Source organism: Collinsella sp. AF25-2LB, from assembly GCF_003458415.1.
GTDB lineage: Bacteria > Actinomycetota > Coriobacteriia > Coriobacteriales > Coriobacteriaceae > Collinsella.
In genome coordinates this window covers 2,055-59,725 of the sequence record NZ_QRUF01000004.1, presented here as the reverse complement: position 1 = coordinate 59,725, position 57,671 = coordinate 2,055, and the positions used below count along the sequence as shown (strand labels likewise).

The following is a 57,671-nucleotide window of genomic DNA, read 5'->3' as shown; positions in this document are numbered from 1 at the left end:
TTGAGGGTCGTTCGCTGGCGCCTATTTTCACTTGTTTGCCGACGCCGCGACCATCAGAAGCCCCTAGGACCCCTGCGGCAGGCGTTTTTTGCCTTTGCGAGCACGGTTTCTAAAGTTCTCGACGGCTTCTTCCATGCCCAGGGGTACATAGGTGAGCTCATCGAGGTTTTCGGGCAGGTAGCAGGTAAGGCTTTGCTCCTGCGCGCGGCCCGCCGCGAGCTGCTCTTCGATGGGTTCCGCGCCGGGCGTAGCGCAAATGCCATAGACGGCGGCACCCATCTCGCGCGTGCGGCGCTCGTACTCGGTCTCGGGATGCTCGGGATGGTCGCGGCGGACGTCGTCGCTTACCCAAAGCGTATCGTAGCCGGCCGCGGCAAACTGTCCCAGGGCGTAATCGCGCAACGGCTTGCTATCGGTGCGCAGTGTGACGGTAGCGCCGGCTGCAAAGAGCGGGCGGTAGAGCATCAGATGGTCGACATGGACGAGTCGTTTTTTAGCGTACTTGGCCTTGGGCTGCGGCGTGGGAAAGTTAATGGTGATGGCATCGAGCTCGCCTGCGGCAAACAGCCGTGGCAGCGATGCGGTGCCTCGGGGCAGGACGAGTGCGTTGGATAGCCCCTGTTCGCAGATTTTCTGCGCGGCATAGGCGATGCAGATGGGCTCCTGGTCCATGCCGATAAAGAGGGCATCGGGCTCGCGGTGGGCGCGCTCTACAAGGTACGTTCCCTTGCCACAGCCAAGATCCAGGTGAAGGTGCTCGAAGGGCTTGCTGCCTGCGGGCGCACAGGCCTTGCGCCAATCTCCGGCATAAGCCTCGGGGTTTGTCTCAATCGCATCGGCGTAGCGTTCCAGGCGCTCCTCGAGCACAAAGTTCTTAGGCGTGCGAACGTGGACGGCTCCCATGAGGCTCCTTGGTCATAAGTATGGAACGCATAGCTGCACGTTCCGTCAATGGATTGAAAAAGGGCGGGCATAGTTTGCCCGGAAGATGCGGTGCGGCTCGGCGGCGAGTCGTCGATGCCTACAGGCGCTTGAGAATCACATAGCGGTTGAGCTCGCCGCTACGACCGTCGGCATGGAAGCGCTCAAGCTCACGCACGGGGACCTCGCCGCTCTTGTAGAACGTACGGACGCCGCGCACCAGGTCGGTGATCTGCTGATCGTCAAAGTGATGGCAATAGCGGTAGGCGTGGCGGTCGTTTTGCCAGCCAATGAGGTGGTCGCCGGCTTCAAACTGCGCGGAATCGTAACCCTCAAACGGCGGGGTGAGCTCGGCACGGGCTTCGGCTCGAACGGCCTTGCGCGCCATGCGCTCATCGTTCATAAACTCCCAAAAGCTGATGGCGATGATGCCGCCCGGGCGCGTCTGCCGCACCAGGGCGTCGAGCACGCGTACGCGGTACTCGCACGACGGCACGTGGTGCATAAAGCCAAAGCAGACCGAGATGTCGGCGAGCGGGGCGTCGAAAAGCACGTCGGGTGTTTCGGCGGGGTTGAGCTTCATGAGGGCGTCGAGCACGTCGAGTTCCTGGAAGTGCAGGTTGGGAATGCGAAGCGCGTGGCCATGTGCATCGATGGCCAGGTCTTGGCACGAGTCGACGCCATAGAACTCAAACGGGCAGCTGGCATCTGCCGAGGGGTTTGCGCCGTCGACACCCTTGGCGGCAAGTGCGCCGCCGGCTGCAAAGTTCTCGAATCGCATATTGCCGCAGGCGAGATCGAAGACGCGGACGGGATGCTCGATCGTGGCGACGTCGAGCTGCCCGAGCGCGATGTCCATGGTGCGTACCCAGCCGGGCCACGGGGCCTGGCGCGTATCGGAGAAGGAGGCGGAGTGCTCGCGATAGAACGTGTTGTTGAGCTGGATGAGCGATGAGGCGAAATCGCGGTTCACGGCGCGGGACTCCCTCCGTTGGCGGTGCGGAATAAACAGTACGACCATACTACCGTTAACGCCGCAACGGGGACAACCAAGCTACGGGTCATTGCTTTGTTTGGACACATTTCCGCAGCTCATATGTGCCCGCAACCGCCGGTTGTCAAAAATCTCACTAGAATAGGTGGCATGCTCTTGGCGGTGGCGGATAGATTTTTAACTGTGCAAGGCGCCTTAAGAACAAAAACGGTCCGGCGGCACGGCTGGCATCACATAGGAGGAACCATGAATGTAGAAACTGCGCAGCGGCTCGCCGACCTTCGTCGCAGCAAGGGTTTTAGCCAAGAAGGGCTGGCGCGAAAGCTGGGGCTGTCGCGCCAGGCAGTCAGTAAATGGGAGCGCGCGGAGAGCTCGCCCGATACCGAGAACCTGATCTCGCTCGCCAAACTCTATGGCGTGAGCCTGGACGAGCTGCTCAATCCGAGCGACGAGATCGAGGACGATATCGAGTTTGAGAACGAGGACCGCGCCCGTCAGCGCGAGGCCGAGGCGGCAGAGCGTGCTCGCACCCATGAGGCGGCGGCACGCGCCACGGAGGCAGCTACGCAGGCAAGTGATGCCGCAGCCAAGGCGGCGCAGGCGGCAAGCTGGAGTGCGCAGGCCGCCAATGCCGCTACGGCGCAGGCGACGAGTGGCACCGCGGTTGGCTCGACTCCGGTGAAGGGCCCGTTCCAGTCGTTCCCGTATTGGGCCGTGTGCTGGCTGCTGTTCTTTTTGCTGATGTTCCTGTTTGGTGCCGGCCCCTTTGCCGCGCTGATCTTCTTTACGATTCCCATCTATCACTGGGTGGCGCGTGCGCTCGATGGTGATTGGGCGCGCGGGGATATTCAGGTTGGTCCGGCGTCGGTGGCGATCAAGGCCCAGGGGAAGGATGCTTCTGCGGAACCCGATGCTGACGTGGCTACCACGACCACCGCTGAGCCATGTGCCAAAGAGGGTGACGAATGATGAAGCTTTCGCATGAATCCAAGGTACGCCTGGGTGTTGGCATCGGAGCGTTTGTGCTCATTGTTGGGCTTGTCTTTGGCGTTTCGCGGACATTGATTCATTTTGATGGCCCGTGGGATCTCGACGATGTTGTATCCGGCTTGTCTGGTATGGACGATGCGCTTGACGAGGACGATCTTTTGGATAGCGGTAACTATTCCGCTCGGCCTCAACAGCTTTCGAGCGAAACGTTTGATGCCGACGCGTTCACATCGCTTGATTTGGACGTGACGTCGGGCACGGTCGAGGTCAAACACGTCTCCGGCGGGCCAGTGCGCGTAATTGAAAGCGGTCGCGTGGCAACGGGGACCGTTGCCTTCGATGCGGCAACCCAGAACCTGGCCGAAATCAAGGGTTCTACGCTCAAGATTCGCCAGTTCGATTGCGATGACGAGCGCGCCATTGACCGCACGGTTACCGTCGAACTGCCGCGCGATGTTGCCGATAACATGGTGGGCATCACAGCGAATGTGGGATCGGGTGATCTGACGGTCGCGGGCATTGCGTGTCATGACCTCAACCTGACTTTGGACTCGGGAGACGTCGAGTTTACGGGTACCGTGACCGATACCCTGAATGCCGAGGTCGGTTCGGGCGATGTGACGTTCGAGCTCTACCAGGCCCCCGCGAAGTCGATGGACGTGAGCGTGGGCTCGGGCGATGTGGAGATGACGGTTCCGAACTCGACGGGCTTTAAGGCGAGCCTCACCTTGGGCAGCGGCGACTTCGAGAGCGATTTCCTTCCGCTTGGCTACGACGGCGAGACCGTTTTGAATCTTGAATTCGATAACGGCGATAAGTCTGCCACGTATCGTTTTGAGGTCGGTTCGGGCGACATGTCGTTTGATTCGGAGTAGTGAGGCAGACGAAAGCCTAGGCGAAGATATAGACGCGCTGTTTGGTGAAGGCGTCGAAGCCGAGATTGGCTTCGGCGCCTTTGCCTTTACAATGGGGGCATGGAACAGATTATCTTGAACATACTCGAGGCTCTGCGTCGCGGCGAGACCGTGGACGACAAAGCGCTCGTCAAACTGATACATGCCGAGGCACGCCGTGAGGGTGCCGACAAGCGCGATCTGGCCAAGCGTCGCCTGCTGCCGTTTTACCAGCGGGTGAAGCGCGAGGAGCCGGCTCGTTGGACGGTATGGAATGTCGACGCCGAGCTAGAGCGTCAACTGCTGCAGGTGCTACGCATGAAGCCTCGTCGCACGGCTTCGGGCGTAGCGACCATTACCGTCATCACCAAGCCGTGGCCGTGCTCGGGCGATTGCCTGTTTTGCCCCAACGACCTGCGCATGCCCAAAAGCTATCTGCACGCCGAGCCGGCGTGCGCCCGTGCAGAGCAAAACTGCTTCGATCCATATCTGCAGGTGAGCGCCCGTTTGACGGCGCTTTCGCAGATGGGGCATGCGACCGATAAGATAGAGCTCATCGTGCTCGGTGGCACCTGGAGCGACTATCCGGAAGGGTATCAGACGTGGTTTATGTCGGAGCTTTTCCGTGCGCTCAATGACGATGCCGTCGCCGGCGTGGCGGCAAACCCCATGTTGGCGCGTCCGGGCATCAGTCGTGCCGAGGCGGGGCGCCTGCTCGATGACGCTCCCGCCGATGCCCTGCCGCCGGTGGTAGCGGAGCGTCGCGAGCGCTATCGGGCAGCCGGCATTGCGACAGACGAGGTCGAGCTTGCTGCCGGCGTTGCCGACGACCAGGGGCGTGTGGATGCTGCCGTGGGCGGCTACAACCGTGCGGTGCGTCGTCTGTACGGCCCCGGTACGCCGTGGGGCGAAGTCGCCGAGTGGCAGACGGCAACGATGGAGGAGCTTGAACGTCAACAGCGCATCAACGAGACGGCGAAGCATCGCGTGGTGGGACTCGTTATCGAGACGCGCCCCGATGCCGTAACGCCGAAGGCCCTCACGCTTATCCGCCGCCTGGGCTGCACCAAGATCCAGATGGGCATCCAGAGCCTCGACCAGCACCTGCTCGATATCAACGAGCGGCGCATTTCGGTGGCGCAGATCGAGCGGGCGTTTTCGCTTGCGCGCCTGTTTGGCTTTAAGATTCACGCGCATTTTATGCTCAACTTGCTGGGCGCCACGCCCGAAGGGGACAAGCGCGACTACGAGCGCTTTGTGACCGAGGGGGCCTTTATGCCCGACGAGGTCAAAGTCTATCCGTGTGCACTCATCGAGGGCTCGCGTCTGGTGGGCTGCTATGAGCGTGGCAAGTGGCGTCCCTATACCGAGGAGGAGCTGCTCGATGTACTGGCCGATGACATCGTGGTGACGCCGGCGTTCTGCCGCATCAGTCGCATGATCCGCGACTTTAGCTCCGATGACATCATGGTGGGCAACAAGAAGCCCAACCTGCGTCAGCTCGTCGAGAATCGCTTGGCGGCTCGTGGAGAAGGCACAGTGGTGCGCGAGATTCGCTATCGCGAGATCAGTACCGCGGGTGCCGACTTGGATGAGCTTTCTCTTGATGAGGAAGTGGCGTACGAGACGCCGGTGACTCACGAGCGCTTTTTGCAGTGGGTGACGCCGCGGGGCAAGATCGCGGGCTTTTTGCGGTTGTCGCTGCCCGACCATTCGTTTGTTGCCGCACATGCGGACGAGTTGCCGACGACGCCGGACGAGGCGATGATTCGCGAGGTGCACGTGTATGGCATGGCGGCGCGCGTGGGCGATCAGGGCCAGGCGGCGCAACATCACGGGTTGGGGCGTTTGCTCGTAGAGCGTGCGTGCGAGATTGCCCGGGATGCGGGTTATGCGCGTATCAACGTGATTAGCGCGATTGGCACGCGCGAGTACTATCGCCATCTTGGATTTTATGACCATGGCCTTTATCTGCAAAAGGAGCTCTAGATGAACAAGCCGAGTGTTTCTGCCGGCGTCGTTGCCGGCGTTGCTCTGGGAGCCGCGGCGCTTGGTGCGGCCGCCGTCGCTGTTCGTGCTGCCTGTCTGCAGGTTGCGCGAACCCGCAATGGCTTGGCGCGTGTGAAACGCGTGCACGACGAGGGCGGCGACGAAGTCCGCGTATTGGTGCAAGGCGGCGTCTACCAAAGCGCGAGTTACGTTGGTGAGCGCTGGGCGGAGCCCGTCTTTGCGTACTATCGCGCGTTTAACGACGTGTTTGAGGCCGAGGATGCGATGCGCGACGCTTATGGTCACGGTATCGACCGCATTCTTATGCTGGGCGGCGGCGGGTTTGCCTATCCTAAATTCGCCCTGATGTCGCACGAGGGCTTGCGCATGGACGTCATCGAGTATGACGGAGAGATTACGCGCCTGGCGCGCCGCTGGTTCTACCTAGACGAGCTGGAGCGCGCGGCGGGCGATCGCCTGCGGGTGATAACCGCTGAGGCTCGCTCGTATCTGGGTGTGACGAGCGTGGGCCATCGTCGCTATGACGCGGTCGTGAGCGATTGCTTTGGCGGTGCCGAGCCCGTACGCGAGTTGGCGACGGTTGAGGCGTTGCGTTTAGTGCGGGGCAGCCTAAATGTTGGTGGCGTCTACGTCGCCAATATCGTGAGCGCAAACGAGGGGAGCGACGTGACGTTCCTGCGCGACTGCGCTGCCACGGCACTCGAGGTATTCGCCCATGCCTGGGTGGTCCCATGTGGCGATGCGAAGTTCGGCGGCGAGGAAAACTACCTGCTCATCGCCAGCGACGGCGACTATGTCTTTGCCGAAGCTGTGCCCTTCGACACCGACTTCCTCGGCACTGCTCTCCACGACTAGCACGTCTCCCTGCGACCAGTCTGTTTGTGGTGGGGCTCTTTTAGCTACTTCTTGGTCATGCCCAAAGTAGCTCAACAAGCCCCGTCCCAAAAAAGACTGGTCTTAGGCGTGGTCGCGCCAGCCGAGAACGCGCTGCTTCATGTCTTCGATGTCGAGCACGCCTTCGGCAAAGCCCTTGCGCACGAGCTCTTCGGGAACGAACTCATCGTAACGATCAAAGTAAGGCACCTCGCCGGGATAGACGAGCTCGATGGGGTCGAAGTCCTTTTCGGCCTCGGCTGCGAGCACCTCAAAGAACGTCTCCTCGTCGGCCTTCATCTTAAACTGCATAAAGTATGGACGCGACGGATCGAGCCCGCGAAGGCCCAGCTCCGCGGCACACTTAATCTTGAGCATACGTTCGAGCGCCAGAAAGGCGTAGCTGCCCAACCAGGGGAAGAGCACCCAGGTGTCGCCACCCAGGTTGATGAGCGGTTTGGTCCCCGCACCCGAAATCTCGGCGGTATGACGAGCCTGTGCAAGGCGTGCCCGTGCGTTGCCCATGAGGTACGGATATGCCGCGTGCTCGTTGAGCGCCTTGCGCATGCGCTCGAGTACATGCGTGTTAATGTCGCCGGGGCAGTCGCCAAAGTATGCCGGCACACGACCTTTGACTTGCGTGGCAAAGACGGTGTGTCGCTTCCAGTCCACTTCCTCGACTATCCAGCAGTGCCCGGCTATGGCGATGCGCTCACCGGGCGGTGGCGGATTGACGATCGTGCCCAACTCGGCCGACTCGCTGCGAACGGTGAACTCCTCGTTTTCCTGGAACACAGCGTAGAACTTAAAGTTGTTAATGATGCGCTCGCCCGCGAGACCCACGATGAGCTCACCGCCCTCGGTGACCTGGATGTGGTCGATCTTGATGAGGTGGCGCAGCAGTACGCGATAGTCATCGGCCGAGACGCGGTGGAAATAGCTGAGCGTGAGCACGCGCTGAGCAAGCTCGGCCGGCGTGAGCTCGCCGGTGCTGGCGAGCGTCGACATGGTCTGGTGGTAGAGCAGGCTGTAGGGGAGTCGATCGAGCTCGGGCGGCTCGACCCACTTTTCCTCGCGATAGAGTTGTACGAGTGCGATGCCCTGCAGGAGCTTCCAGGGTATCGTTTCGGGCATCATCGTGCGCGGCTCGGGTTCTTCCTCGCGCATGACAAACCACATCTCGGGCGGAAGGTCGCGACGGCCTGTGCGCCCCATGCGCTGCAAAAAGGAGCTGACGGTAAACGGCGCGTCAATCTGGAACGCGCGCTCCAGGCGACCGATATCAATGCCGAGCTCCAGCGTGGAGGTGGTGACGGTCGTCTGCGCCTGCTCTTCGTCGCGCATGAGCTCCTCGGCCGTCTCGCGCAGCGATGCCGAAAGGTTGCCGTGATGGATTAGAAAGCGGTCTGGCTCGTGCCGGCTCTCGCAGTAGCTGCGCAACATGGAGCACACGGCCTCTGCCTCCTCGCGCGAGTTGGCAAAGACCAGGCACTTGCGGCCGCGGGTATGCTCAAAGATGTAGCCCATGCCGGGGTCGGCGTTGTCGGGTGCGGTGTCGGTGGGGTTGAGCAGTGCCTGTTCGGTTGCCTGCGGGATGTCGACTTCGCCCTCGGGGGCTGAGGAAGTGCGACGGTCCTTGGGGGCAGCCTTGCCCCGTGCCCGCTCACGACGTTGACGGCGCTCCTCTTGTGTGAGCTGCCCGCTGTGACGCATGTCTTGGGCGCCGGCGGGCAGTGCCGTGGGCGCCACCGCCTCGATGCGCTCGCATGCGAGCACTTCGGCTTCCTGCGGACCTGTACTCGCGAATCCTCGCTGCTGCGCCTGGGGACCCGAGTTGTAGAAGTGCTCCATGGAGATGCGCCACACGCGGCGCGGCTCCTCAAAACGTGGGATGACGCAGTTGCGTCCCGTCCCCTGCGACAGGAAGGCGCCCGTGCGCTCGGGGTCGCCGATGGTTGCCGACAGACCGATGCGGCGGGGCTGCACGCCTGCCATGCGCGAGAGCCGCTCGATAAGGCAGAGCGTCTGCCCGCCGCGGTCGCCGCGCATGAGCGAATGGACTTCGTCGATAACCACATAGCGCAGGTCGCAGAACATACGAGGGATCGCCATGTGCTTATGGATCAGGAGCGCCTCGAGTGACTCGGGCGTAATCTGCAAGATGCCGCTCGGTTTTTTGATGAGCTTAGCCTTGTGCGACTGCGAGACATCGCCATGCCAGTGCCAGACAGGGATATCGGCTTCTTCGCACAGATCGTTGAGGCGGACGAATTGGTCATTGATGAGCGCCTTGAGGGGGCCAATGTAGAGGGCGCCCACGCTTGCGGGCGGGTTCTCCCAAAACTCGGTCAGGATGGGAAAGAAGGCTGCCTCGGTTTTGCCAGATGCCGTGGAGGCCGTCAGGAGCACATTGTCTTGCGTGTTGAAGATGGCATCTGCCGCCGCAACCTGGATGGAGCGCAGGCTCTCCCAATCGTGGGAGTAGATGAAGTCTTGGATAAACGGGGCGTAGCGGTCAAAGGCGTTCACGAGGCCTCCTTTCAAAAGCGAATCTCTCAACGCGGCGGGCAGTGGCTTGCTGCATTACCGCTTCAACGTTTGCCCAGATAAAACCTGCCAAAATAAACCTATCCCTTTTTGGCAGGTTAGATGGTGAATTCGGCGAAGTTACGGTCACCGCCTGCGGTGCCGGTGTCGCCTGTTGCTGCTGCCGGCGCCAGCGCGTCGCCGCCGACGCTTTGCAGCAGCTCGGCTACGTTGGCGTCGGGGTTCTGGCATAGGATGTCGAGCAGCTCGATAAAGTCGCGAATGACTTCACGCGGCGTCAGATGTGTGTCGGCTCCCACACGACCGAACTCGATCTTGAGGAAGTCCACCAAGTCGTTCTCGGTAAGCGTGGGCGTCCAGCCAAAGTAGCCGGCGTGAATTTGCATGAGTTTTTCGATCAGCACCAGCAGCTCCTCGTAGGTGAGTGGCTGCAGACGGATGATGGGCGCGAGCATGTCCTTAAGGTCCTCGCGTGCAAAGCGGCCTTGAGCGAGTCGGCTGCGCAGGGCCTCGTAGGAGAACACGCCGCGGCGGCGGTCTTCGATGGAGGTTGGCGTGCCGCCCATGATCATGCCCAGGTACTGCGCCTTGCCCTGGAGTGTGTCGTTGTACATGGTCAGGATCTTCTCGTAGTTGTACTGGCGCGTGATGGCGTTGGGAATCTTATACAGATTCACGAGCTCGTCGATGAGCACCAACATACCCTTGTAGCCGCTGCAGACCAAAAAGCGTGCAATGAGCTTAACGTAGTCGTACCAGTCGTCATCGCTGATGATGGTCGAGGAGCCCAGCTCAGCGCGTGCCTCACTCTTGGTGCGGTATTCGCCGCGAATCCATTTGGTCACGCGGCTCATAGCTTCTTCGTCGCCCTCGGATACGGCCGCGCGGTAGCGGTGGAGCATGCGGGTGAAGTCGAAGCCGTGGACCATTTCCTCGAGCGGGGCCAGTTGGGCATTGACGGCAGACTCGTCGGCGTCGGCACAGGAGGCGACCCAGCGATCGAGGATTAGGTTGAGCGCACCGCCCTCGGGGCGCGTTTTAGTCGATATGTTACGGATGAGCTCACGGTAGGTGGCAAGGCCCTGTCCCTGGCCGCCCTGCAGGCGGCGCTCAGGGGATAGGTCGGCATCGGCGACGACGAATCCCTCGCCCATGGCGTGCGTGCGGATGGTCTGGAGCAAAAAGCTCTTGCCGGCTCCGTAGCGACCGACCAGAAAGCGGAAGCTTGCGCCACCGTCGGCAATGAGACTCAGATCGGTGAGCAGGGCGCGGATCTCGACCTCGCGCCCTACGGTGATGTAAGGAAGGCCGATGCGCGGGACCACGCCGCCCTTGAGCGAGTTGAGAATGACGGCAGCGACGCGCTTGGGCACGCGGGGTGCTGCGGATGCGGTATCACTCATGGTCTAGGTATCCTCTCACGTCTGCTTCGTAGTCCTCAATAATCTGCGGCCCTGCCGCGCTAAATTCAATTACGGTGTCGCCCACCAGGTCAAAGAGCGCCTCGTTGATGGTATCGACGAGCATGTCCTCGCTCTGCCCCGATTGCACTACCGCCGATTCCGCCTGTACTGCGTTGTGCTCGAGCAGTGCGCTGAGATAGGCGTTTGCGGCAGGCGCGAGTTCGTTTGTGGCGTCAGCGGGCGCAGCAGCTGCGAACGCGGGCGTCGGCGCAAGAAGCGGTGCCACGACACCAAACTGTTCGGTGGATATGCTCGGCTCGTCGGTCAAGTCCTGCCGAATGGGTGCCGCGACCGCCTCGACCGTCGAGTCGGCTACGGGCTCGGCTTCCGGTTGCCCTGAGCCCGCTGCCTCGGCTTCTGCGGATGCGTCGTCCTCGCGCTCTTCGTCGATCAAAAGCGCTTCGCGCGTTTGCGCAGCGGCGCTCCGAATGTGCCCCAGCTGACTCAGATCGATATCGATCTTGACGGGCTGGTGTGCGGCGTCCCACGAAAGCCATGCCACAATCTCGTCATCGATAATCTTGGCCAGATATTTGGGGACCTTTTCTTCCTTAAGGGGATGGGCGGGGTCCAGCGCCAGGCGCAGGCGTTGGTCGCAGGCGCGCATCATTTCACCGAGCTTGCTGCTCTTTTGCCTACTACCGTGGATACGCATGCATTCCCAAAAGCCGTTTTGGCAACGGTAGATATGGATAGGATCCAGGCGGTATTCGCAGTCCTCGTGGCGCTCGGGCGCAAAGAATACGGCCGAGGCAAACATGGTGTAGGGCATGGCCGTCTCCTCCCCAAATAAACTCGCCACGATGCCGGTCTTTCGGTGCGTGTCATAGTAGCGCGCCATACGGACATACACGGCGCATGCCACGTGGCGCAGATCGCGGTGGTGGCTGCGGTCGAGCCGCGAGTTACTTAGGTTGTACGTGGAGAGTGCGTCGATGGCAGCCATGAGTCGCTCCTCGCGCACCTCATCGGGCGGAAGGGGGAGCGTGGGCTCGGAGGTTTTGCGACGCTTAGGGGTCTGGCCGGACGGTGCCGGTGCTGGGACAAGGTCTCGTGCCGCGCGTCGCAGCTCGATAAGGGCGTTATCGAACATGACGGTTTTAGAGTCACGAAGCAGCTTGGGGTCGAGCCCGTGGAATACGGCGTAATCCTGCAGCCACACGCGTGCAAATCGGTCGATGCCGGGCTCGAAGGCGCGATAGACATCCCAAAAAGCCTTGATCTTGTTAAAACCATCGAGCGGGTCATCTACGCCAATGCTGCAAATCAGCTCATAGAGATACAGAAAGGCAAAGGACGTAGACGTTTCCTCGACGGTTCCGCGGCGCACTTGGGCACGCCAGGTAAAGTAGCCGCGCAACTGCCGGTCGCTCATGGCGTTGTAGGTGGGAAAGTACGACTTAAAGGTGCCGTTGTAGGGACAGTCGTCCTCAAAGTCGGCCATCAGCAAGCCTTGGCGGTAGAAAAGCTCGGCCTCCGATAGCCAGCGGCCCGCGCCGCCCTTGGGGTCATCCTGCCAGCGCGATATCTCGCGCATCTTGCGGTATTGGTCGGGGAGGAAATTCTGCATCTGTCGGCCGGTTTTGAGAATCGGCTCGTCTGCGTAGATTTCGTTTGAGAAGCGGGCGGACTGATGGGTCCGGGCCTCGGCCATAATGCGCTCGATGAGCATCTTGATGTCCTGGTCGGCCACCGCTTCTCCTCTCCTAACGCAGCTTCGGTGACCTCATATCATAGCACAGCATCAAACAGGTGTTCGAGATACTGCTGCGTAGATAGATTTAGAACAGGAGGGCGTAGATGACGGCGATGACGACGGAGGGGAGCATATTGGCCGTGCGGAAGGTCTGAGGACGGATGAGGTTGACGCCGACGCAGAAGATGAGCATGGAGCCTACGAGCGAAAGGCTGTCGAGGGCTGCCGTAGTCATGATGGGGGAGAGTGCGCCGGCAAACAGCGTGATCGTCCCCTGGAACACGGCGACGGGCAGGGCGGAGAAAATGCAGCCGCGGCCAAGCGACGCCGTCATGGTGCAGACGATGATGCAGTCCAGCGCGCCCTTGAGGGCAAGCGTGGACCAGTCGCCGAGCAGGCCGTCCTGGATCGATCCCACAATGGCCATAGCGCCGATACACACGGTGAGTGAAGTCGAGACAAAAGCGTTGGTGAACTCGTTATCGCCCTCGCTGCCGGTTTTACGCTTGAGCCATTCGCCAAGGTTCTCAATGGCGGCCTCCAAGTTGATGGCCTCGCCGATGAGCGAACCGAGCGCAAATGAGACGATGAGCATGGTGGTACCGGTGGTCGCTAGCGCCTTTCCATCGATGATGAGCATCTTTTGCATGGTGCCGCCCAGGCCGATAAACAGGACGCACAGCCCCGATGCTTTCATGAGCGTGTCTTGGATGCGCGGTGTAATGAAGCGACCGCCCGCTAATCCCAAAAGACCGCCCGCAACTAAAAGCACAACGTTGATGATTGTTCCCAAGCCCGGCATGAGCCCTCCTGTATTGATGCCAACGTGGCAATCGTAGCAGAACGAAATGCGAGGCACATCGCGACTCATCTAATACGTTATATAAGTGGTGTTAGGAATGATGCGCAGCATTTAAGCCTCAGGTGGTTGTCGGGACATAGGGATAGTATTCAAAGCGCAGTGTCATAAGCCGCTGCGGGAATTCAATAGCCGCGGCGATGATATTGGCATCGCGGGCACGATCAAACCCTTCGAGTTCGATCTGATACGAGACGTCTTGCATAATGTCCAGACGTCGCCAGGCTAGAAGTGTGTCGCCATCGAATTCCAGGGTCTTGCTTCCGTTTGCGGCAACGGCGTATAGACGCAGCTTGGCGGTGGTTGCAGGGTCGACAACTGTGACCTTTTTAATTTCGTTTCGAGTATTCTTGGCGCCCAACAAGGTGAGCAGTGTTGGGGCCACGACCTCGCCCGATGGCAAAAAGACGACTTCGATGGATTCAGGAAATGCGATGATAGCCGACTTGCGGACGGGCTGATTGGCGGCGGCAACTTCGATGTTCGCAGCGTCGATGACCTCTGTGTGGTCGAGCGCGGCAAGCACGCAGCAGTTACCTTCATCGATCTCTTGAGGATCAGCAAGCCCCAGGCTGTCCGCGAGCTCGGGATTGTTTGGATCGGCAGCGGGCTCATTCGGTGCTTCGAAAGAAGCTGGGACGCCGTTTGTCGGCGACGGCGTGTCGCCCGCACCTGCTTCTTTGACCGCGCTCTCCTCTTGTATGGTTGTGTTGATGGGTTCGTCGTTTGGGGGGAGCGTCTTGGCGTCAAGCGCGGAGGGGAGAATTCCGATGGCTCCGGATCCGTTCCACTCCATTTCGAGAAGCGCCGGGTCGGCAAGAATGCGTTGCCTGCTTTGCGCGTGGGCATCGATTTCAATAGGGCCTGCCTCTATCCCTCGTGTAAGACTGAGTGATCCGGCTGGCTTCTCGAAATGAGCGTTTGTGTCCTTGGCGCTGACGGCGTAGAACAGCAGGGACGCTTCTCCCGCCGCGATGGCATCGGTGCCGGCTTTGGTCAGCCGCAACGATGCCGTGAATGAGAGGGTGGGCTGCGCATCGTCTGCATTCGCGGCGGCGCAGCCCAGACATATACCGCCTCCTTTCTCGAAAAACGTACCGTCGAAGGCGACCTTCGCTCCGTTCGCCGAGTCATCGACCGAAGCGATGTCGATGCGCAGCTCTAAATTGCATGGATCGCCATCTGCATCGAGCACAACCGAGCGCCACGTGCAGACGGCGCACCCCGCCTGGGAGCCGTTTGCCTTGTTCGAACGCTTGATATCCACGACTATCGAGCCGTCCGTATTACGACGAAGGCATCCCGAGGTTGAGATCGCGGCCTGTGCGATCGAAAAACGCTTGCACGCAATGGCGCTCGACGGATTTGGTGCGGAACTTAGGGCTGCTGGTAAGGAGTCTGCCATGACGGGAGTCGCCCAAGCGGCGACAGGCGTTCCGGTTGCGAGCGCGCCACAGAGTGCGACGACGGGCAAAAGGTTCTTCGATGCCATGGGGTCTCCTTAGCTAATTTAGTGCGGCCTGTCCGTGTTTTGTTTCTGGCTACGTTTGATGTGCAGACCGAGGCCGGCGGTTCCCGCGCCTGCTGCTGTGGCGCCTGCTGCCAAGAGCCATCGTCTGTCGCCTGTCTGCGCCAACGGTTCTTCGCGGTCGCCGCGGTCGAGCTCCGAGAGGTCGACCGTCACTTGCGTGGCGGCCTGCGCCTGTTCTTGCTGGGCAAAGGCCATGGCTGGCCCAAACGCTAGGATGCTGACGGCGGCGGCCAGGGCGACGGCCTTATGCCGTGTGCGCACCGGGCTCGACCGTCCAGGTGATCGTTGCAACCTGATCACCTTCGCCGGTTACGCGGAAGATGTCGCGCGTGACGCGGGCGACGTTTCCGCTTGTCTTGAGCTTAATTTTGTCCGTGCCGCCGGCAATGCCCTGGTAGCCCATGTCGAAGGCTGCGTTCTTGGAAAGATCGAGGCCTGTCTTCTGCATTGCGGCGCTGGCGTTCTGGAGTGCGCCGTCGGGGCCGACCTTAAAGTCGATGGAGTTCTGTGCGGTTCCGGCCTTGGCGTCGGCAGCAATGGTCCAGGTGTTCATGGCGTCGATCTTCATGTTGGTGACATGGATGCCGTAGGCCGAATGATTGTCGATGGTGGTCGCGTCTTCTGAGGGGCCCTGAAGCGTGCCGTCGGCCTTGGCGACGAAGGGAATAACCGTCGGAACTTTGAACTCAACGTTGTCGATCTCGGTCCTGACCATTACTTTCGTGGTTCCAACGCGCCCGGCTGCCATAGCTGGCGTCGGGGCCGCGCCCATTGCGAGCGCGAGCGCGAGCCCTGCGCCCACGACGAGCGCTCTGGCTCCGTTCATGTTCCTGATGATGTCCATGGTTGTTCCTTTCTATTCGCCGCGGACCGTCCCCGCGATGATTGGACGAATGCTGGTGAATTACGTGCGGTGCCGCGTCGGCCGGAAAGCTAGTTCTCGGCTTGCTCAACCCGTACCTTGACACGTGTCGGATTGCCGTGGCTGTCGAGGGTCTTTGCATCGAGTGCCTGGATCTCGATGTACGCCTCGCCTTCTTTGATGTCGCCGGCGGGGCACGTTTCGATTGTCTTGCCGGTCTCGACCACACCGGATTCGTACATGGTCTCGTCGTTTTGGATGACGCGGAATCGCTGGGGAAATTTATTGTCTTGGACGTTTTGCACGTTGACGCGCAGCTTGCCGTCCTCCTGCAGCTGAGCGACCGGTGCGACCGAAATCGTCATCATGTTGTCGCGGACGATGGCGTCGAGCTCATCTTGGATTTCCTGACGCGTTTTGCCCTCGGCCGTCGTAACCGAAGCGCCCGTCTCGGGTACGGGCTGCGACTGCCAAGCGTATAGTCCTACGGCGACAAGGGCACAGACGATGGCCAAGCAGGCAACGATGAGCTTCCTGCGATGCCCCAGACCTGCAAAGTGGGGCGGCTTCTTCGCGCTCATGCGGCATCCTTGGCGGTATAGACGCGCGCAAAGGTGGACGGGTCCGCTCCAAAGAGCATGTGAAGCATCAGACGGCGCGAGTAGACGAGCTCGTCGAAGTCGGGAGGGAGCTCGATGTCGTGGATATGCGCGATGTGGTGGGCGAGCGCCGAGAACGACTCGGGGTCGCAGATCACATCGGTGGTAACGTGGTAGACCGTCGTATCGGGGAATGCCTCTTCGTCGAAAGGCAGGAGATGGGGATCGTCGTCGACTTCGATGGCGATGCCGTACTGGGGCCAGTAATATGCCATGGGAACCTCCCTGCTTCTGGGCCAAAACTTCTATCGGTTTTGGCTGTCGACGCCGACCTTATCAGCCGCTACTTGACCAATTTCTGACCAAATGCTTGACGGATTGGCGTCTCCGCAGGTAAAAGGCGGCAAAAAATACTCCAACTTTTTTCGAGCGACAATCGCGCGGTCGGCGACGGCGGGGCCATATGTGTCAAAAGCATCGTCTGCCGAGGAAATCAAGCCGCTCGCCGAATTGCACGAACGTAAAAAACGCCAATTATGGAGACGGTCTCGAACACGTCGACGAAACGATGCGGTAACATCTCCCTGCAAACACTGTAGTTAGCTAAAGGGGGAGTTCGCGTGTCTGCAACCATCAAACCCTTCACCGACGAGTTCGAAGAGTATGGCCGCGATGAATCTCGCGCATCGGGCGAGGCCTCGAGCATCTCGTTTCCGACAACGGAAAACGAGGTCCGTGCCATTTTGGAAAAGCTCCATGCCGAGCGTGTTCCGGTAACGGTTCAGGGCGCCCGAACCGGCCTTGCCGCCGGCGCCGTGCCCCACGGCGGGCATATCCTCAATACTTCCCGTATGAATCGCTATTTGGGCCTTCGCCGCGATGAACAAGGCCAATTTCTGCTGCGCGTGGAGCCGGGCGTTGTGCTCTCGGAGCTGCGCAAGCAGCTGAGCAAGAAGGTGCTGCCGACCGCTGGTTGGGACCAGGCATCGCTTGAGGCCTACGAGGAGTTCCAAGAGGCTCCCGAGCAGTTTTTTCCCACCGATCCCACCGAGGCGTCTGCCTGTCTGGGCGGCATGGCGGCATGTAACGCCTCCGGTGCCCGCAGCTACGCCTACGGCCCCATGCGCCCACATATCACGGGACTCCACGTCGTGCTGGCTGATGGCGATTTGCTTGAGCTTCGGCGCGGCGAGGCTTTTGCCCAGGGCCGCCACCTGTCGCTCGTGACGGCAGCGGGCCGTACACTCGAGCTCGATCTTCCCGGCTATACCATGCCCAAGACAAAAAATGCTTCGGGCTATTTCGTTGCTGACGATATGGATGCCATCGATCTGTTTATCGGTGCGTGTGGCACAATCGGTGTCATCACCGAACTCGAGATTGCCCTGCAGGTGGCACCCGCGGTCGTTTGGGGCGTGAGCTGCTTCTTCGATAGCGAAGACAAGGCCGTGTCCTTCACCGATTCTGTGCGTCCCGTCCTGTCCCATGCGGCTGCCATCGAGTACTTCGATGCTGGCGCCCTGGATATTCTACGTCGCCAGCGCGAGCAGTCGACGGCGTTTGCCTCGCTGCCTGCGCTCGACAAAGACGCCAAGGTCTGTGTCTACGTGGAGCTCGACTGCGACGACGAAGCCCAGGCGACTGAGGAGCTGTATCACTTGGGGTGGGTACTGGAGCTTGCGGGCGGCAGTGACGATGCGACATGGGTCGCGCGCACCGAGGTCGATCGCGAGTGTCAGCGATTCTTCCGCCATGCGGTGCCCGAGAGCGTCAACATGCTCATCGACGAGCGCCGCCGCATGGATCCCACCATCACCAAACTGGGTTCGGACATGTCGGTGCCCAACGCGCACTTGGCCGATGTTATCGCCCTCTATCGCCGCACGCTGGCGGAAAGTGGGCTTGAATCTGCCGCCTGGGGGCATATCGGTAACAACCATCTGCATGTGAACATTCTGCCGCGCGATGCACAGGATTATCGCCGCGGCGCAGAACTCTTTGCCCAGTGGGCTTCCGAGGTCACGGCCATGGGCGGTGCCGTCTCCGCAGAACACGGCGTCGGCAAGATCAAGGCGGGCTTCTTGGAGACGATGTACGGTCACGAGGCCATGGTCGAGTCGGCGCGGCTCAAGCTCCAGCTCGATCCTGCCGGGCAGCTGGGTCGCGGTAACCTGTTTTCGGAGAAGCTCTTGGATGAGCTCGTCCAGAAAGGGGGCGCGTGAAGATGAGCGATTTCCATATGGTGGTGTGCGTCAAGGCCGTGCCGGGCAGCACCGAGGTCAAGATGGACCCCAAGACCAATACCATCGTGCGCGATGGCAAGCAGGCGGTCATTAATCCCTTTGATGCGAGCGCTTTGGAATGCGCGCTGGCGCTGAAGGACGACTTTATCGGCTTTGGCATGGATGTGCGCGTGACGGTGGTGTCGATGGGCATCCCCGCGACCGAGTCGCTGCTGCGCGACTGCATCGCTCGAGGCGCCGACGATGCGCTGCTGCTGACCGATCGCGCCTTTGCAGGTGCCGATACCCTGGCAACCACCTATGCCCTCAAGTGCGGCATCGAGGCGCTCGACGAGGACTTCGACCTGCTCATCTGCGGCAAGATGGCGGTGGATGGCGATACGGCCCAGATTGGTCCCGAGCTTGCCGGTGCCTTTGATATTCCCTGCGTGACCGACGTGAGCTGCGTGCAGAGCGCGGGCTTTACGACCTGTGGCTCGCTGGCGCTCGTTCACGGATGCGATGCCGGCGAGGAGACGGTGTACCTTGAGATGCCGTGCGCGATGACGACTGCCAAGGAGATTGGCCAGTTGCGTATGCCGAGTATTGCCGGTATTCGCGCGGCGGAGGAGGCGGACGTGCGCGTGGTCAGTGCCGCCGACGTGAACGCCGACCCCGCGCGTTGCGGTCTTGCCGGGTCGCCGACACAGGTCGTGCGCTCGTTTGTGCCCGACCGTGACCAAACGTGCGAGGCCGTTGAGGGGACGGCGTCCGAGCAGGCGGCAAAGCTTGCCAAGATTATCGAGGGGATGGCATAGATGAGCGGACTGATTATCGATAGCGAAGCCTGTATCGGCTGCGGTCGCTGCGTTCGCGCCTGTGCCTCGGGCGGCATCGTAGTGGAAGGCGAGCGACCCAGCCGATGCGCCCGCGTAACCGACGGCTGCATCCTATGCGGTGGGTGCGTCGACGCCTGCCCTGTCAACGCTATCTCGATCGAGCGTGACGAGGCCGCTGGTGCGGTGGACCTTGATGCATATCGAGACATTTGGGTATTCGCGCAGACCGACGAGCACGATACGGTGACTCCCGTTGCCTATGAGCTTATGGGCAAGGGCCGCGAGCTTGCCGATGCTCGCGACTGCCGTCTGGTGGCACTGATCGGTATGGGTCCCGAGGGTTCTCTCGGCGACCTGGAGCATCTGGTTTGCGCGGGCGCCGACGAAGTCCTGGCCTGTCGCGACGAGCGCCTGCGCCAAAACGATGCGGAGGTCTACGCCCGCTTGATCTGCGATTTGGTAGCCGAACGCAAACCCGAGGCCATCCTATACGGTGCGACCGCTTTTGGCCGCGAACTGGCACCCGGCGTTGCCGTGCGCTTGCAGACGGGCCTTACGGCTGACTGCACCGTACTTTCGATGGATACGGAGACGGGGCTGCTGCAACAGACGCGTCCGGCGTTTGGCGGCAACCTGATGGCCACCATCGTCTGCCCCAATCATCGTCCCCAGATGGCAACGGTTCGTCCCGGCATCTTTAAGGCGCCCGACTTTGACTACGACCGCTCCGGCACGATCACCCAGATATCGCTTGCGGATGATGCTAAGGCTCGTGTCGAGATCTCGATTCCCGCCGAGGAGTGGAGGCAGCAGGCCTCGATCGCCGATGCCGAGCGCTTGGTCGTGGTGGGCCGCGGCATTGGCTCCAAGAAGAATCTGCCCCTGATGCGAAGGCTCGCCGAGGCTCTGGGAGCCGAGCTTGGTTGCACGCGACCTGTCGTGGAGGCCGGCTGGTTGGAGTGTCGCCATCAGATTGGCCAGACCGGCGTATCGGTTTCGCCCAAGCTTCTCGTGAGTATCGGTGTTTCGGGCGCCATCCAGCATCTTGCCGGCATCGGTGGGGCAGAGTGCATTATCGCCATCAACGAGGACCCGGATGCCCCCATCTTTGGTGCTGCCCAGTACAAGGTTGTCGGCGATGCCGTCGAGGTCGTCGAGGAACTGCTGGCCCAGCTTGAGCGCTAGGCGCGCGCCAGCCAGTCGCGCATCTCGTCCTTAAGGCGGCTCCAAGTCGCCTGCGTGGCGGGGTCGGTAAAGGGCCGCGTAATGCCAAAGGGCGCGTCGAGCAGGCGGTAGATATCGCCCTGCTCGCGCGCCAGCGTGCGGCTCGCTGGATAGACGAGCTCAAACATAAAGCAGATGAGTCCCACCAGGTAGTCCGCCGGCTCGTTGCGCTCGTCGCGCGCGACGCACCGATGCTCGTCAAAGGCGGCAAGCGTCGGTACCGAGAAGCGACTGGCTAGAAACGCGTCCTCATCCACCTTGAGGATGGTATCGACGGTGCTGTCGGCGATGGTGCGCATAATGTCGATCTTGTCGCCATCGCGCACGATATCGCAGAAGCACCGTGTACGCTCGTCGAGTTGTGCCGGCAGGCGAAAGTCGCTGTGATAGGCGATGCTCGCTCGGATGAGCTCGTCATGCGCACCGGTTTCGATAAAGTCACGGATGTTTGTCGTGGCGGGTGCATCGGCGGGATTCTCGCCAAAGAGGACCTCGATGCCCAGCGCCGCATGGCTCATGCTCTCGGCGTCCTTAAAGGTGTCCCAGCGTCGCAGCTGCTCAAAGCGGCCCATATCGTGTAGCAGGCCGCAAAGCCATGCCAGGTCAATATCTTCTGACGACCAGCCCTGCTCGCGCGCTACGGCATCGCATGCCTCGGCCACGTGGTACGTATGCTCGATTTTGAGCGCGATGCGTGGGTTGGTGGCGTCGTAGGCATCGGTGTAGCTTTTGAAGGCCGCGCGCGCCCGGTCTCGATCGATAGCTGTCATAATGACTTCCTAAAAAGTTGTGTCTTTCGATCCGGTGGCAATTGTAGGTGAACTCGGTTGCTGTCGGATGATGATTCTGCCGTATCGCTACATGCGGCTCGGAGACCTTGTCAGGATGAGAAGCGTATGGTGTTCAAAATCGTTAGAACCGTCTGGCCGGTGATGCTTACCTATGTTGCAATAGGCGCGCCGTGCGGAATGATCATGGGGCAGACGGGAATGGAGCCCTGGATGGTCTTTGCCCTGAGCAGCACGTTTGTGACGGGCAGCGGCCAGTTTATGATCTGCAATCTTTGGCTGGCGGGCGTACCGGCACCTTCGATTATCGCGAGCGTTGCCGCCATCTCCTCGCGTTTTGCGCTTTACTCGGCATCGATCGCGCCGCATCTGACGGGTGCCTCGAAGCGTCAGACGCTGGCTGTTGCCGCGACACTTACCGAGGAGGCATATGGCATCTCGCTTGCCAAGTTGGTTGAAGGGGAGGATTGGGGCCCGCGCGAGTCCTTTGTGCTCAACGTGATCCTCATCGCAACATGGGGCGTTTCGTGTACGATGGGCGCCATCGTCGGCGCCGTTGTCGATGTTCCCACCGCCATTGCAGCCTTTGTCTGCACCTCGCTCTTTATCTGCCTGCTCTTTTCGCAGCGGCTGTCGCGCGGCAACGTTGTCGCGGCGGTTTCGGGCGCGGTGTCCGTCGCCGTATGCAAGTTCTTGGGCCTCGCGAATATTGCCGTGCCGGCAAGCGTCGTGGCCGGCATTGCCATTGCGTTGGCGTGCGATGCTGTATTTGACGGAAGAGGTGCCCGCGATGCCCGTTAACGAGTTCTTGGTTCTGTGGCTGTCGTCGTGGGCTGCTATCGCGTTCTTTCGCATTGCGCCGGCGTTCGCCTTGCGCGGGCGGACCCTGTCGCCCCGCATTACCGAGGCCCTGAGCTATATCCCGCCCGCTGCCTTTGCCGCGCTGGTCGCCAACGACTTGGTGAGTCCCGGCGCGTTCGACGCGGGACTCTGGCCTGCCCTGGTTCCCTGGATTGCGGCCGTCGGCGTCGTGGTCGTGGCGGTCAAGACAAAATCGATGCTGTGGTGCTGCGTCTCGGGCATCGTACTCTATATTGTCTTGAGCCTTATATAGGGGTGACGTCGCGGGCGCCGAATCTCGTTCCATCCCAACTTGTCGAATTTTTCACCGAGCTGGTCTATTTCTTCTGGTACCATGGTCAAACTTTACTGTAGCAAAGCATGACGTGGGCTTTTGTTCCGCGTCAGCGGAAATGGGGGTTTCATGGCACAGGAAGCGACCGCCAACGAGCAAAAGAAATTCAAGGTTCCGCGCATCCCGGGCGACATCATGATCTATCCGATGATCGTCGGTCTTTTGCTCAACACCTTCTGCCCGCAGGTTTTTGAGATCGGCGGCTTCTTTACGGCTGCCTGCCGCGGTGGCTCCAATACCATCGTCGCCGCGATCCTGCTGTTTGTGGGCGCCGGCATCAGCTTTAAGTCCACGCCGGGCGCCATCAAGACCGGCATCGTCGTGCTGATTCCTAAGCTTGTAGTGGCAGCCGCGCTGGGTCTGGGCGTCGCGTACTTCTTTAACGATAACTTTTTAGGCCTGAGCTCGGTTTCCATCATCGGCGGCATTACGTTTTGCAACATGGCGCTCTATACGGGCATCATGGGCGAGTTCGGCGATGAGTCCGAGCAGGGCGCCGTCGGTATCCTGTTCTTTACGGCCGGCCCCGCCGTCACGATGATCATCCTTGGTGTTTCGGGTCTCGCCAACATCCCCGTCGGCACCATCATCGGATCCATCCTGCCGCTTGTTATCGGCATGGTCCTGGGCAACTTGTTCCCGTTTATCAAGAACCTGCTGGTTCCCGGCGCCAATCCCGCGATCGCTGTTATCGGATTTCAGCTCGGTGCGTCCATGAGCCTTTCGAGCTTTATCACCGGCGGTATTTCCGGCATCTTGCTGGGCCTTGTCACGCTCTTTATCGTCGGCCCCATCACCTTTGCGTTCGAGCGCCTGTGCGGTGGTAACGGCAAGGCGGCCGTTGCCTGCTCCACTATCGCCGGCACGGCTATGACCACGCCGGTCGCCCTCGCCGAGGTCGCTCCGCGCTATGCCGAGCTTGCGCCCACCGCGTATGCGCAGATCGCCACTGCCGTCATCATCACGGCAATCATGGCCCCGATTCTGACCGGCTGGGTCGATAAGAAGTTCTGCCAGGGCAAGGAAGACCTGTCGCCTGCCGGTGTCGAGGCCATCGAAGAGGCCGTCGCGACCGACATCGATGGCGAGTAGCAATCGATACCCATCAATGATTCCGGCGTGCAATTCGCGCCGTCTGAGCGCCCGAACAGAAACTGTTTGCAGTGATGTTCGGGCGCTTTGCTATGATTCCCTTTACCCCTGCGGAGTAAAGGGGTGTTTATTGCCCTGATTCGAATTGGGCGATTCTGACCATTCGGATATTGAAGGGATGGCGTCTAGTGGTTAAGGCACTCAAGATTGAGATATTCCTGCTATGCATGATTGTTCTTATCGGGCTTGCCGCGCGAAGTCGTCGCTCCTTGTTCTCGAGCACCCTGCAGCTATTGTTTAGCATGCTTGGCTACACCTCTGCCGCGTACATATTATTCGATATGATCTGGACGCTTTCGGATGGTGCGGACGGCACGTTGGGTATTGCTGCCAACTGGATTTCCAACGCGGTTTCGTTTTCGCTCTTTGCCATCGCGTGTCTCATTTGGTTTATCTATTCCGAGACGATGCAGGGCTCTCGCCTTGTGACCTCGCGCTATAGGGTGGTGCTTGTAACGTTGCCTACGGCTCTGGTGGTCGTGCTGGCTTTTACCAGTTACTGGACGCACGCCTTGTTCTATATCGATTCGCAGGGCGTGTATCGTCGCGGCTTTGCCTATATGATCCAGCCCATTGTCAGCTACTGTTACGTTATACATACGTCCCTGCATGCGTTTGTGCAATCTCGCAGGGTCGAGAGCCTGCAGACGAAGGCTATCTATCGAACCTTAGCATTTTTCGCCATTCCGGCCCTGGTGGGCGGTACCTTTCAGATCGTATACTCGGTGCCTGGCCTTTGTGTCGGCATAATGATTAGCATGTTGCTGCTCTACATTATCTGCCAGGAGCAGCTCGTCTCGACCGACCCGTTGACTGGCCTCAACAATCGCAACCGTTTTGAGACCTATATCCTGTCGCTCTTCTCAAATGTGGATCAGGCCGAAGATGTGTATCTGCTTATGATGGACGCTGACGGCTTTAAGCAGATTAACGATCGTTATGGACATGTGGAGGGCGACCATGCTCTTCAGGTCATATCCGCTGCTCTCAAAGAAGTCTGCTCGGCGTCTGGTGGCTTTATCGCGCGTTATGGTGGCGATGAGTTCGTGGTGCTCCAAAAGGCAGCGGCGGAACAGGATATCATGCATCTGTGCGCGACAATCAACGACGAGCTCGCGCATGCCGAGGTGCCGTATCTGTTGCGGATGTCCATCGGCTATGCACGGGTCGGTGATAGTGTCGATACCTGGCAAGACTTGCTTCGCGCTGCCGATGCGGAGCTCTACCGCGTCAAGGCCGATAAAAAGAAAGCCGGCGTCCAGATACGCTAGAAAAAAGGCGCACGACCGTTGCGATGGTCGTGCGCCCTTTTTGCGTTTGCGGGGGCCACCGGCCATAACGCCCAGGCGCGGTGCGGCAAGACGAGCGTCTGCCGCCGCGGCTCGGTACGAAATCAACGAGAGCCAGTGCATTCCATTAAGCTAAAGTGTGTGAAGGCTCTCTCTAAAAAGGTGAGCTCGCTAGGCTTTTTTGGGTTTGTTGACGATGATTATGCCGCCGCAGACCAACAGCAGGGCAACGATGACGGTAATGGGGCTCGTGCCAGCGCCCTCGCCGAGCAGCAGCGCGCTCAGCACCACACCAAAGACCGGGTTCATAAACCCAAAGACCGAGACGCGGCTGACGGGGTTGACGGCAAGCAGGCGCGACCACAGCGAGTAGGCGACCGCGGAGATAAGCGCCATGTAGATGATGAGCGCGATGGCGGGGGCAATTGTCGTGGGGGAGAGCGTGCCACCCATCAAAAAGCCGATGGCGGTGAGGACCAGGCCGCCGACCAAGAACTGCCACCCGGCAAGCAAGACGCCGTCGTGCTTGCGCGAGAAGATGCCGATCAGGCAGGTCGAAAGAGCACCCGCGACAGTGGAGGCTAGGATAAAGCCCTCGCCATCGAGCCTGAAGCCAAAGGTGCCATCTGCGCCCGAGAGGTTGACGAGCGCGACGCCGGCAAAGCCCAGCGCACAGCCAAGCACCTTGGCCGTATTGAGCTTCTCGGTGTGAAATGCCAGGGCGGCAAAGAGGATAGCCAAGAAGTTGGCGCTGGCCTCGATGATGGAGCTCGACATAGCGCTTGCACGGGAGAGACCAAGGTAGAAAAAGAAGTACTGGCCGATGGTCTGGAAGAGCGACAAGATGCAGATGGGCTTGATATCGCGCGTTTGCGGAACGAGCGGTCGGCGCTGGGCCACGCTCATGCCAACAATGACCAGCATGCCGGCAAGCGTGAAGCGCAAGCCCGCAAAGAGCAGCTGCGAGGCGCTATCGTGCGCCGGGATACCAAAGAGTGCGTAGCCGATCTTGATGCAGGGAAAGGCCGATCCCCAGAGTGCACAGCAAACAAGACAGCCCAGGATAAGTCCGGGCAGGGTGGCGAGATACGGCTTGTGGCTTTCCATGATGTCCTTCCTGCATGCGCGAAGCAAAAAAGAACCCGCCACCGGATGTGTCGGTGGCGGGTGTTGTTACCCGAAGGGATTGTACCCGATGGGAAAGGTTTAAGCGAAGTAGGCCACGCCGCTTTCAAAGATCGGCATGAACTTATCGCCGGGGACATGCTCGGGCACGTTGCGGTACAGGTTGTCGCCGCGACGCTCGGCATGGCCCATCTTGCCCAGGACGCGACCGTCGGGACTCGTGATGCCCTCGATGGCGAGTGCGGAGCCGTTGGGGTTGACGGAGAGATCCATGCTGGGCTTGCCGTCCTCGCCCACGTACTGCGTGGCGACCTGGCCGTTGGCGATCAGCTGGGCGAGCACTTCGTCATTGGCGACAAAGCGGCCCTCGCCGTGGCTGATGGCGACGGTGTAGGGGTCGTCCAGGCTGCACTGCGACAGCCACGGGGACAAGTTGGACGAGATGCGGGTGCGCACCAGACGGCTCTGGTGGCGACCGATGGTGTTGAACGTCAACGTGGGCGCATCGGGCGTGGCGTCGACGATGTCGCCGTAGGGCACCAGGCCGAGCTTGATCAGGGCCTGGAAGCCGTTGCAGATGCCCAGCATCAGGCCATCGCGGGCCTTGAGCAGGTCGCGGACTGCCTCGGTGACCTCGGGAGCGCGGAAGAACGCCGTGATGAACTTGGCAGAGCCGTCGGGCTCGTCGCCGCCCGAGAAGCCGCCGGGGATCATAACGATCTGGCTTGCACGGATGCGGCGGGCAAGCTCGTGGGTGCTCTCGGCGACGGCCTCGGGCGTGAGGTTGTTGATCACGAAGGTGTCGGCCTCGGCACCGGCGGCACGGAAGGCGCGGGCGCTGTCGTACTCGCAGTTGTTGCCGGGGAACACGGGGATGATCACGCGCGGGCGGGCGATCTTGGCGCCGCCGTACACGTGGATATCCTTGGCGCGGAAGTCGATGGTCTCGACCTCGGGGGTCTCGCCGGCGCTGCGGTAGGTGAAGACGCCCTCGATGCCGCTCTCCCAGGCCTCCTGGAGCTCGGCGAGCTCGATGACCTCGGAGCCGGTGTCGATGACATAGCCCTCGACGGTGGTGCCCAGGGGCTCGACGACAACGCCGTCGGCGACCTCGGGCAGCTCGGCGTCCTCGGCGAGCTCGACGATAAAGCTGCCGTAGAGCGGGGTGAAGAGGCTCTCCACGTCTACATCCTCGGCAAGCTCGATACCGATCTGGTTACCGACGCACATCTTAAAGAGGCTCTCGGCGCCGCAGCCGTAGCCGGGCGTGGAGATGGCCAGGGCGTTGCCGGTAGCAGTGAGCGCCTCGACGGCGTCAAACGCGGCGAGCAGCTGCTGGGCGTCGGGACGGTAGTCCTCGCCATAGGTGGCGGGGGCGATGCGGACGACGCGGTGCGTGAGGCCCTTGAACTCGGGTGAGACGGCGCGGGCGGCCTTGCCCACGGCGACGGCGAAGCTGATCAGGGTCGGCGGAACGTTGAGCTCGCCGGTCTCGTCCTCAAACGAACCGCTCATGGAGTCCTTGCCGCCGATGGCGCCGGCACCCAGGTCGACTTGGGCCATGAGGGCGCCCAGGACGGCTGCCGTGGGCTTGCCCCAGCGCTCGGCCTCGGTGCGCAGGCGCTCGAAGTACTCCTGGAAGGAGAGATAGGCGCGCTTGTGCTCAAAGCCGGCAGCCACGAGCTTGGCGATGGACTCGACCACGGACAGGTAGGCGCCCGCAAACTGGTCGGCCTCCATCAGATAGGGGTTGAAGCCCCATGCCATGGCACTCGCCGTGGTGGTCTCGCCGTCCACGGGGAACTTGGCGACCATGGCCGAGCTGGGGGTGAGCTGCGTCTTGCCGCCAAAGGGCATGAGCACGGTCGCGGCGCCGATGGTGGAGTCGAAGCGCTCGGAAAGGCCCTTGTTAGAAGCGACGTTGAGGTCGGTGACGAGCGAGGTCATGCGCTCGGCGAGCGTGGTGCCGGCCCAGCTGGGCTGCCACACGCTACGGGCGCACACGTGGGCGACCTGGTGCTTGGGTGCGCCGTTGGAGTTGAGGAACTCGCGGGACAGGTCGACGATGGCGACGCCGTTCCAGGCCATGCGCATGCGCGGCTCGGCGGTAACCTCGGCGATAACGGTAGCCTCCAGGTTCTCCTCGGCGGCGTAGCCCATGAACTCCTCGACGTCACCGTCGGCGACGGCGCAGGCCATGCGCTCCTGGGACTCAGAGATAGCGAGCTCGGTGCCGTCCAAGCCGTCGTACTTCTTGGTCACGGTATCAAGGTCGACATACAGGCCGTCGGCAAGCTCACCCACGGCGACCGAGACACCGCCGGCGCCAAAGTCGTTGCAGCGCTTGATCAGACGGCAGGCATCGCCGCGGCGGAACAGGCGCTGCAGCTTGCGCTCGACCGGGGCGTTGCCCTTCTGGACCTCGGCGCCCGAGGTCTCGATGGACTCGGTGTTCTGGGTCTTGGAGGAGCCGGTGGCGCCACCGATGCCGTCACGGCCAGTGCGGCCGCCCAGCAGGATGATCTTGTCGGTGGGGGCGGGGCACTCGCGACGAACGTGGTTTGCCGGGGTAGCGCCCACGACGGCGCCAACCTCCATGCGCTTGGCCACGTAGCCGGGGTGATAGAGCTCGTTGACCTGACCGGTGGCAAGGCCGATCTGGTTGCCGTAGCTGGAGTAGCCGGCGGCGGCAGTGGTCACGAGCTTGCGCTGCGGCAGCTTGCCCTCGAGCGTCTCGGAGACCGGGACGGTGGGGTCGCCGGCGCCGGTGACGCGCATGGCCTGGTACACGTAGCTGCGGCCCGAGAGCGGGTCGCGGATGGCGCCGCCCACGCAGGTGGCGGCACCGCCGAAGGGCTCGATCTCGGTCGGGTGGTTGTGGGTCTCGTTCTTAAAGAGGAACAGCCAGTCCTGGTCCTCGCCATCGACATCGACCTTCACCTTGACGGTGCAGGCGTTGATCTCCTCGGACTCGTCGACATCGGTCATGACGCCGGTCTTCTTAAGGTACTTAGCGCCGATGGTGCCCATGTCCATGAGGCAGACGGGTTTGGCGTCGCGGCCGAGTTCGTGGCGCATCTCCATGTAGCGGTCGAAGGCCTGCTGCACCACGGCGTCGTCGATCGTCACGTCATCCAGGACGGTGCCGAAGGTGGTGTGGCGGCAGTGGTCGGACCAATAGGTGTCGATCACACGGATTTCGGTGATGGTGGGGTCGCGGTCCTCATCGCGGAAGTACTGCTGGCAGAAGGCGATGTCTGCCTCGTCCATGGCAAGGCCGCGCTCGGAAATAAAGGCGGCAAGGCCGGTCTCGTCGAGCTCGCGGAAACCGTCGAGCACCTCGACGGGCTGGGGCTCGGGGGTCTCCATGTACAGCGTCTCGGGCAGGTCGAGCGAGGCGATGCGCGCCTCGACGGGGTTCACCACGTAGTGCTTGATGGCATCGATGGCGGCCTCGTCCAGAGTGCCCGAGATCATATAGACCTTGGCGGAGCGCACGGCGGGGCGCTCGCCCTGGCTGATGAGCTGCGCGCACTCGCTGGCGGAGTCGGCGCGCTGGTCAAACTGGCCAGGCAGGAATTCGACGGCAAAGACGGCGCCACCGCTTGCGGGGAGCTCGTCGTAGGTCACATCGACCTGGGGCTCGCTAAAGACGGTCGGCACGCAGGAGCGGAAAAGCTCCTCGTCGATGCCCTCGACGTCGTAGCGGTTGATGATCCTCAGGGCCTCGATGCCCTTGATGCCGAGAATTTCGGTCAGCTCGCCCTTGAGCTGCTGAGCCTCGACGTCGAACCCGGGTTTCTTCTCCACGTAGATACGAGAGACCATTGGTTCCTGCCTTCCTGATCGGTTGGGCGTACGGTGCGGTATGCGGCAGCGGTCGGTTTACGGGGCAAGCCTCGCGGTCGCCTTGAGCCACATGTTTGTAAACCTCACTATGATACGACAGCTCGCGGCGCGTTGAGGACGGCGAGGGTGCTACAGTGGGGCTCAAACAAGAGAAAGGCATCACATGGCATTCGTTTCGCTCGCCATCATCGCACTCGTGGCCTTTGCGAGTCCCTTCATCGCCTCGGCGATTCCCGGAAAACCTGTTCCCGAGACGGTCTTTTTGCTCGTGCTCGGCGCGGTGCTGGGACCCCATATGCTCGGCGTCATCCATGTAGATGCCGAGGTCTCGCTTGTGTCCGAGCTGGGCCTGGCCTTTTTGTTCCTGCTTGCCGGCTTTGAGATCGACCCCAAGAGCATCACGGGCGTCGAGGGGCGCTACGGCTTGGCGACGTGGGCCGTCACGTTTGGTATCGCCTGGCTTGCCGTGCGCTTTACCCCGTGGTTCTCGGTCAGTCATTTCGACGGTATCGCCGTGACGCTTGCCCTCACTTCGACGGCGCTCGGCACGCTCGTGCCCATCATGCGTGAGCGCTCGCTCACTGGCACGCGTGTGGGCGACTCGATTCTCGCGTATGGCACCTGGGGTGAGCTCGGCCCTGTGCTCGCCATGTCGGTGCTGCTGTCTGCCCGCACTGGCATCCAAACGCTCGTAATCCTTGGCCTGTTTGCGGTGGTCTGCGTGTTGCTTGCCGTGGTCCCAAGCCGCTCCAAGCGCGTCGGCAGCCGCTTCTTTGCGTTTGTCGAGGAACGCGCCGATACCACGTCGCAGACCTTCGTGCGCCTGACGGTGCTCATCCTGGTCACACTCGTGGCTTTCTCGGCCGTCTTTGATCTCGACATTGTGTTGGGTTCTTTTGCCGCCGGCTTTGTCTTGCGCTACATCATCCCCGAGGGCAACCATACGCTCGAGACCAAGCTCGACGGCCTGGCCTACGGCTTTTTGATTCCGGTGTTCTTTACCGTATCGGGCGCAAAGATCGACCTGACGGCCGTGGCGTCGCGCCCGGGTCTGCTCGTGGGCTTTATCGTGGCGTTGCTGATTATTCGTGCCGTGCCCATTCTTATTTCTATGAGCATTTGCCCTGCGACGCGCGATGTGTCGGCGTATGGTCGCATTACCGTGGCCCTGTACTGCACCACGGCGCTGCCGATCATCGTTGCCGTGACGAGCGTTGCCGTCAACGCGGGCGCGCTGTCGCAAGACATCGCGTCGGTTATGGTTGCCGCCGGCGCCATCACGGTGTTCTTGATGCCATTGCTCGCGCAGCTCTTCTACCGCGTGGTGGATGCCGCGCCGGTCGCCGCCGTGGCAGAAGTTGCCGAGCATCCATCCGATGCGCTCGACATCCTGCGCGCCCACCACGACTTAGCGAGCTTGCTCGCGCGCGAGCATGAGCTGCTGACTTCGCATGGCCATGGTCGCGTATTCGAGGGCCTGCCTACGCTCGATGCGATTGCCGAGCGTCTTTCCGCCGAGGCGGCGAGCGGCCACATCGATGCCCGCATCGTGGACGCGGCGCACCTACTTGCCGATAAGACCTATGGAGACGAGGTCGACCCGTCCGAGCTGACCCCACGCGAGCGCCGCCGTCTGGAGCGCGCCAAGCTCGCCGTGCGCGAATACCGCCGCCGCATGCTGGAGCTCTATGCAAGAGAAGAAGCCGAGGACGACGACGGCAGGTAGCCAACGCCGCCGCGGAAAATGCATCCCGGAATTGGCGTCCAGAGTGGGACGTGCTTTCCGCGAGAGGCCCGTTGCGGAAAGCGTGTCCCAGAATCCGCGCCCAGAATGGGACATAGTTTCCGAAAAAGGCCCTGAGGGAAGCTTCGCCCCGTTCTGAGCTGAAATACCGGGACGCAGCTTCCCCTGCAAACAGAAGAAGGCGCGCTGCCTGTGGTTGATGCAGGCAGCGCGCCTTTTGCGTTGAGCTTCGTTGAGGTTCGAAGTAGTGGACTAGTTGGCCATGACGCCTTCGGTCCAGGCCTCAACGTCCTCGATGCGCAGGACGTTGGCGACCTCGGCCACGCAGTCGACGCTGGCAAGCTCGGCGGCGGCAGCCTGGACGTCCTTCTCGAGCGCGCGGTGCGTCAGGAAGATGACCGAGCAGGCATCGCTGACGCCCGGCTTGCCGTCCTCGACCTGGTTGATGAGCGAGATCGAGATGTTGTGCTTGGCAAAGATGTCGACCGTCTCGGACAGGGCGCCCACGCGGTCGGCGACCTTCAGGCGCACATAGTACTTGGTCTGGAGCTCGTCCATAGGCTTAAAGGCGAGGTTGTGACCATAGGGCTCAATCTCGGGCAGCGGAGCCACGCCGCGGCTGATCTGCTCGGAGAGCGACAGGATATCGCCCACGACGGCGCTCGCGGTGGGGAAGGAGCCTGCGCCGGCACCGTAGAACATGGTTTCGCCCACGGCGTCGCCTACTACGTAGACGGCGTTCATGGCACCGTTGACCTTGGCGAGCATGTGGTCGGCGGGGATCAGCGTGGGATGCACGCGGACGTCGACGCCGGCGTCGGTGTTGCGGGCGATGCCGAGCAGCTTGATGGTGTAGCCGAGCTCGCGGGCCTGGGCGATGTCCTCGGCGCCGATGGTGCGGATACCCTGCTGGTACACATCGTCGGTGGTAACGCGGGTGCCAAAACCGATGGAAGCGAGGATCGCCGTCTTGCTGGCGGCATCGAAGCCGTCGACGTCGGCGGACGGGTCGGCCTCGGCATAGCCCTTGGCCTGTGCGTCGGCGAGCACATCGGCGTAATCGGCGCCTTCGGCATCCATGCGCGACAGGATATAGTTGGTGGTACCGTTGAGAATACCGGCGATGGTCAGGATCTTGTTGCCCACCAGGTCGTGCTCGAGCGTGCTCACGATGGGGATGCCGCCGCCGCAGCTGGCCTCGCACTTAATCTGCACGCCGCACGCGCGCGCCTTCTCGGCGAGCGTCTCGACATGGCGGCCCAGCAGGGCCTTGTTGGCAGAGACGACGTGCTTGCCGTTCTCGAAGGCAGTGGTGAAGATCTCGGTTGCGGGATGCTCGCCGCCGATCAGCTCGACGACGATGTCGACGGCGGGGTCGGCGACGACGTCATGCCAGTCACTCGTAAAGGCCTCGCGCTCAATACCGGCTGCTTCGGCCTGCTCCCAGGCAAGCGCGCAGGCGCGGGTCAGCTTAAGGTCGATGCCGTAGGCTGCCAGGTACTCATCGTGGTGGCTCTTGATCAGACGGGCCACGCCGCCGCCGACGGTTCCCAGACCGATCAGACCGACGTTCACGGTGCGCAGGGGTTCGCTCATAGATAGCTCCTTGGTGCATCTTATGGATGGATTAACCGCTTAAAGGTTGAGTGCATTCTAGCGTGAACCGAGAGCGCGTGCTCGCCAGGCAACAGGAGTCGCACAAAACGGCACCCCCGAAACGCTGCGGAAACATTGGAAACATGCTCGCTACAAACGGAACTCCGTAACAAACTGTCAACGTTTGCACCATAAGGTTTGCCCTGTACCGCAAGACGGCCGCACCGCGGCCAGCGAAAAGGGGGATACCATGTTTAGCATCAATAACGTACTTAACCGCAGGAGTTTCTTGGCTGGTGCCGCGGCGTTCGGTAGCACCGCGGCACTCGCTGGTTGCTCGTCGGGTGGCTCGGACGGCGGCTCCGCCGATGACGGCAAGACCTTCAAGATTGGTGTCATCGGCCCTCTGACCGGCGCCGCGGCAACCTATGGCGTTTCGGCCGAGAAGGGTGCCAAGCTCGCCGCCAAGGATTTTTCGACCAAGGACCTCAAACTCTCGCTTAAGTCCGAGGACGACGTCGCTGACGGCGAGAAGGCCATCAACGCCTTCAATACCCTGTGCGACTGGGGCATGCAGGCGCTCGTCGGCCCCGTCACGACCGGTGCTGCCGTCGCCGTCTCGGGCGAGATCGCCGACGATATGCTCATGGTCACGCCCTCGGCCTCGTCGCTCGACGTCACCAAGGACAAGACCACGGTTTTCCAGGTTTGCTTCACCGATCCCACCATGGGCGCCAGCGCCGCAAAGTTCTTGGCCGAGAAGTACGCGGATGCCAAGATCGCCCTGTTCTACAACTCCGGCGATACGTATAGCTCGGGCGTTGCCGACGCTTTTGCCGAGCAGGCCAAGGCGTCCAAGCTCGACATCGTCGATACCGAGACCTTTAAGGACGACTCTTCCACGAGCTTTACCAACCAGCTCACCAAGGCCAAGGAGTCCGGCGCCACGCTCATCTTTGCGCCGATCTACTACACGCCGGCGTCCGTTTTGCTCAAGAACGCCAAGGACATGGGCTACGACATGACCCTCATGGGTACCGACGGCATGGACGGCCTGCTCTCTGTGGAAGGCTTCGATACCTCTCTTGCCGAGGGCGTACTGCTCATGACCCCGTTTTCGGCTGACGATGAGAAGAATGCCGACTTCGTCAAGGCCTATAAGGATGCCTACGACGAGACGCCCAACCAGTTTGCCGCCGATGCCTATGACTGCGTCCACGCGATTGTCGAGGCCATCGATAAGGCAGACATTGACATTACGGCCGACGGCGCCGACATTGCCGGCGACCTTGCCAAGGCCATGCGCAAGATCAAGATCGAGGGCCTGACGGGCGAGTTGACGTGGAACGACAAGGGCCAGGTTGAAAAGCCCGCTACGGCCTATGTGATTCAGGACGGCAAGTACATCGCCGCCTAGGTGCGTACAAAACGCGACCGGTGAGGGTGTTTTAATCAGGGCAGGGGCGCTTGTAACAGAATGGAAATATTACTTTCACACAATAAAGTGGCTAAACTGCATAAATCGATAGAAATACGCATAATTATGGATAAATGGACAAAACAAAAGAAAAGTTGAAATAATCGTCACTTTTCTCAACTAAAGCGTCTACTATTTTGCGAACGCCGAACACGGCGAAGGATGGCCTGTCGGGTAACCGAAACCCGACGAGATTTGAGAGGAGAGCCGCATGTCGAGCCTCACCGGTAAGTCATTGAACCCTGTTATGAATCGCAGGAGCGTTATCGCGAGCGCAGCAGGTCTGGGGGCGATGTCCATTCTAGCTGGCTGCTCCTCCAACGGCGGCGACAGCGGTTCCGCGTCGGGCGACGCTTCGTTTAAGATCGGCACCATCGGCCCGCTGACCGGCGCCAACGCGTCCTACGGCAAGTCCGTTACCCAGGGTGTCGAGCTTGGCTGCAAGGATTTCTCGACCAAGGAGCTGCCGCTTGCTAGCAAGGCCGAGGATGACCAGGCCGATGGCGAGAAGGCCGTCAACGCCTTTAACACCCTGCTCGACTGGGGCATGCAGGCCCTCGTCGGCCCGACCACCACGGGTGCGTCGGTTGCCGTTGCCGCCGAGTGTGGTAACGACCCCAAGACGTTCATGATCACCCCGTCCGCGTCCTCCGAGGACGTCACCGACGGCAAGGATTGTGTCTTCCAGGTTTGCTTCACCGACCCCAACCAGGGTGTCAACGCTGCCAAGTTCCTGGCGCAGAAGTATGCGGACGAGAAGTTCGTGCTGTTCTATAACTCCGGCGACGCATATTCTTCGGGCATCGCAGATTCCTTTAAGGCCCAGGCCGCTGAGTCCAAGCTCGAGATTGTTGACGAGGAGACCTTTAAGGACGACTCCGCCACGAGCTTTACGAACCAGCTGACCAAGGCCAAGCAGGCCGGCGCCACCATGATCTTTGCGCCGATCTACTACACGCCGGCGTCCGTCCTGCTCAAGAACGCCAAGGACATGGGCTACGACGTCAAGATGATGGGCTGCGACGGCATGGACGGCATCCTGGGCGTTGAGGGCTTCGATACCTCTCTTGCCGAGGGTCTGCTGCTCATGACCCCGTTCTCCGCCGACGACGAGAAGAACGCCGACTTCGTCAACGCTTACAAGGATAAGTACGGCGATACCCCCGACCAGTTTGCCGCCGATGCCTACGATGGCGTGCACGCGGTGGCCGAGGCCCTCAAGGAGGCCGGTCTTGGCGTCGACGCCGATCCGACCGAGGCCGCCGAGAAGCTGTCCAAGGCTATGCTCAAGATTACCGTTGACGGTCTGACCGGCAAGCTCACCTGGAACGATAAGGGCCAGGTCCAGAAGGAGCCCACGGCTTACGTCATCACCGACGGCAAGTACGTACAGGCCTAATTGGCCGCCTTACATAGAGCGGTTTTGATCCCAAGCAGGGGAGGTTTTGGCCTTCCCTGCTTGCTTGGTATCTAGGGACGATGTAACGTCCCTGTTTCATACATCAACTGGAAACCTATTCGAAAGGGGGATGTGGAACATGACGGTCTTTATCCAATACCTGGTCAACGGCCTGTCCATGGGCAGCGTCTACGCCATCATCGCGTTGGGCTACACCATGGTCTACGGTATCGCCAAGATGCTCAACTTCGCTCACGGCGACGTCATCATGGTCGGTGCCTATGTCTCGTTCTGTGCCACGTCGTATCTCGGCCTCCCGGGCTGGGCATCTGTAGTTCTCTCTTGTGTGGTCTGCACGGTTCTCGGTGTTCTCATTGAGGGTCTGGCCTATAAGCCGCTGCGCCAAGCAGGCCCGCTGGCCGTTCTGATCACGGCTATCGGCGTGTCCTACTTCCTGCAGAACGCCGCGCAGCTTCTGTGGGGCGCCACGCCCAAGAACTTTACTTCGCTCGTCACCTTCCAGGTGCCGGAGTTCTTGGCCAAGTTCAACGTAAGCGCCGTCTCGCTCGTCACCATCGTCGCCTGCCTGGTTATCATGGCCGGCCTGATGTTCTTTACAGGTAAGACCAAGATGGGCAAAGCCATGCGCGCCGTGTCCGAGGACAAGGCCGCCGCTCAGCTCATGGGCATCAACGTCAACCGTACCATCTCGATGACGTTCGCCATCGGCTCTGCCCTTGCCGCCATCGCCGGTGTGCTCCTGTGCTCCTACTCGCCGGTGCTGCAGCCCACGACGGGTGCCATGCCTGGCATCAAAGCCTTCGACGCCGCCGTCTTCGGTGGCATCGGCTCCATCCCCGGCGCCTTTGTCGGTGGCATTCTCATCGGCATCATCGAGGCGATGGCACAGGCTTACATTTCCACGAGCCTTGCCAACTCCATCGTCTTTGGTGTTCTGATCATCGTCCTGCTCGTCAAGCCTGCCGGCCTCTTGGGCAAGTACGTCCCCGAGAAGGTGTAGGTGAGCGTTATGAAGTTTCTTAAAGACAAGCAGACGCGTCACGACTTTGTTACGTACGCCATGTGCATCGTGGCCTTCGCCATCGTGTTCTTTATGCAGTCGAACCACATGATTCCGCGCATGATCGCCGGTCAGCTGGTTCCCATCACGGCCTATATCGTCATGGCCATTTCCCTCAACCTCGTCGTCGGCATCGCGGGCGACCTGTCGCTGGGTCATGCGGGCTTTATGAGTGTCGGTGCCTACACGGGCATCGTCACCGCGGTCGCCCTCGAGAGCGCCGTTCCCTCCGATCCTGTGCGCCTTATCATCAGCATCGTGGTCGGCGCCATCGCTGCCGCCATCCTGGGCTTCTTGATCGGTATCCCGGTCCTGCGCCTGAGCGGCGACTATCTGGCCATCGTGACCCTGGCTTTTGGCGAGATCATCAAAGAGATCGTCACCTGCCTTATTGTGGGCGTCGACTCCCGCGGCCTGCACGTGATCTTTAACATCACGGGCAACTCTACGATCGACGACCTGCATCTGCTCGAGGACGGCACCGCCATCATCAAGGGCGCGCAGGGCGCATCGGGCGTGTCGACCTATTCGACCTTCCTCGCCGGTGCCATCCTGGTCATGGTCGCACTCGTGATCGTGCTCAACCTGGTTCGCAGCCGTACCGGCCGTGCCATTATGGCCGTGCGCGATAACAAGATTGCAGCCGAGTCCGTAGGCATCTCCGTCACCGAGTACCGCATGATTGCCTTCGTGGTTTCCGCTGCCCTCGCCGGTGCTGCCGGAGCTCTCTTCGGCGGTAACTTCTCGCAGCTCTCCGCCACCAAGTTCGACTTCAACACGTCCATCCTCATCCTGGTGTTCGTGGTCCTGGGCGGTCTGGGCAATATGCGCGGCTCCGTCATCGCGGCGGCGTTGCTCACGGTGCTCCCCGAGCTGCTCCGTCAGTTCTCGGACTACCGCATGCTCATCTACGCCATCGTGCTGATCCTGGTCATGATCTTTACCAACAACCCGCAGCTCAAGGCGTTCTTCGGTCGCGTCAAGGACCGCTTTGCTTCCAAGAAGGAGGTGGCAGCCGATGCCCAGTAAGTTTGAGTTCAACAAGGGCAAGATGGTCCCGTATCCTTCTGGCGCCATCGTTCCCGACCGCGACCTGGGCGAGCGCCCGGCACTCGAGTGCATCCACCTGGGCATTGAGTTCGGTGGCCTTAAGGCAGTCGACGACTTTAGCCTGACTATCGGCAAGACCGAGATCGCCGGTCTCATCGGCCCCAACGGTGCCGGTAAGACCACGGTCTTCAACCTGCTCACCAAGGTGTATCAGCCCACGCACGGCACCATCCTGCTCGACGGCGAGGACACCTCTGGCAAGTCGGTCTATCAGGTCAACCGTATGGGCATCGCCCGTACCTTCCAGAACATTCGCCTGTTCAACACCATGACGGTGGAGGACAACGTTAAGGTCGGCCTGCACAACCAGGAGCGCTACTCCGGCTTTGAGGGCGTGCTGCGCCTGCCGACGTATTGGAAGCACGAGAAGGCCGCCCACGAGCGTGCCATGGAGCTGCTGTCCATTTTTGACATGGAGCACCTGGCAAATGAACAGGCCGGATCGCTGCCTTACGGCGCTCAGCGTCGTCTGGAGATCGTCCGCGCGCTTGCCACCAACCCCAAGCTGCTGCTGCTCGACGAGCCTGCCGCCGGCATGAACCCGTCCGAGACCGCGGAGCTCATGGAGAACATCGTTAAGATTCGCGACACCTTCGGCATTGCCATCATGCTTATCGAGCATGATATGTCGCTCGTTATGAACATCTGCGAGGGCATCTGCGTGCTCAACTTTGGTAAGGTCATCGCCAAGGGCACGGCAGAGGAAATCCAGAACAACGACGCTGTTATTGAGGCATATCTGGGCAAGCAGGATAAGGGGGAGAACTAAATGGCAGAGCTGATGCTTTCCGTCTACAACATCAACGTCTGGTACGGCGCCATCCACGCCATTAAGGACATCTCCTTTAACGTTAACGAGGGCGAGATCGTGGCCTTGATTGGTGCCAACGGTGCCGGCAAGTCCACAACGCTCAAGACCGTCTCGGGCCTGCTGCGTTCCAAGACCGGTTCCATCAAGTTTATGGGCGAGGACATTACTCATACGCCCGCTGATAAGCTGGTTGGTAAGGGCCTGGCTCAGGTTCCCGAGGGTCGTCGCGCCTTTTTGCAGATGACGGTCGAGGAGAACCTGGAGATGGGTGCCTATACGCAGCCCAAGTCCACGGTGGCTCCGGGCCTGGAGCGCGTCTACGAGCAGTTCCCGCGCCTGAAGGAACGTCGTCGCCAGGTCGCCGGCACCCTTTCAGGCGGCGAGCAGCAGATGCTCGTTATGGGGCGCGCCCTTATGAGTAACCCCAAACTGCTCATGCTCGACGAGCCTTCCATGGGTCTGGCACCGATTCTGATCGAACAGATCTTCCAGATTGTCGAGGACTTGCACAAGGCCGGTACCACGGTGCTTCTGGTCGAGCAAAACGCGCAGATGGCGCTTTCCATCGCCACACGCGGTTACGTGCTCGAGACCGGCAAGATCACCATGACCGGCACTGGTCAAGAGCTGCTGCACGACGACAACGTCCGCAAAGCTTACTTGGGCGGTTAGGCGGTTCGCCGTTCTACCGAACGGCGGACCAGTCGACGCTGCGCGGGCACCAGAGCGACAGCTTGTCATTCAAAGAGGGCGGCATGACCAGAAGGTCTATGCCGCCCTCTTTTCATGCCAATCTGTTCGCTCTGGTGCCCGCTCGCTGTCCGTCCTCTGCCTGCGGCGTTGGAGGTAGTCGTTGGGGACGTTTTCCTTCGTCCCCACCAAATCATTTTGCTCTGTCATGCGGGTTGGTTTTTAAAGTGCGACAATGCCGTGTGGAAATAGAAATGTCATCTGGGGGTCTATCTATGGTGTACGAGTTTTGTGCCGAGAACTTTGAGCGGGTGCCGGCGGCTATCGATGCCGGTGCAAGGCGTATCGAGCTGTGCGACAACCTTGCCGTTGGTGGCACCACGCCTTCGGCCGGCGTTATCAGCGCTACGACCAACTATGTCCACGAGCACGATGCACGGGTGATGTGCATGATTCGCCCGCGTGGCGGCGACTTTCACTACGACCAGGACGAGCTGCGCATGATGGAGATGGACCTGGGCCTTGCTGTGAGCGCCGGCGTTGACGGCCTGGTCTTTGGCTGCTGCAAGCCCTGTGCCAGCGGCTGGGCGCTCGACGATCTTACGCTGGGCGCTCTCGTGATGGCTGCGGGCTGCGCGACCGAGGAGTGCAAGCGTGAGCCCATCGACATCACCTTCCACATGGCATTTGACCAGCTCTCGCCCGAGGCTCAGCTCGATGCGATTGATACGCTTGCCGACTGCGGCGTTACGCGCATCCTCACGCATGGCGGCGCTGCCGGCACGTCGATCGAGGATAATTTCGATCACCTGGCTCGTTTAATCGAGTATGCGGGCGATCGTTTGACCATCCTTCCCGGCGGCGGCATTACTACGGCAAATCGCGACGCGGTCGCGGCGGCGCTAGGCGTCTCCGAGCTCCATGGCACCAAGATCGTGCCGCTGGAGGTATAACCCGTGGCGCTGGTATTTGACGTTCAGCAGGCGAGCGGCAAGCCCGACGATAATCGTCGCCTTGGCACCGCGTGCCCTTTTTGCGACACGGAGGGGCTCGCCAACATCATCCAGCGCGATGGTGACTGCATCTGGCTCGAGAATAAGTTCAAGACCTTGCGGGCCACCCGTCAGACCGTATTGATCGAGTCGGCCAATCACGACGCCGACCTGGTGACCTATGAACCGGATGAGCTGCATCATGTGATGCGGTTTGCCCTGGGCTGCTGGCAGCAGATGATCGATTCCCAACAGTACCGCAGTGTGCTCATGTACAAGAACAAAGGCCCGCTTTCGGGCGGCAGCCTCGTCCATCCACACATGCAGATTGTGGGCTTGGAACAGGAGGACGGCTATGCGGCGCTGACCTCAGCCAACTTTGAAGGCATCGATGTTTGGCGACACGGGAGGGTCGCGGTCAACATCTCAACCGAGCCGATCATGGGATTCTTTGAGGTCAACGTCTCGGCTCCACAGGGAATCGCCGCCAGCGACGACGCCCGCGACCAAGCCGAAGCGGGCCTGTTTGCCGATGCGATCCAGGTAGCTCTGTGCTATATCCTGCACGAGCACCACGGCGGTCGTGCGGAGTCGTACAACTTGTTCTTCTACCACATGGACGGCCGGACCATTGCCAAGGCGCTGCCACGTTGGGTGGTTTCGCCCTACTTTGTGGGCTATCGTTTGGCCCAGGTCAATGCCGAGACAACGCTCGATGTCGATGCCGAGCGCCTACGCGCGCATCTGGAAACGCTCGCGTAGCAAGGCGAGTGCCTGCGAAAAGCGTGCTGCCTAGCTTGCCATCGCGTCGCGGCCGGCCTTGACCCGCTTGCGCTGTTTGGCGCGCTCCTCGCCGGTCAGGCGCTCAAAGAGATGTCCGATAATCGAGGCCAGCACCTGTTGAAACAGCGTACCGCACATGACGGGGAATACGACCTCGCCGGGAAAGTACTGTGTGGCGATGACGGCGCCCGAAGAGATGTTACGCATGCCGCAGGTAAAGCACATGGTGGTCGTCTCGCTATACGGCAGATGCAGGGCACGTGCGACCAGGATGCCGATGATAAAGCCACTGATGGCGAACGAAAGGATAAAGAGGGCGACTTCCAGGCGCACCGCGTTCATGTGCAGCACGTACTCGCTCATGGCGGTGGAGTTGGACGCGATGACCCCCATCATCATGAACTTGCAGGCGGGCGAGAGCGCGGGGGAGAGTTTCTCATGACCCCAGCCGCGCGTGAGTTCATTGATCACGATGCCGAGCACGGCGGGGATGGCGATCATAAAGGCCATGTCCTGCATCATGCTCGGCACATCGATCGAGACGGTGGCGCCCAGCAAGAGCTTGAGCGTAAGAGGAATCGTCACAGGTGAGATGACCGAGGACGTCAGGATGATGGTGAGCGCGAGCGGGCCGTTGCCGCCGAACATGCTAATCCACATAAAGGCAGTGACTGCCACAGGTACGCTGTACTCGAGCACGATACCGCAGACAAGGTTGGGATTGGAGCCAAAGAATAACGATCCCATGGCATAGGCTGCGATAGGGATAAGCACCGCCGAGACGAGCAACGCCAAGACCAGGTGCAGCGGACGGCGGAACACCTCGGTTACCTGGTGGAAGGTGTTGCTGAGCGCACCCTGAAACGTCATAAAGGCAAACAGGGCGGGAACGATAGGCTTGAGTACGCCAATCTGCTGGGGAAAGAGCACACCGAGCGCCACGCAAATCGGAACGATGACCTGCATGTATCCCGCGAGAAATTTGCCCAGTCCAACCCATTGCTTCATATGCGCTTGCGACTCCCTTTGCTCGTGAATCCGTTTTGAATGGATATGCTAGACGCTCGCATGCGTCCGTGCGTCAGAAACGCTCGAATATTTCGAGGCTATTACCGGCATCGTTTACCGAAACCGCGGCGTGCTGCGGCGATTTGCGTCCGTGCTGCACGGTATAATAAATCCGTTCAACAGATCTGCCTGCCGAAGCGGGCATACACAGAGGACTCATCGCTATGAACCGTGAGAGGTATCGCGGCGACCTGCCCCTATCGGGGGTGGGCGCCTATGTCATCGCTTAAGACGACGCATCGCTGGGCGGTCGCTCAGCAAAACCCCGAGCTCGAAAAGGAGCTTTCGGTTGGCCTGGGCATTCCCGGGCTGGTGGCGCGCATTATGGTTGCGCACGGCATTACATCCATCGAGGAAGGCCAGCTGTTTTTGACGCCTTCGCTCGATCGCGACTGGGCCGACCCACTCATTATCCCAGGCATGTCGGTCGTTGCCGACCGCGTCGAGCATGCTATTCGCAACCACGAGCATATCGCGGTCTTTGGCGATTTTGACGTTGACGGTATTACGTCGACCTGCCTGTTGACCGAGGCGCTGCGCACGTTTGGCGCCGATGTTACGCCGTTTATTCCACATCGCTTTGACGAGGGCTACGGTCTTTCGCGCGCGGCGCTCGACCGCGTTAACGAGCTCGCTCGTCCCCAGCTGATCGTGACCGTCGATAACGGCATTGCCGCCAAAGAAGAGGTTTCCTATCTGGAGAGCCTGGGGATCGATTTGGTGGTCACGGACCATCACGAGCCCTCCGATCAGGTGCCGCAGGGCGTGCCCCTGACCGACCCTAAACTCGAGGATAAGGGCCCCTCGCGTGAACTTGCCGGTGCCGGTGTGGCGCTCAAGCTGGTGCAGGTTTTGGGCGAGCGTCTGGGCAAGCCGTCGTATTGGCGTTCGCTGATTGAGGTCGCGGCACTGGGTACCGTGTCCGACATGATGCCGCTCACGCCCGAGAATCGCGCACTGGTCGCCGAGGGCATCCAGCAGATGCGCGTGACGGCTCGTCCCGGTTACATCGCGCTTGCAGCGCTCGCCAAGGCCGATCTGGCTACCATTACGGCGGACGGTCTATCGTTCTCGCTCATTCCCCGCTTAAACGCCGCCGGCCGCATGGCCGATCCCAAGCTGGCGCTCGACCTGCTGCTTGCCCGCGATCCTATCGAAGCAAGTGCACTGGCGGCCGAGCTCGAGGAGATCAACCGTCAGCGTCGCGAGATTGAGGCGGAGCTCACGCGTGATGCCATGGCAAAGGTCGAGGAGACCTATGATGGCGGTCGCGCAATCGTCGTGGGTGGCGAGGGCTGGCACGAGGGCGTTAAAGGCATCGTGGCGAGCCGCCTTACCAACCGATATCACGTGCCGGCGTTGCTCTTCTCTATCGAGGACGGTATAGCACGTGGCTCGGGCCGCTCGGTGGGCAAGGTCAACCTGTTCGAAGCCGTCGAGCGCTGTTCCGACCTGCTGATTCGCCGCGGCGGGCATGCCGGTGCGGTGGGCGTGACCATCGAGGCGTCCAAGCTCGACGAGTTCCGTCGTCGCCTTTCCGCCGTGTTGTCCGAGCTTCCCGCCGAGGACTTTGAGGACACCGATGAGGTTGCCGCCACGGTCGACCTTTCCGAATTGAATATCGAGACCATCGAGCAGATTTCTCGCCTTGAGCCGTTTGGCCAGGGTAATAAGGTGCCGCTGTTGGCTGCCGAGGGCGTGACGATGTGCGATCGCGCCGTGGTGGGCAAGACCGGCGAGCATATGCGCTTCGTGGCGACGGATGGCGCCACGAGTGTGCCGGCCATCATGTTTCGTGTGCCGCAGATCGATAGGCTTATCAATTGCGATAGCGCCGTCGATTTGGTGTTCGAGGCCGTGGCCGAGCATTGGCAGGGACGTGTGAAGCCCAAGCTCATGATCAAAGATGTCTTGGTGCGCGATACCACGGCACCCAATATCGACGATCCGGCATGTGAGCTTCGCCGCGGCGTACAACCGGCGGATTCTGGCCTGCGCCTGGAGTCGCGTAAACGCGAGACGCTTGCCCAACTTTCCTATACCGAGCTCACGCGCTCGCTCATTCACAGCTTTATCGGATCGAACCAGCCGCACCGCGCGCAGGTCGAGGCGCTCGATGCCCTGGCCGATCACCAAAGTGTTCTGGCCGTTATGGGAACGGGGCGCGGCAAGTCTCTTATCTTCCATGTGCATGCCGCGCGCGAGGCGGTTCTTCGCGGGCGTGCGAGTATCTTTGTCTATCCGCTGCGCGCGCTCGTTGCCGACCAGGCCTATCACCTTTCCTCGACGATGGCCGCGCTCGGCATTGGCGTTGGCGTGCTGACCGGCGAGACCGTGGAGGCGGCGCGCGATGACGTGTTTGCCGGCCTGGCTTCGGGCCGCACCGGCATCGTGCTCACGACGCCCGAGTTTCTGTCCATTCACCGCGATCGCTTTGCGCGTTCGGGGCGCATCGGTTTTGTCGTTATCGATGAGGCGCATCATGCCGGTCTTGCCAAGGGCGGCGACCGGAGCGCATACCTCGACATGCCCGATATCCTCAAAGCCCTGGGCGACCCCGTTGTCATGGCGGCAACGGCTACCGCGACGGCCCCGGTCGTGGCGGAGCTTGCTCGTGTATTGCCGATTACCAGGACGGTGGTCGACGAGACCGTTCGCGAGAACCTGCAACTCGAGGACGACCGTGACCTTGCGAGCCGCGAAAATCGCCTGGTGTCGATCGTGGCGACGGGGGAGAAGACCGTTATCTACGTGAACTCGCGCGACCAGTCCGTGGCGCTTGCCAAGACGTTGCGCAAACGCGTTCCCGACTGTGCGACCCATATCGCGTTCTATAACGCCGGGCTTGCGCGCTCCGATCGCCGCCGTGTTGAGGAAGCCTTTAGAGACGGAAGTCTCAGCTGCATCGTTTCAACTTCGGCCTTCGGTGAGGGCGTCAACCTGCCCGATATCCGTCATGTCGTGCTCTACCACATGCCGTTTGGCGCCATCGAGTTCAACCAGATGAGCGGACGTGCCGGCCGCGATGGCCAGCCCGCCGTGATCCATCTGCTCTATTCGTCGCGCGACGCCCGCATTAACGAGCGCCTGCTCGACTGCTATGCGCCCGAGCGCGACGAGCTCGTCACGCTCTATCGCGCGCTGCAGACCATGTGGCGCTCCAACCGCGGCAAAACCGGGGACGATTCCTTTAGTGCGAGCGATATCGACATCGCGCAGATGTGCCTTGCCATCGATGCTCGCACGCCGGTCGACGAGCGTTCGGTGGAAAGCGGCCTGGGAATCTTCGAAGAGCTTGGTTTCTGTCGAGTTTCGGGGTTTGACGACACTCGTCGCATCGCGATGGCCGAAAACCCCGGCCGCGTGCAATTGAGCAGGTCAATTCGCTATTTGGAGGGCTTGCGCTCGCGCATGGAGTTTTCGGCTTTCCGGAGCTGGGCGCTCGATTCGTGCGCTTCTGATATGCTAGCCAAAGTTAACCGCCCGATCGTACCGCGGGCCTAGGGGAAGGGGACCTCGATGGATGCCGCAGCCCGTACCGCCCATGATTCCACCCTCCAGCCGTTTTCGGAGATGGAGCACTATAAGCATGCCGATGAGCTGCCGCCCGAGATTATGGCGGACAGCTACGACAAGCTGGAGCGCCTGTGCCTCAAATATATGAATGAGGACGACTTTTCTAAGGTTGAGCAGGCCTACTGCTTTGCCGCCGAGAAGCACTGCAACCAAAAGCGCCGCTCGGGCGAGATGTACATTAACCATCCCGTCGAGGTTGCCATCATTTTGGCCGATCTCAAGATGGACTGCGATGTGGTGTGCGCCGCGCTGCTGCACGATACTGTCGAGGATACCGAGACCTCGCTTGCCGATGTTTCCGGCCTGTTTGGCGATACGGTGGCCGAGCTCGTCGATGGCGTGACCAAGCTCACCAACATCGAAGTCGACAGCATGGACGAGAAGCAGGCGCTCACGCTGCGCAAGATGTTCCTCGCCATGTCCAAGGACATCCGCGTCATCATCGTTAAACTTGCCGATCGTCTGCACAACATGCGAACGCTGGCAGCCCTGCGCGAGGATCGTCGCCTGTTTAAGGCTCGCGAGACCATGGACGTGTACGCGCCCTTGGCCGACCGCCTGGGCATGAGCTCTATTAAGTGGGAGCTCGAGGACCTGTCCTTCTTCTACCTGGAGCCCGATGCCTACCAGCGCATCGCGCGTATGGTAGCTGAGTCGCGCGAGGTCCGCGAACGCTACCTTGCCGAGACCATCAAGACGCTTACCGATGAGCTCAACCGCATTGGTCTGGAGGACTTCCAGATCAACGGCCGCTCCAAGCACTATTGGTCCATCTACCAAAAGATGAAGCGCAAGGGCAAGGAGTTCTCCGAGATCTACGACCTGGTGGCGCTGCGTGTAATTACCCATTCGGTGCGCGATTGCTACTCCACGCTCGGTGCGGTGCATACGCTGTGGCACCCCATGCCTGGTCGCTTTAAAGACTATATCGCCATGCCTAAGGTCAATAACTACCAGTCGCTCCACACGACGGTCATCGGCCCTACGGCTCGTCCGCTCGAGATTCAGATTCGAACCTACGAGATGCATGAGCAGGCCGAGTACGGCATTGCCGCCCACTGGCTATATAAGAAGTCGGGCGGATCGTCTGCTTCCAAGACCAATGACGCTCAACGTTTGGACGACCAGATCAACTGGCTCAAGCATTCGCTCGATTGGGCGGCTTCCGACGAGATCACCGATGCCAAGGAATACCTGCACTCGCTGAAGGTCGATCTGTTCGATCAGGAGATCTTTGTCTTCACGCCCAAAGGCGAGGTCATGGCGCTTCGTGCCGGCTCCACGCCGCTCGACTTTGCCTATGCCGTTCACACCGAGGTGGGAAACCACTGCGTCGGCGCCAAAATCAACGGTGCGGTGGCTCCGCTCACGCACGAGATCAAGACGGGCGACCGCGTTGAAATCCTGACTAACAAGAGTTCCAAGCCGTCGCGCGATTGGCTCAAGATCGTTAAGACACCTTCCGCCAAGTCAAAGATCCGCCGCTATTTTGCCGCCGCGACCAAGGACGACGACGCTGCCGCCGGTCGCGATATGCTGGCCAAGGACCTGCGTAAGCGTGGCTATGGCATTTCTACGCCGCGTTCGACGCGTGCACTCAACGCCGTGGCGGAGCAGTTTAACTTCAAGCAGCTCGAGGACCTGTTTGCCGCCGTCGGCGCCGGCAAGGTTGCCCCGCGCGCTGTGGGCAATAAGGTCGAGCAAATCTTGGACCCCAAGCCCGAGGAACAGCTCACCAAGGCCGAGGCTATCGCCGAGGTCGTGAAGCAGCCCGCTCGCGGCTCCAACCGCAAGCCGCAAAAGCGCGGCAAGAGCGCCAGTAACGGCATTATCGTCAAGGGCGAGAGCAACAGCGGCCTGCTGGTCCGTCTGGCTCATTGCTGCAACCCCGTGACGGGCGACGACATCGTCGGCTTCATCACGCGCGGTCGCGGCGTTTCGGTGCATCGCGCCAACTGCCCTAACGTCAAGGGTCTCATGGAACATCCCGAGCGCATGATCGATGTGGAGTGGGACGGCGCTGCCGACACCCTCTTCCAGGTCGAGATCGTGGTCGAGTGCCTGGACCGCATGGGCCTGCTCAAGGATGTCACCATTGCCATTGGCGATGCGGGCGGTAATATCCTTTCTGCCGCCACGTCGACCAACCGCGAGGGTATTGCAACCCTGCGCTTTATGGTCGAGATCTCGGACGCGAGCGGTCTGGATCCGCTGCTGGCTTCCATCAGCAGTGTCGATTCGGTCTACGACGCTCGCCGTCTTATGCCCGGCGAAGGCGGAGCTCAGCTCAAGCGCCGTGTGTAGGTGCGAGAGCCTCTCAGCATCATAGATATTGGTTACGTTCGAGGCATCGTTTGGTGCCTCGAACGTATTTTAGAAGGAGGGTATGCGCATGGGCGATATGACTTTGGACCTGACACCCCGAGGTGCAGCTTCGATTGAGGCACTCGTCAACGGCCCGATTCAGACCAACAGTTACGCCGTGATTTCGAATGACGAGTGCTTAATCGTCGATCCGGCGTGGGAGGGCGAGCGTCTTGTGGAGCATATCCGCACCGCGCATCCCGAAGTTCGCGTACTCGGCTCTGTCTGCACGCACGGTCATGCCGACCATGTTGGCGGGGTCGCCGGGGTTCGAGCTGTCGTTGGCGACAGCGCACTATATGAGTTGTGCGCTAAGGACGTGACGGTGCCTCGCGCAAATATCGAGGAGCAGCGCGCCATGTGGGGTATTGAGACGCCCGATCCGGGCGAGCCGACGCGGCTGCTTGCCGAGGGCGATACGATTGAATTGGGCGATATCTGCCTGCAGGTGATCGAGACGCCGGGGCATACGCCGGGCGGCATCGTCCTGTTCGCCGCGACCGAGCAGGGGAACATCGCCTTTGTGGGCGACACGCTTTTCCCGGGCAGCCACGGTCGTACCGATCTTTCTGGCGGTGACGAGGCGGCGATTATGCGCTCGCTCTCCAAACTTGCCAAGACGCTTCCGCCCGATACCGTTTGCTTGACGGGCCATGGCGATTCGACCACGATGGCGCGCGAACTTATGCAGAATCCGTTTATGCAGATGTAGGCTCGAAGCCGTCTTTCGAATCACGAAGACCGCTCAATCGTCAAGCTATTTTCCCCAGTGGGTCGATTCTGTGGGGCAAACGGTCAAAATTTGTCCAATCGGATGGTATTCGTGAACAAACGAACGTTTATGCTCGGGTATGTCGTGGTAAAATCTCAGGCGTTATCGGAGCAACCTTACAGGAGGTTTCTTTTATGCTCGTCAACGCAGCAGACATGCTCAAGAAGGCCGAGGCCGGCAAGTACGCTCTCGGTGCCTTCAACACCAACAACCTCGAGTGGACCCTGGCTATTCTCCAGGCCGCCGAGGAGGCCAAGTCTCCGCTGATCCTTCAGTGCACCGCTGGTGCCGCTAAGTGGATGGGCGGTTTCAAGGTCTGCGCCGACATGGTCAAGGCTGCCGTCGAGGCCACGGGCGTTACCGTTCCCGTCGCCCTTCACCTCGATCACGGTTCTTACGAGGACTGCTTCAAGTGCATCGAGGCCGGCTTCACGTCCATCATGTATGACGGCTCTCACGAGGAGACCTTCCAGCTTAACCTCGACCGCACCAAGGAGCTCGTTGAGCTTGCCCACTCCAAGGGCATGTCCATCGAGGCCGAGGTCGGCGGCATCGGCGGCACCGAGGACGGCGTGACCTCCAGCGGCGAGCTCGCTGATCCTGCTGAGTGCAAGCAGATTGCTGACCTGGGCGTCGACTTCCTCGCCTGCGGTATCGGCAACATCCACGGCGTGTACCCTGCCGACTGGGCTGGCCTTTCCTTCGAGCGCCTGGGTGAGATTAAGGCTCAGACCGGCGACCTGCCCCTCGTCCTGCACGGTGGCACCGGCATCCCCGAGGATCAGATCAAGAAGGCCATCTCCCTGGGTATCTCCAAGATCAACGTCAACACCGATCTGCAGCTCGTCTTCGCCAAGGGCGTTCGCGAGTATATCGAGGCTGGCAAGGATCAGCAGGGCAAGGGCTTTGACCCCCGCAAGCTCCTCAAGCCTGGTCGCGAGAACATCGTTGCCCGCACCAAGGAGCTCATGGAGGAGTTTGGCTCCGTCAACAAGGCGTAAGCGTCGCTAAACTTCCCGCCGGAAGCCCCGTCTCCCTACACTGTTTCCTTTGCGCTCACCTGGCTTCGCCAGAAGTCGCGCCAAGGAAACAGTTCCGGGGGACGGGGCTTCCTTCGTTTAACGCCGCAGGGTTACGAGTCTGAATTAAGGTGGCTACTGGCTTCGCTAGAAGTCGCGCGACGGAATCAACTCCGGGGAAACGGGGCCTCCTTCGTTAACTCGCTACAGGGTTACTGGGCTGAATTCATTTTTTCTAGGTACCGTTTATCGGTGTTGAGGGTTCCTTTATTGGGGCTTTCTTTTTTATCTCGCTACAATGGGCTTCAAGAGTTCTAATGACTTGGAGTTTGGTATGGCTGTTATTAATGTGCTGCCTTCGGATGGGAAGGTCATTGACGAGGGTCCTGTTGGTTGCTCTGTTGATGTTTGCTGTGATGATTTCCGTCATCTCGATATTGGACTGCCGCCCGAGATTCTTCGTCTCAAGGATGCCGGATATTTGACGCAGGCTGTTGCGGCTTGTGATCGTCTTTTGGGGCAGAATCCCGATCCCTCGCTTGCTGCCTGCGTTCGTGCCGAGCGGTATCGCATGCTTGAGACGCCGCTTCATTTTTCGGTGTCGCGCGATCGGGCTATTGCGATGATTCGCGAGGAGTGGCCTGAGTTTACCGAGGAGCAGTTTGACGATCTGATTGACCGTAAGCGTATTGACTGGCGCTTTATCGATGGCGAGCTGTTCGTTCTCGACAACTTCCTCGATTCGCTTCGCGTATATCCCAAAGAGGTCCCCGGCATGCGTCCCGATCCTACGGACGGAATTGCACTGCGCAACGAGATGCTCAAGGAGATGGAGTCACAAAACGGATTGACTCGCGTTATTACGCTTAAGGCGTCCTTGTCTGTCCCCGGCGCTCTAGAGGGGGAGACCGTTCGCGCTTGGCTTCCCGTAGCCGCCACCTGCCGCCAACAGTCTCAGGTCGAGATTCTCGACATGACGCCGGAGGGTGCTGTTGCTCCCGCGAACGCTTCGGCGCGTACCGCCTCGTGGTCTTCTTCGAGTGAGCGCTCATTCTCGGTGACTTATCGTTATCACATCGATGCTGCTTATTGTGATGTCTACGGTGGCGCACTTCCGGTTCATCCGCGTATGGACGCGCCTCTGCCCGAGGATATTTCCGAGGATCGTCCGCACATTGCATTCACGCCGTATCTGCAGCAGCTGACGGCCGGTGTTGTTGACGGACTCGAGGATCCGCTCGATCGCGCCCGTGCTATCTATGATTACCTGACGCAGTATATCGACTATCGCTATCAGCCGCCGTACTTGCTTTTGGGATCTATTGCCGATGACTGCGCGCATTCGCTCCGCGGCGATTGCGGCGTTATGGCGCTCACGTTTATCACCATGTGCCGTATCGCGGGCGTGCCTGCCCGTTGGCAGAGCGGCCTCTACGTTGCGCCCGATTCGGTGGGGTCGCACGACTGGGCAGAGTTCTATACGCCGCAGACCGGTTGGCTCAACGCCGACGTGTCATTTGGATCTTCTGCTCGCAGGATGGGGGAGGAGTGGCGCCGCCGTCACTACTTTGGCAATCTCGACCCATGGCGTATGGTGGCCAACAATCGATTCCAGGCAGAGTTTGAGCCCTCTTTCGACGGCATGCGCGAGGACCCTTACGATAACCAGATGGGTGAGGCTTCGGTCGACGGTCGCGGATGCCGTCAGCGCGAGATGCTACGCACGGTCGAACTCATCGAAATGCTCGAAGTTCCATTTTCGGACTAATCGGTAGAAAGCTGTGATAAACTAACTCACGCATTACGTGCCCGAGTGGCGGAATTGGCAGACGCAGTGGACTCAAAATCCACCGTTGGCAACAACGTGCGAGTTCGAGTCTCGCCTCGGGCACCATACATGCAAGTGAGCGTTCAAGGGGGTTGCGGCCCCCCTTTTCGTGCCGAACTCGCGTGAGCGCGCGAAGCGTTAAGCAAACAGGCCTGCGGCCTGTTTGTAGCGGAGCGTGGCGAGGGCGCCGCGCGTCCGAAGCCCGGGGCTTCGCGAAGCGAAGGCCCTTCGAGTCTCGCCTCGGGCACCATACATGCAAGCGAGCGTTCAAGGGGGTCAAGGCCTCTTTTTCGTGTACGTAATGTGATAACGCGCTGTACGTGTTATTATTCGCAAGGCGTTGTTCCCGCAATGCCCTAAAGAGGAACCCGAGGGTTCCCACCTTTTGGCGCCAATGAGCAGCTGACTGGTCATACAACTTAGATTCCCTTCCTCAAATCGAGGATGTCTATGTGTACGACCTGGTTGCTGAGAAGCGCCGGGTTATTTTTTTATGAATGGAGGTAGGGAAAATAGCTAAGTCTGATGACACCCGCATCAACGACGAGATTACTGCATCTTCGTGCCGTTTGATTGGCGTCGATGGCTCTCAGCTCGGCCTGTTCGCCATCCGCGATGCCCAGCGCGTCGCCGACGATCAGGGTCTCGACCTGGTCGAGATCGCTCCCGACGCGGAGCCGCCGGTCTGCAAGGTCATGGACTACGGTAAGTTCAAGTACCAGCAGGCCATGAAGGCCAAGGCTGCTCGTAAGAACCAGTCCAAGGTCGAGGTCAAGGAAATGAAGTTCCGACCCAAGATCGACGTTGGCGACTACGAGACCAAGAAGGGCCACGTTCTGCGTTTCCTCAAGAAGGGCGCACGCGTTAAGATCACCATCATGTTCCGCGGCCGTGAGATGGCTCACCCGGAGCAGGGCCTTAACGTTCTCGAGCGTCTCGCCGAGGATCTCAAGCCTTACGCTACGGTCGAGTCCAAGCCTAAGATGGAAGGCCGTAACATGCTTATGCTGCTCGCCCCGATTAAGGGCGCCTTCGATGAGGATAAAGCGGCAAGCGATACCAAGTAACTAGTGTTCTGTAACCGATTAAGGAGTATTTCATGCCTAAGATGAAGTCCCACAGCGGCACCAAGAAGCGTTTCCGCAAGACTGGTACCGGCAAGCTTATGCGCGCCAAGGCTTTCAAGAGCCACATCCTGAGCAAGAAGTCCACCAAGCGTAAGCGTGGCTTCCGTCAGGAGACCGAGATCGCCGCTGCCGACCGCAAGGTCATCAAGTCGCGTCTCGCCTAAGTTCGCGTTCCCGTTTTTCGTTTTACCGTCTAGGAGTTGATAGAACATGGCACGTATTAAGCGCGCTGTTGCCGCCAAGAAGAAGCGCCGTACCGTTATGCACCGTGCGAAGGGTTACTACGGTGCCGCTTCGCGTACTTACAAGCATGCTAAAGAGCAGGTCCAGCACTCTCTGCAGTATCAGTATCGTGATCGCCGCAACAAGAAGCGCGAGATCCGTTCTCTCTGGATCACTCGTATTAACGCTGCTGCTCGTCTGAACGACATCTCTTACTCTCAGTTCATGCACGGCCTGAAGGTTGCCGGCATCGAGCTCGACCGCAAGGTCCTGGCTCAGATGGCTTACGAGGACATCGAGTCCTTCAACGAGCTGGCCACCATCGCCAAGAAGGCTCTCGAGGCCTAATAGATTCTCTTGAATCGCTAGGGGAGTGTCGCGTTGTGCGCGGCGCTCCCTCTTTTTATCTGAAGCGCGGTTTACATTGCTAAAAGCGCGGGTAGATAAACACTTACAGGTGACCGATCTCTATATATTCCTGAATCAAAGGGTCATCATCTGATACGTGCAGTATTTCCGCACCAGCCTTTCTATGACTTATATAGGAAGCAATATATTGTGTAGGACTTGTGAAGAGTGGAATTGTCGTCCCATAGGGCTTCGCGGTCTGGCAATATATCTCCTTGCCGCGCGGCCTGGTGCAACCGGATCGGCCGCAAAGCGTGCACCTTGAGAACCGGATACTGCGAGGATGGACACTCACTTCAGTGTCGCATCCGGGCAGACATCGAACCATTTGAAATGGTCTAACTTGGATTTGTTTTTCGCAAGGCCGCCGAGAGGCGGCCCCGAGAAATTCCTTTTCCTATACTAAAACCATATGAATCGAACGGAACCGATCAGCGATGAACTGAGAGGACCGGACGGGCTCGAAGCCCAGAATATTTTGGACGGAGAGTTCGATCCTGGCTCAGGATGAACGCTGGCGGCGCGCCTAACACATGCAAGTCGAACGGCACCCCTCTCCGGAGGGAAGCGAGTGGCGAACGGCTGAGTAACACGTGGAGAACCTGCCCCCTCCCCCGGGATAGCCGCCCGAAAGGACGGGTAATACCGGATACCCCGGGGTGCCGCATGGCACCCCGGCTAAAGCCCCGACGGGAGGGGATGGCTCCGCGGCCCATCAGGTAGACGGCGGGGTGACGGCCCACCGTGCCGACAACGGGTAGCCGGGTTGAGAGACCGACCGGCCAGATTGGGACTGAGACACGGCCCAGACTCCTACGGGAGGCAGCAGTGGGGAATCTTGCGCAATGGGGGGAACCCTGACGCAGCGACGCCGCGTGCGGGACGGAGGCCTTCGGGTCGTAAACCGCTTTCAGCAGGGAAGAGTCAAGACTGTACCTGCAGAAGAAGCCCCGGCTAACTACGTGCCAGCAGCCGCGGTAATACGTAGGGGGCGAGCGTTATCCGGATTCATTGGGCGTAAAGCGCGCGTAGGCGGCCCGGCAGGCCGGGGGTCGAAGCGGGGGGCTCAACCCCCCGAAGCCCCCGGAACCTCCGCGGCTTGGGTCCGGTAGGGGAGGGTGGAACACCCGGTGTAGCGGTGGAATGCGCAGATATCGGGTGGAACACCGGTGGCGAAGGCGGCCCTCTGGGCCGAGACCGACGCTGAGGCGCGAAAGCTGGGGGAGCGAACAGGATTAGATACCCTGGTAGTCCCAGCCGTAAACGATGGACGCTAGGTGTGGGGGGACGATCCCCCCGTGCCGCAGCCAACGCATTAAGCGTCCCGCCTGGGGAGTACGGCCGCAAGGCTAAAACTCAAAGGAATTGACGGGGGCCCGCACAAGCAGCGGAGCATGTGGCTTAATTCGAAGCAACGCGAAGAACCTTACCAGGGCTTGACATATGGGTGAAGCGGGGGAGACCCCGTGGCCGAGAGGAGCCCATACAGGTGGTGCATGGCTGTCGTCAGCTCGTGTCGTGAGATGTTGGGTTAAGTCCCGCAACGAGCGCAACCCCCGCCGCGTGTTGCCATCGGGTGATGCCGGGAACCCACGCGGGACCGCCGCCGTCAAGGCGGAGGAGGGCGGGGACGACGTCAAGTCATCATGCCCCTTATGCCCTGGGCTGCACACGTGCTACAATGGCCGGTACAGAGGGATGCCACCCCGCGAGGGGGAGCGGATCCCGGAAAGCCGGCCCCAGTTCGGATTGGGGGCTGCAACCCGCCCCCATGAAGTCGGAGTTGCTAGTAATCGCGGATCAGCATGCCGCGGTGAATGCGTTCCCGGGCCTTGTACACACCGCCCGTCACACCACCCGAGTCGTCTGCACCCGAAGTCGCCGGCCCAACCGAGAGGGGGGAGGCGCCGAAGGTGTGGAGGGTGAGGGGGGTGAAGTCGTAACAAGGTAGCCGTACCGGAAGGTGCGGCTGGATCACCTCCTTTCTAGGGAGATACTTCTTCTAGAGAGAAAACACTTTAACTCGAATGGAGGGCAGGAGCCCGTCCGGTGGATGTCGCCCGCGATGAAGTCCCCGCAGCACCCGGTCCCCGGGGTCGCACCCGCGTACCTTGAGAGCCGCATAGCGATAGGAGAGAGATGGAAGACTTGTTTCTTCCAGACTCGATTCTTTTCTGCGATTAAATCAAGAATGATAGCAATCATTCATCCGATCCAAACAAGAAGAATTCACTTATAAATGAGTGAGGAGCATCTGATCGCGAGCACAGTGAAGACACTGTGCCGCGGTATGAGATACCCGAATTGCGACATACGAGCGCTATTCATGATATCGATTAATTAATTTTAGCGACACGTGGATATCCCGCGGGCCCGATGCGGTCCCGCAAGATACCACGGGCGCACGGCGGATGCCTTGGCACAGGGAGCCGATGAAGGACGCGGCAAGCTGCGATAATCCCCGGCGAGGAGCACACATCCTTCGACCCGGGGGTCTCCGAATGGGCGAACCCATCCACAGCAGTGTGGATATCCCGACCCCGAACACATAGGGGCCGGGAGGACAACCCGGGGAACTGAAACATCTAAGTACCCGGAGGAGAGGAAATCAATCTCGAGACTCCCCGAGTAGCGGCGAGCGAAAGGGGACCGATGGCCAAACCGTCGAGCGGGCATACCCGGCAGGGGTTCCGCCGACGGGGTTGCAGGGCCGCGCATCCGGGGGCTGCCGCCCCCGGGCGCAGGTCCGGCTGGGGAGCGGAACGGCATGGGAGGGCCGGCCGCAGCGGGTGACAGCCCCGTACGCGAACCCAGACCGGACGGCGCGACGCGGTCCCTGAGTAGGGCCGGGCACGTGAAACCCGGTCCGAACCTGGGTGGACCACCATCCAAGCCTGAGTACTACCCTGTGACCGATAGCGCACCAGTACCGTGAGGGAAAGGTGAAAAGCACCCCGGGAGGGGAGTGAAACAGTACCTGAAACCGTGCGCCCACGAGCAGTCGGAGCACCCTTGTGGTGTGACGGCGTGCCTTTTGTAGAATGAGCCAGCGAGTCGCTGGCGCGGGGCGAGGTTAACCGAAAGGGAGCCGGAGCGAAAGCGAGCCTTAACAGGGCGACTTGAGTCCCGCGCCGCGGACGCGAAGCCGGGTGAGCTATCCGTGGGCAGGCTGAAGCGGGGGTAAGACCCCGTGGAGGGCCGAACGCACGTCGGTTGAAAACGGCGGCGATGACCTGCGGATAGGGGTGAAAGGCCAATCAAACCCGGAGATATCTCGTTCTCCCCGAAATAGCTTTAGGGCTAGCGTCGCGCGTTCACCGCCGGAGGTAGAGCACCGGATGGACGAGGGGGCTTCGCCGCCTACCGAATCCAACCGAACTCCGAATGCCGGCGGCCCAGAGCGCGGCAGTCAGAGCATGTGGGCTAAGCTGTGTGCTCGAGAGGGAAACAGCCCGGACCGCCCGCTAAGGTCCCCAAGTTCCAGCCGAGTGGCAAAGGATGTGCGTCCGCCCAGACAACCAGGATGTTGGCTTAGAAGCAGCCATGCATTCAAAGAGTGCGTAACAGCTCACTGGTCGAGTGGACATGCGCCGACAATACACGGGGCTAAGCTGGACACCGAAGCGGCGGGATTTTATTTCATAGAATCGGTAGGGGAGCTTCCCATGGGCGGGGAAGCCGCC

General features: G+C 60.6%; 44 protein-coding genes, 1 tRNA gene and 2 rRNA genes (1 of these 47 only partly in view). 31 read left to right on the top strand and 16 right to left on the bottom strand.

The window, feature by feature from the left end; all coding sequences use genetic code 11:
• Positions 1-63: 63 nt before the first annotated feature.
• Together DWY51_RS03030 and DWY51_RS03025 are read right to left on the bottom strand one after the other, a co-directional pair.
• Positions 64-903 (bottom strand): tRNA (guanosine(46)-N(7))-methyltransferase TrmB, encoded by an 840-nt coding sequence (locus DWY51_RS03030; RefSeq protein WP_117769815.1) that lies wholly within the window; start codon positions 901-903, stop codon positions 64-66.
• A gap of 118 nt (positions 904-1,021) precedes the next feature.
• Positions 1,022-1,894, bottom strand: a complete 873-nt coding sequence (locus DWY51_RS03025; RefSeq protein ID WP_055250686.1) for a hypothetical protein — start codon at positions 1,892-1,894, stop codon at positions 1,022-1,024.
• 267 nt (positions 1,895-2,161) lie between these two features.
• On the opposite strand from DWY51_RS03025, the gene DWY51_RS03020 reads away from it, so the two are divergent.
• The 4 genes from DWY51_RS03020 to DWY51_RS03005 all read left to right on the top strand — a co-directional run bounded on the left by DWY51_RS03020 (position 2,162) and on the right by DWY51_RS03005 (position 6,663).
• A complete protein-coding gene (locus tag DWY51_RS03020; protein WP_117769814.1) occupies positions 2,162-2,884 on the top strand; it encodes a helix-turn-helix domain-containing protein in 723 nt (240 codons plus the stop codon).
• On the top strand, positions 2,881-3,780 hold the full coding sequence (locus tag DWY51_RS03015) for a DUF4097 family beta strand repeat-containing protein (RefSeq protein ID WP_117769813.1): 900 nt from the start codon (positions 2,881-2,883) through the stop codon (positions 3,778-3,780). Before DWY51_RS03020 ends, DWY51_RS03015 begins: the two co-directional genes overlap by 4 nt.
• A 99-nt stretch (positions 3,781-3,879) precedes the next feature.
• The gene (locus DWY51_RS03010) at positions 3,880-5,787 is read left to right on the top strand and encodes an elongator complex protein 3 (protein WP_117769812.1); all 1,908 of its coding nucleotides are present in this window, start codon (positions 3,880-3,882) and stop codon (positions 5,785-5,787) included.
• The gene (locus DWY51_RS03005) at positions 5,788-6,663 is read left to right on the top strand and encodes a spermidine synthase (RefSeq protein WP_117769811.1); all 876 of its coding nucleotides are present in this window, start codon (positions 5,788-5,790) and stop codon (positions 6,661-6,663) included. It begins immediately after the preceding gene.
• A gap of 102 nt (positions 6,664-6,765) precedes the next feature.
• Here DWY51_RS03005 and DWY51_RS03000 read toward each other — a convergent pair whose 3' ends face one another.
• The 9 genes from DWY51_RS03000 to DWY51_RS02960 form a co-directional block, all read right to left on the bottom strand.
• Complete coding sequence (locus tag DWY51_RS03000) at positions 6,766-9,210, bottom strand: DEAD/DEAH box helicase (RefSeq protein ID WP_117769810.1); 2,445 nt, start codon at positions 9,208-9,210, stop codon at positions 6,766-6,768.
• Between the two features lie 116 nt (positions 9,211-9,326).
• Positions 9,327-10,631, bottom strand: coding sequence for an ATP-binding protein (locus DWY51_RS02995; RefSeq protein WP_117769809.1), 1,305 nt, complete (start codon positions 10,629-10,631; stop codon positions 9,327-9,329).
• On the bottom strand, positions 10,624-12,384 hold the full coding sequence (locus DWY51_RS02990; protein ID WP_233504605.1) for a TerB N-terminal domain-containing protein: 1,761 nt from the start codon (positions 12,382-12,384) through the stop codon (positions 10,624-10,626). The genes DWY51_RS02995 and DWY51_RS02990 overlap by 8 nt, the downstream gene beginning before the upstream one ends.
• 88 nt (positions 12,385-12,472) lie before the next feature.
• Positions 12,473-13,189, bottom strand: a complete 717-nt coding sequence (locus DWY51_RS02985; protein WP_195363187.1) for a DUF554 domain-containing protein — start codon at positions 13,187-13,189, stop codon at positions 12,473-12,475.
• A 118-nt stretch (positions 13,190-13,307) separates the two neighbouring features.
• Entirely contained in the window at positions 13,308-14,738 is a 1,431-nt protein-coding gene (locus DWY51_RS02980) for a hypothetical protein (RefSeq protein ID WP_117769808.1), read from the bottom strand.
• 18 nt (positions 14,739-14,756) lie between these two features.
• Positions 14,757-14,972 carry a hypothetical protein gene (locus DWY51_RS02975; protein ID WP_006234463.1) on the bottom strand — a complete coding sequence of 72 codons (216 nt, stop codon included), beginning with the start codon at positions 14,970-14,972 and terminating at the stop codon, positions 14,757-14,759.
• A 49-nt stretch (positions 14,973-15,021) separates the two neighbouring features.
• Complete coding sequence (locus tag DWY51_RS02970) at positions 15,022-15,621, bottom strand: hypothetical protein (RefSeq protein WP_117769807.1); 600 nt, start codon at positions 15,619-15,621, stop codon at positions 15,022-15,024.
• Between the two features lie 89 nt (positions 15,622-15,710).
• The gene (locus DWY51_RS02965; protein WP_117769806.1) at positions 15,711-16,220 is read right to left on the bottom strand and encodes a hypothetical protein; all 510 of its coding nucleotides are present in this window, start codon (positions 16,218-16,220) and stop codon (positions 15,711-15,713) included.
• Positions 16,217-16,513 carry a hypothetical protein gene (locus DWY51_RS02960; protein ID WP_035137058.1) on the bottom strand — a complete coding sequence of 99 codons (297 nt, stop codon included), beginning with the start codon at positions 16,511-16,513 and terminating at the stop codon, positions 16,217-16,219. The genes DWY51_RS02965 and DWY51_RS02960 overlap by 4 nt, the downstream gene beginning before the upstream one ends.
• Before the next feature lie 345 nt (positions 16,514-16,858).
• On the opposite strand from DWY51_RS02960, the gene DWY51_RS02955 reads away from it, so the two are divergent.
• The 3 genes from DWY51_RS02955 to DWY51_RS02945 are packed head-to-tail and all read left to right on the top strand — an operon-like array spanning position 16,859 to position 20,484.
• The gene (locus DWY51_RS02955) at positions 16,859-18,460 is read left to right on the top strand and encodes an FAD-binding oxidoreductase (RefSeq protein WP_117769805.1); all 1,602 of its coding nucleotides are present in this window, start codon (positions 16,859-16,861) and stop codon (positions 18,458-18,460) included.
• A gap of 2 nt (positions 18,461-18,462) precedes the next feature.
• On the top strand, positions 18,463-19,278 hold the full coding sequence (locus DWY51_RS02950; RefSeq protein WP_117769804.1) for an electron transfer flavoprotein subunit beta/FixA family protein: 816 nt from the start codon (positions 18,463-18,465) through the stop codon (positions 19,276-19,278).
• On the top strand, positions 19,279-20,484 hold the full coding sequence (locus DWY51_RS02945; RefSeq protein WP_117769803.1) for an electron transfer flavoprotein subunit alpha: 1,206 nt from the start codon (positions 19,279-19,281) through the stop codon (positions 20,482-20,484). It begins immediately after the preceding gene.
• Here DWY51_RS02945 and DWY51_RS02940 read toward each other — a convergent pair.
• Positions 20,481-21,293 (bottom strand): HD domain-containing protein, encoded by an 813-nt coding sequence (locus DWY51_RS02940; protein WP_117769802.1) that lies wholly within the window; start codon positions 21,291-21,293, stop codon positions 20,481-20,483. The two genes, DWY51_RS02945 and DWY51_RS02940, sit on opposite strands and share 4 nt — an antisense overlap.
• Before the next feature lie 126 nt (positions 21,294-21,419).
• Between DWY51_RS02940 and DWY51_RS02935 the strand changes: the two genes are divergently transcribed.
• The 4 genes from DWY51_RS02935 (at position 21,420) to DWY51_RS02920 (ending at position 24,929) form a co-directional block, all read left to right on the top strand.
• Positions 21,420-22,112 (top strand): AzlC family ABC transporter permease, encoded by a 693-nt coding sequence (locus DWY51_RS02935; protein WP_117769801.1) that lies wholly within the window; start codon positions 21,420-21,422, stop codon positions 22,110-22,112.
• Positions 22,102-22,425 (top strand): AzlD domain-containing protein, encoded by a 324-nt coding sequence (locus DWY51_RS02930; RefSeq protein ID WP_117769800.1) that lies wholly within the window; start codon positions 22,102-22,104, stop codon positions 22,423-22,425. The genes DWY51_RS02935 and DWY51_RS02930 overlap by 11 nt, the downstream gene beginning before the upstream one ends.
• Before the next feature lie 150 nt (positions 22,426-22,575).
• A complete protein-coding gene (locus DWY51_RS02925) occupies positions 22,576-23,598 on the top strand; it encodes a 2-keto-3-deoxygluconate permease (protein ID WP_117769799.1) in 1,023 nt (340 codons plus the stop codon).
• Between the two features lie 188 nt (positions 23,599-23,786).
• Positions 23,787-24,929 carry a diguanylate cyclase gene (locus tag DWY51_RS02920; protein WP_117769798.1) on the top strand — a complete coding sequence of 381 codons (1,143 nt, stop codon included), beginning with the start codon at positions 23,787-23,789 and terminating at the stop codon, positions 24,927-24,929.
• A gap of 189 nt (positions 24,930-25,118) precedes the next feature.
• Here DWY51_RS02920 and DWY51_RS02915 read toward each other — a convergent pair whose 3' ends face one another.
• Together DWY51_RS02915 and DWY51_RS02910 are read right to left on the bottom strand one after the other, a co-directional pair.
• Positions 25,119-26,054, bottom strand: coding sequence for a DMT family transporter (locus DWY51_RS02915; protein WP_117769797.1), 936 nt, complete (start codon positions 26,052-26,054; stop codon positions 25,119-25,121).
• A 99-nt stretch (positions 26,055-26,153) separates the two neighbouring features.
• The gene (locus DWY51_RS02910; RefSeq protein ID WP_117769796.1) at positions 26,154-29,900 is read right to left on the bottom strand and encodes a phosphoribosylformylglycinamidine synthase; all 3,747 of its coding nucleotides are present in this window, start codon (positions 29,898-29,900) and stop codon (positions 26,154-26,156) included.
• 184 nt (positions 29,901-30,084) lie between these two features.
• Between DWY51_RS02910 and DWY51_RS02905 the strand changes: the two genes are divergently transcribed.
• The gene (locus tag DWY51_RS02905) at positions 30,085-31,647 is read left to right on the top strand and encodes a cation:proton antiporter (protein WP_117769795.1); all 1,563 of its coding nucleotides are present in this window, start codon (positions 30,085-30,087) and stop codon (positions 31,645-31,647) included.
• Positions 31,648-31,917: 270 nt separating this feature from the next.
• On the opposite strand, the gene DWY51_RS02900 is transcribed toward DWY51_RS02905, so the two are convergent.
• A complete protein-coding gene (locus DWY51_RS02900; protein WP_117758805.1) occupies positions 31,918-33,261 on the bottom strand; it encodes a homoserine dehydrogenase in 1,344 nt (447 codons plus the stop codon).
• 250 nt (positions 33,262-33,511) lie between these two features.
• Here DWY51_RS02900 and DWY51_RS02895 point away from each other — a divergent pair, with 250 nt between their 5' ends.
• From DWY51_RS02895 to DWY51_RS02860, 8 genes are all read left to right on the top strand, one after another.
• A complete protein-coding gene (locus DWY51_RS02895) occupies positions 33,512-34,678 on the top strand; it encodes an ABC transporter substrate-binding protein (RefSeq protein WP_117769794.1) in 1,167 nt (388 codons plus the stop codon).
• A 271-nt stretch (positions 34,679-34,949) separates the two neighbouring features.
• A complete protein-coding gene (locus DWY51_RS02890; protein ID WP_117758807.1) occupies positions 34,950-36,137 on the top strand; it encodes an ABC transporter substrate-binding protein in 1,188 nt (395 codons plus the stop codon).
• Positions 36,138-36,276: 139 nt separating this feature from the next.
• Positions 36,277-37,158: a branched-chain amino acid ABC transporter permease gene (locus DWY51_RS02885; RefSeq protein WP_099432746.1), complete on the top strand. Its 882-nt coding sequence runs from the start codon at positions 36,277-36,279 to the stop codon at positions 37,156-37,158.
• A 9-nt stretch (positions 37,159-37,167) separates the two neighbouring features.
• Positions 37,168-38,247 carry a branched-chain amino acid ABC transporter permease gene (locus DWY51_RS02880; RefSeq protein WP_117758808.1) on the top strand — a complete coding sequence of 360 codons (1,080 nt, stop codon included), beginning with the start codon at positions 37,168-37,170 and terminating at the stop codon, positions 38,245-38,247.
• Positions 38,237-39,097, top strand: a complete 861-nt coding sequence (locus DWY51_RS02875) for an ABC transporter ATP-binding protein (protein WP_055287178.1) — start codon at positions 38,237-38,239, stop codon at positions 39,095-39,097. Before DWY51_RS02880 ends, DWY51_RS02875 begins: the two co-directional genes overlap by 11 nt.
• Positions 39,098-39,811, top strand: coding sequence for an ABC transporter ATP-binding protein (locus tag DWY51_RS02870; RefSeq protein ID WP_199411351.1), 714 nt, complete (start codon positions 39,098-39,100; stop codon positions 39,809-39,811). It abuts the gene before it with no gap.
• 293 nt (positions 39,812-40,104) lie between these two features.
• A complete protein-coding gene (locus DWY51_RS02865; RefSeq protein WP_117758809.1) occupies positions 40,105-40,782 on the top strand; it encodes a copper homeostasis protein CutC in 678 nt (225 codons plus the stop codon).
• Between the two features lie 3 nt (positions 40,783-40,785).
• The gene (locus tag DWY51_RS02860) at positions 40,786-41,583 is read left to right on the top strand and encodes a DUF4931 domain-containing protein (RefSeq protein WP_117758810.1); all 798 of its coding nucleotides are present in this window, start codon (positions 40,786-40,788) and stop codon (positions 41,581-41,583) included.
• 30 nt (positions 41,584-41,613) lie between these two features.
• Here DWY51_RS02860 and DWY51_RS02855 read toward each other — a convergent pair whose 3' ends face one another.
• Complete coding sequence (locus DWY51_RS02855; protein WP_117758811.1) at positions 41,614-42,612, bottom strand: bile acid:sodium symporter family protein; 999 nt, start codon at positions 42,610-42,612, stop codon at positions 41,614-41,616.
• A gap of 276 nt (positions 42,613-42,888) precedes the next feature.
• On the opposite strand from DWY51_RS02855, the gene recJ reads away from it, so the two are divergent.
• The 11 genes from recJ to DWY51_RS02800 all read left to right on the top strand — a co-directional run.
• Entirely contained in the window at positions 42,889-46,176 is a 3,288-nt protein-coding gene (recJ, locus tag DWY51_RS02850; RefSeq protein ID WP_117758812.1) for a single-stranded-DNA-specific exonuclease RecJ, read from the top strand.
• A 15-nt stretch (positions 46,177-46,191) separates the two neighbouring features.
• Positions 46,192-48,552, top strand: a complete 2,361-nt coding sequence (locus tag DWY51_RS02845; RefSeq protein ID WP_117769793.1) for a bifunctional (p)ppGpp synthetase/guanosine-3',5'-bis(diphosphate) 3'-pyrophosphohydrolase — start codon at positions 46,192-46,194, stop codon at positions 48,550-48,552.
• Positions 48,553-48,640: 88 nt separating this feature from the next.
• Positions 48,641-49,324 carry an MBL fold metallo-hydrolase gene (locus DWY51_RS02840; protein WP_117758818.1) on the top strand — a complete coding sequence of 228 codons (684 nt, stop codon included), beginning with the start codon at positions 48,641-48,643 and terminating at the stop codon, positions 49,322-49,324.
• Positions 49,325-49,518: 194 nt separating this feature from the next.
• On the top strand, positions 49,519-50,385 hold the full coding sequence (gene fba, locus DWY51_RS02835; RefSeq protein ID WP_117758814.1) for a class II fructose-1,6-bisphosphate aldolase: 867 nt from the start codon (positions 49,519-49,521) through the stop codon (positions 50,383-50,385).
• 352 nt (positions 50,386-50,737) lie between these two features.
• The gene (locus DWY51_RS02830; protein WP_117769792.1) at positions 50,738-52,171 is read left to right on the top strand and encodes a transglutaminase-like domain-containing protein; all 1,434 of its coding nucleotides are present in this window, start codon (positions 50,738-50,740) and stop codon (positions 52,169-52,171) included.
• Between the two features lie 39 nt (positions 52,172-52,210).
• Positions 52,211-52,297 (top strand) — tRNA-Leu (locus tag DWY51_RS02825).
• 431 nt (positions 52,298-52,728) lie between these two features.
• Entirely contained in the window at positions 52,729-53,298 is a 570-nt protein-coding gene (gene infC / locus DWY51_RS02820; RefSeq protein WP_117769791.1) for a translation initiation factor IF-3, read from the top strand.
• A 32-nt stretch (positions 53,299-53,330) separates the two neighbouring features.
• A complete protein-coding gene (gene rpmI, locus DWY51_RS02815; protein ID WP_006234422.1) occupies positions 53,331-53,522 on the top strand; it encodes a 50S ribosomal protein L35 in 192 nt (63 codons plus the stop codon).
• 46 nt (positions 53,523-53,568) lie between these two features.
• Positions 53,569-53,928, top strand: a complete 360-nt coding sequence (gene rplT, locus DWY51_RS02810; protein WP_006234421.1) for a 50S ribosomal protein L20 — start codon at positions 53,569-53,571, stop codon at positions 53,926-53,928.
• 539 nt (positions 53,929-54,467) lie between these two features.
• A 16S ribosomal RNA gene (locus DWY51_RS02805) occupies positions 54,468-55,973 on the top strand.
• Positions 55,974-56,372: 399 nt separating this feature from the next.
• Positions 56,373-57,671, top strand: a 23S ribosomal RNA gene (locus DWY51_RS02800) (it continues 1,773 nt past the right edge of the window).
• The 16S and 23S rRNA genes sit together here, the layout of an rRNA operon.

Excerpts from the sequence above, each read along its gene's own strand:
- DWY51_RS03030 (WP_117769815.1), bottom strand. The coding sequence starts at position 903 with ATGGGAGCCGTCCACGTTCGCACGCCTAAGAACTTTGTGCTCGAGGAG.
- DWY51_RS03020 (WP_117769814.1), top strand. The coding sequence starts at position 2,162 with ATGAATGTAGAAACTGCGCAGCGGCTCGCCGACCTTCGTCGCAGCAAG.
- DWY51_RS03015 (WP_117769813.1), top strand. The coding sequence starts at position 2,881 with ATGATGAAGCTTTCGCATGAATCCAAGGTACGCCTGGGTGTTGGCATC.
- DWY51_RS03010 (WP_117769812.1), top strand. The coding sequence starts at position 3,880 with ATGGAACAGATTATCTTGAACATACTCGAGGCTCTGCGTCGCGGCGAG.
- DWY51_RS03005 (WP_117769811.1), top strand. The coding sequence starts at position 5,788 with ATGAACAAGCCGAGTGTTTCTGCCGGCGTCGTTGCCGGCGTTGCTCTG.
- DWY51_RS02995 (WP_117769809.1), bottom strand. The coding sequence starts at position 10,631 with ATGAGTGATACCGCATCCGCAGCACCCCGCGTGCCCAAGCGCGTCGCT.
- DWY51_RS02985 (WP_195363187.1), bottom strand. The coding sequence starts at position 13,189 with ATGCCGGGCTTGGGAACAATCATCAACGTTGTGCTTTTAGTTGCGGGC.
- DWY51_RS02980 (WP_117769808.1), bottom strand. The coding sequence starts at position 14,738 with ATGGCATCGAAGAACCTTTTGCCCGTCGTCGCACTCTGTGGCGCGCTC.
- DWY51_RS02975 (WP_006234463.1), bottom strand. The coding sequence starts at position 14,972 with ATGGCCTTTGCCCAGCAAGAACAGGCGCAGGCCGCCACGCAAGTGACG.
- DWY51_RS02970 (WP_117769807.1), bottom strand. The coding sequence starts at position 15,621 with ATGGACATCATCAGGAACATGAACGGAGCCAGAGCGCTCGTCGTGGGC.
- DWY51_RS02965 (WP_117769806.1), bottom strand. The coding sequence starts at position 16,220 with ATGAGCGCGAAGAAGCCGCCCCACTTTGCAGGTCTGGGGCATCGCAGG.
- DWY51_RS02960 (WP_035137058.1), bottom strand. The coding sequence starts at position 16,513 with ATGGCATATTACTGGCCCCAGTACGGCATCGCCATCGAAGTCGACGAC.
- DWY51_RS02950 (WP_117769804.1), top strand. The coding sequence starts at position 18,463 with ATGAGCGATTTCCATATGGTGGTGTGCGTCAAGGCCGTGCCGGGCAGC.
- DWY51_RS02945 (WP_117769803.1), top strand. The coding sequence starts at position 19,279 with ATGAGCGGACTGATTATCGATAGCGAAGCCTGTATCGGCTGCGGTCGC.
- DWY51_RS02940 (WP_117769802.1), bottom strand. The coding sequence starts at position 21,293 with ATGACAGCTATCGATCGAGACCGGGCGCGCGCGGCCTTCAAAAGCTAC.
- DWY51_RS02935 (WP_117769801.1), top strand. The coding sequence starts at position 21,420 with ATGGTGTTCAAAATCGTTAGAACCGTCTGGCCGGTGATGCTTACCTAT.
- DWY51_RS02930 (WP_117769800.1), top strand. The coding sequence starts at position 22,102 with ATGCCCGTTAACGAGTTCTTGGTTCTGTGGCTGTCGTCGTGGGCTGCT.
- DWY51_RS02925 (WP_117769799.1), top strand. The coding sequence starts at position 22,576 with ATGGCACAGGAAGCGACCGCCAACGAGCAAAAGAAATTCAAGGTTCCG.
- DWY51_RS02915 (WP_117769797.1), bottom strand. The coding sequence starts at position 26,054 with ATGGAAAGCCACAAGCCGTATCTCGCCACCCTGCCCGGACTTATCCTG.
- DWY51_RS02910 (WP_117769796.1), bottom strand. The coding sequence starts at position 29,900 with ATGGTCTCTCGTATCTACGTGGAGAAGAAACCCGGGTTCGACGTCGAG.
- DWY51_RS02905 (WP_117769795.1), top strand. The coding sequence starts at position 30,085 with ATGGCATTCGTTTCGCTCGCCATCATCGCACTCGTGGCCTTTGCGAGT.
- DWY51_RS02900 (WP_117758805.1), bottom strand. The coding sequence starts at position 33,261 with ATGAGCGAACCCCTGCGCACCGTGAACGTCGGTCTGATCGGTCTGGGA.
- DWY51_RS02895 (WP_117769794.1), top strand. The coding sequence starts at position 33,512 with ATGTTTAGCATCAATAACGTACTTAACCGCAGGAGTTTCTTGGCTGGT.
- DWY51_RS02890 (WP_117758807.1), top strand. The coding sequence starts at position 34,950 with ATGTCGAGCCTCACCGGTAAGTCATTGAACCCTGTTATGAATCGCAGG.
- DWY51_RS02885 (WP_099432746.1), top strand. The coding sequence starts at position 36,277 with ATGACGGTCTTTATCCAATACCTGGTCAACGGCCTGTCCATGGGCAGC.
- DWY51_RS02880 (WP_117758808.1), top strand. The coding sequence starts at position 37,168 with ATGAAGTTTCTTAAAGACAAGCAGACGCGTCACGACTTTGTTACGTAC.
- DWY51_RS02875 (WP_055287178.1), top strand. The coding sequence starts at position 38,237 with ATGCCCAGTAAGTTTGAGTTCAACAAGGGCAAGATGGTCCCGTATCCT.
- DWY51_RS02870 (WP_199411351.1), top strand. The coding sequence starts at position 39,098 with ATGGCAGAGCTGATGCTTTCCGTCTACAACATCAACGTCTGGTACGGC.
- DWY51_RS02865 (WP_117758809.1), top strand. The coding sequence starts at position 40,105 with ATGGTGTACGAGTTTTGTGCCGAGAACTTTGAGCGGGTGCCGGCGGCT.
- DWY51_RS02855 (WP_117758811.1), bottom strand. The coding sequence starts at position 42,612 with ATGAAGCAATGGGTTGGACTGGGCAAATTTCTCGCGGGATACATGCAG.
- recJ (WP_117758812.1), top strand. The coding sequence starts at position 42,889 with ATGTCATCGCTTAAGACGACGCATCGCTGGGCGGTCGCTCAGCAAAAC.
- DWY51_RS02845 (WP_117769793.1), top strand. The coding sequence starts at position 46,192 with ATGGATGCCGCAGCCCGTACCGCCCATGATTCCACCCTCCAGCCGTTT.
- DWY51_RS02840 (WP_117758818.1), top strand. The coding sequence starts at position 48,641 with ATGGGCGATATGACTTTGGACCTGACACCCCGAGGTGCAGCTTCGATT.
- fba (WP_117758814.1), top strand. The coding sequence starts at position 49,519 with ATGCTCGTCAACGCAGCAGACATGCTCAAGAAGGCCGAGGCCGGCAAG.
- DWY51_RS02830 (WP_117769792.1), top strand. The coding sequence starts at position 50,738 with ATGGCTGTTATTAATGTGCTGCCTTCGGATGGGAAGGTCATTGACGAG.
- infC (WP_117769791.1), top strand. The coding sequence starts at position 52,729 with ATGGAGGTAGGGAAAATAGCTAAGTCTGATGACACCCGCATCAACGAC.
- rpmI (WP_006234422.1), top strand. The coding sequence starts at position 53,331 with ATGCCTAAGATGAAGTCCCACAGCGGCACCAAGAAGCGTTTCCGCAAG.
- rplT (WP_006234421.1), top strand. The coding sequence starts at position 53,569 with ATGGCACGTATTAAGCGCGCTGTTGCCGCCAAGAAGAAGCGCCGTACC.